The 57,671-nt window shown below is 50.0% G+C and carries 52 protein-coding genes; 27 read left to right on the top strand and 25 right to left on the bottom strand.

Annotated elements, in window-relative coordinates; all coding sequences use genetic code 11:
* Positions 1-211: 211 nt before the first annotated feature.
* Positions 212-1,093, top strand: a complete 882-nt coding sequence (locus AC6R10_RS04175; RefSeq protein WP_334551681.1) for an NAD(P)-dependent oxidoreductase — start codon at positions 212-214, stop codon at positions 1,091-1,093.
* A gap of 91 nt (positions 1,094-1,184) precedes the next feature.
* Here the strand turns inward: AC6R10_RS04175 and AC6R10_RS04170 are convergent, their stop codons facing one another.
* The 3 genes from AC6R10_RS04170 to AC6R10_RS04160 form a co-directional block, all read right to left on the bottom strand.
* A complete protein-coding gene (locus AC6R10_RS04170) occupies positions 1,185-2,063 on the bottom strand; it encodes an AEC family transporter (protein WP_487901582.1) in 879 nt (292 codons plus the stop codon).
* Between the two features lie 95 nt (positions 2,064-2,158).
* Complete coding sequence (locus tag AC6R10_RS04165) at positions 2,159-2,899, bottom strand: DeoR/GlpR family DNA-binding transcription regulator (RefSeq protein WP_500671546.1); 741 nt, start codon at positions 2,897-2,899, stop codon at positions 2,159-2,161.
* Entirely contained in the window at positions 2,892-3,650 is a 759-nt protein-coding gene (locus AC6R10_RS04160; protein ID WP_500671571.1) for a glycerophosphoryl diester phosphodiesterase, read from the bottom strand. The genes AC6R10_RS04165 and AC6R10_RS04160 overlap by 8 nt, the downstream gene beginning before the upstream one ends.
* A gap of 279 nt (positions 3,651-3,929) precedes the next feature.
* Here AC6R10_RS04160 and ugpB point away from each other — a divergent pair, with 279 nt between their 5' ends.
* From ugpB to AC6R10_RS04115, 9 genes are all read left to right on the top strand, one after another.
* On the top strand, positions 3,930-5,237 hold the full coding sequence (gene ugpB / locus AC6R10_RS04155; RefSeq protein ID WP_334551685.1) for a sn-glycerol-3-phosphate ABC transporter substrate-binding protein UgpB: 1,308 nt from the start codon (positions 3,930-3,932) through the stop codon (positions 5,235-5,237).
* A gap of 53 nt (positions 5,238-5,290) precedes the next feature.
* Positions 5,291-6,172 (top strand): sn-glycerol-3-phosphate ABC transporter permease UgpA, encoded by an 882-nt coding sequence (ugpA, locus tag AC6R10_RS04150; RefSeq protein ID WP_487901580.1) that lies wholly within the window; start codon positions 5,291-5,293, stop codon positions 6,170-6,172.
* Positions 6,172-7,020 carry a sn-glycerol-3-phosphate ABC transporter permease UgpE gene (ugpE, locus tag AC6R10_RS04145; RefSeq protein ID WP_500671545.1) on the top strand — a complete coding sequence of 283 codons (849 nt, stop codon included), beginning with the start codon at positions 6,172-6,174 and terminating at the stop codon, positions 7,018-7,020. The genes ugpA and ugpE overlap by 1 nt, the downstream gene beginning before the upstream one ends.
* A 3-nt stretch (positions 7,021-7,023) precedes the next feature.
* Positions 7,024-8,124, top strand: coding sequence for a sn-glycerol-3-phosphate import ATP-binding protein UgpC (locus tag AC6R10_RS04140; protein WP_500671544.1), 1,101 nt, complete (start codon positions 7,024-7,026; stop codon positions 8,122-8,124).
* Positions 8,117-8,938: an HAD-IIB family hydrolase gene (locus tag AC6R10_RS04135; RefSeq protein WP_500671543.1), complete on the top strand. Its 822-nt coding sequence runs from the start codon at positions 8,117-8,119 to the stop codon at positions 8,936-8,938. The genes AC6R10_RS04140 and AC6R10_RS04135 overlap by 8 nt, the downstream gene beginning before the upstream one ends.
* Before the next feature lie 140 nt (positions 8,939-9,078).
* A complete protein-coding gene (locus AC6R10_RS04130) occupies positions 9,079-9,243 on the top strand; it encodes a hypothetical protein (protein ID WP_500671542.1) in 165 nt (54 codons plus the stop codon).
* A 177-nt stretch (positions 9,244-9,420) separates the two neighbouring features.
* A complete protein-coding gene (locus tag AC6R10_RS04125) occupies positions 9,421-10,359 on the top strand; it encodes a LysR family transcriptional regulator (protein WP_334551691.1) in 939 nt (312 codons plus the stop codon).
* A gap of 129 nt (positions 10,360-10,488) precedes the next feature.
* Entirely contained in the window at positions 10,489-12,408 is a 1,920-nt protein-coding gene (locus tag AC6R10_RS04120) for a TonB-dependent receptor domain-containing protein (RefSeq protein ID WP_500671541.1), read from the top strand.
* A gap of 17 nt (positions 12,409-12,425) precedes the next feature.
* On the top strand, positions 12,426-13,424 hold the full coding sequence (locus AC6R10_RS04115; protein ID WP_500671540.1) for an MBL fold metallo-hydrolase: 999 nt from the start codon (positions 12,426-12,428) through the stop codon (positions 13,422-13,424).
* A 68-nt stretch (positions 13,425-13,492) separates the two neighbouring features.
* Here AC6R10_RS04115 and AC6R10_RS04110 read toward each other — a convergent pair whose 3' ends face one another.
* Together AC6R10_RS04110 and AC6R10_RS04105 are read right to left on the bottom strand one after the other, a co-directional pair.
* Positions 13,493-15,967 carry a bifunctional diguanylate cyclase/phosphodiesterase gene (locus AC6R10_RS04110; RefSeq protein ID WP_500671539.1) on the bottom strand — a complete coding sequence of 825 codons (2,475 nt, stop codon included), beginning with the start codon at positions 15,965-15,967 and terminating at the stop codon, positions 13,493-13,495.
* Positions 15,968-16,263: 296 nt separating this feature from the next.
* Positions 16,264-16,464: a hypothetical protein gene (locus AC6R10_RS04105; protein WP_334551694.1), complete on the bottom strand. Its 201-nt coding sequence runs from the start codon at positions 16,462-16,464 to the stop codon at positions 16,264-16,266.
* A gap of 356 nt (positions 16,465-16,820) precedes the next feature.
* Between AC6R10_RS04105 and AC6R10_RS04100 the strand changes: the two genes are divergently transcribed.
* Together AC6R10_RS04100 and AC6R10_RS04095 are read left to right on the top strand one after the other, a co-directional pair.
* Entirely contained in the window at positions 16,821-17,819 is a 999-nt protein-coding gene (locus tag AC6R10_RS04100) for an ABC transporter substrate-binding protein (protein ID WP_500671538.1), read from the top strand.
* A 2-nt stretch (positions 17,820-17,821) separates the two neighbouring features.
* Positions 17,822-19,153, top strand: a complete 1,332-nt coding sequence (locus AC6R10_RS04095) for a diguanylate cyclase domain-containing protein (RefSeq protein WP_500671537.1) — start codon at positions 17,822-17,824, stop codon at positions 19,151-19,153.
* Between the two features lie 51 nt (positions 19,154-19,204).
* Here AC6R10_RS04095 and AC6R10_RS04090 read toward each other — a convergent pair whose 3' ends face one another.
* On the bottom strand, positions 19,205-19,912 hold the full coding sequence (locus AC6R10_RS04090) for an SDR family oxidoreductase (protein ID WP_500671536.1): 708 nt from the start codon (positions 19,910-19,912) through the stop codon (positions 19,205-19,207).
* 288 nt (positions 19,913-20,200) lie between these two features.
* Here AC6R10_RS04090 and AC6R10_RS04085 point away from each other — a divergent pair, with 288 nt between their 5' ends.
* Positions 20,201-20,809, top strand: coding sequence for a DUF6198 family protein (locus tag AC6R10_RS04085; protein ID WP_334551698.1), 609 nt, complete (start codon positions 20,201-20,203; stop codon positions 20,807-20,809).
* A 97-nt stretch (positions 20,810-20,906) separates the two neighbouring features.
* Here the strand turns inward: AC6R10_RS04085 and AC6R10_RS04080 are convergent, their stop codons facing one another.
* A complete protein-coding gene (locus tag AC6R10_RS04080; RefSeq protein ID WP_487901568.1) occupies positions 20,907-21,383 on the bottom strand; it encodes an HAD family hydrolase in 477 nt (158 codons plus the stop codon).
* Between the two features lie 227 nt (positions 21,384-21,610).
* Between AC6R10_RS04080 and AC6R10_RS04075 the strand changes: the two genes are divergently transcribed.
* The 6 genes from AC6R10_RS04075 to cyoE all read left to right on the top strand — a co-directional run bounded on the left by AC6R10_RS04075 (position 21,611) and on the right by cyoE (position 27,070).
* Entirely contained in the window at positions 21,611-21,781 is a 171-nt protein-coding gene (locus AC6R10_RS04075) for a hypothetical protein (RefSeq protein ID WP_334551700.1), read from the top strand.
* Positions 21,782-22,324: 543 nt separating this feature from the next.
* Positions 22,325-23,239, top strand: a complete 915-nt coding sequence (gene cyoA, locus AC6R10_RS04070) for a ubiquinol oxidase subunit II (protein WP_500671535.1) — start codon at positions 22,325-22,327, stop codon at positions 23,237-23,239.
* 5 nt (positions 23,240-23,244) lie between these two features.
* A complete protein-coding gene (gene cyoB, locus AC6R10_RS04065) occupies positions 23,245-25,281 on the top strand; it encodes a cytochrome o ubiquinol oxidase subunit I (RefSeq protein WP_500671534.1) in 2,037 nt (678 codons plus the stop codon).
* On the top strand, positions 25,271-25,885 hold the full coding sequence (cyoC, locus tag AC6R10_RS04060) for a cytochrome o ubiquinol oxidase subunit III (RefSeq protein WP_334551703.1): 615 nt from the start codon (positions 25,271-25,273) through the stop codon (positions 25,883-25,885). The genes cyoB and cyoC overlap by 11 nt, the downstream gene beginning before the upstream one ends.
* The gene (gene cyoD, locus AC6R10_RS04055) at positions 25,882-26,196 is read left to right on the top strand and encodes a cytochrome o ubiquinol oxidase subunit IV (protein ID WP_500671533.1); all 315 of its coding nucleotides are present in this window, start codon (positions 25,882-25,884) and stop codon (positions 26,194-26,196) included. Before cyoC ends, cyoD begins: the two co-directional genes overlap by 4 nt.
* A gap of 7 nt (positions 26,197-26,203) precedes the next feature.
* The gene (gene cyoE, locus AC6R10_RS04050) at positions 26,204-27,070 is read left to right on the top strand and encodes a heme o synthase (RefSeq protein WP_500671532.1); all 867 of its coding nucleotides are present in this window, start codon (positions 26,204-26,206) and stop codon (positions 27,068-27,070) included.
* Between the two features lie 52 nt (positions 27,071-27,122).
* On the opposite strand, the gene AC6R10_RS04045 is transcribed toward cyoE, so the two are convergent.
* From AC6R10_RS04045 to AC6R10_RS04035, 3 genes are read right to left on the bottom strand one after another with little or no spacing between them, the layout of a single operon-like run.
* Positions 27,123-30,224 (bottom strand): efflux RND transporter permease subunit, encoded by a 3,102-nt coding sequence (locus AC6R10_RS04045; protein ID WP_500637699.1) that lies wholly within the window; start codon positions 30,222-30,224, stop codon positions 27,123-27,125.
* Positions 30,221-31,534: an efflux RND transporter periplasmic adaptor subunit gene (locus AC6R10_RS04040; RefSeq protein WP_500671531.1), complete on the bottom strand. Its 1,314-nt coding sequence runs from the start codon at positions 31,532-31,534 to the stop codon at positions 30,221-30,223. Before AC6R10_RS04040 ends, AC6R10_RS04045 begins: the two co-directional genes overlap by 4 nt.
* Positions 31,521-32,180, bottom strand: coding sequence for a TetR/AcrR family transcriptional regulator (locus AC6R10_RS04035; RefSeq protein WP_487901565.1), 660 nt, complete (start codon positions 32,178-32,180; stop codon positions 31,521-31,523). The genes AC6R10_RS04040 and AC6R10_RS04035 overlap by 14 nt, the downstream gene beginning before the upstream one ends.
* Before the next feature lie 666 nt (positions 32,181-32,846).
* On the opposite strand from AC6R10_RS04035, the gene fdhF reads away from it, so the two are divergent.
* Both fdhF and AC6R10_RS04025 read left to right on the top strand, forming a co-directional pair.
* Positions 32,847-37,022, top strand: a complete 4,176-nt coding sequence (gene fdhF, locus AC6R10_RS04030; protein ID WP_500671530.1) for a formate dehydrogenase subunit alpha — start codon at positions 32,847-32,849, stop codon at positions 37,020-37,022.
* Between the two features lie 159 nt (positions 37,023-37,181).
* Positions 37,182-38,114 (top strand): endonuclease/exonuclease/phosphatase family protein, encoded by a 933-nt coding sequence (locus AC6R10_RS04025; protein ID WP_334551710.1) that lies wholly within the window; start codon positions 37,182-37,184, stop codon positions 38,112-38,114.
* 75 nt (positions 38,115-38,189) lie between these two features.
* Here the strand turns inward: AC6R10_RS04025 and yghU are convergent, their stop codons facing one another.
* Positions 38,190-39,047: a glutathione-dependent disulfide-bond oxidoreductase gene (gene yghU, locus AC6R10_RS04020; protein ID WP_487901562.1), complete on the bottom strand. Its 858-nt coding sequence runs from the start codon at positions 39,045-39,047 to the stop codon at positions 38,190-38,192.
* A 392-nt stretch (positions 39,048-39,439) separates the two neighbouring features.
* On the opposite strand from yghU, the gene AC6R10_RS04015 reads away from it, so the two are divergent.
* A complete protein-coding gene (locus AC6R10_RS04015; RefSeq protein ID WP_500671529.1) occupies positions 39,440-39,607 on the top strand; it encodes a hypothetical protein in 168 nt (55 codons plus the stop codon).
* A 10-nt stretch (positions 39,608-39,617) separates the two neighbouring features.
* Here the strand turns inward: AC6R10_RS04015 and AC6R10_RS04010 are convergent, their stop codons facing one another.
* Positions 39,618-40,277: an HAD family hydrolase gene (locus AC6R10_RS04010; RefSeq protein WP_487901560.1), complete on the bottom strand. Its 660-nt coding sequence runs from the start codon at positions 40,275-40,277 to the stop codon at positions 39,618-39,620.
* 309 nt (positions 40,278-40,586) lie between these two features.
* Here AC6R10_RS04010 and AC6R10_RS04005 point away from each other — a divergent pair, with 309 nt between their 5' ends.
* Positions 40,587-41,204, top strand: coding sequence for a heme-binding beta-barrel domain-containing protein (locus AC6R10_RS04005; RefSeq protein ID WP_500671528.1), 618 nt, complete (start codon positions 40,587-40,589; stop codon positions 41,202-41,204).
* Positions 41,205-41,323: 119 nt separating this feature from the next.
* Positions 41,324-41,458 carry an entericidin EcnAB gene (locus tag AC6R10_RS04000; RefSeq protein WP_334551715.1) on the top strand — a complete coding sequence of 45 codons (135 nt, stop codon included), beginning with the start codon at positions 41,324-41,326 and terminating at the stop codon, positions 41,456-41,458.
* Between the two features lie 74 nt (positions 41,459-41,532).
* On the opposite strand, the gene AC6R10_RS03995 is transcribed toward AC6R10_RS04000, so the two are convergent.
* The 3 genes from AC6R10_RS03995 to AC6R10_RS03985 all read right to left on the bottom strand — a co-directional run bounded on the left by AC6R10_RS03995 (position 41,533) and on the right by AC6R10_RS03985 (position 43,918).
* Positions 41,533-42,147: a glutathione S-transferase family protein gene (locus AC6R10_RS03995; protein WP_500671527.1), complete on the bottom strand. Its 615-nt coding sequence runs from the start codon at positions 42,145-42,147 to the stop codon at positions 41,533-41,535.
* A gap of 9 nt (positions 42,148-42,156) precedes the next feature.
* Positions 42,157-43,188: an NADPH-dependent curcumin/dihydrocurcumin reductase gene (gene curA / locus AC6R10_RS03990; protein WP_500671526.1), complete on the bottom strand. Its 1,032-nt coding sequence runs from the start codon at positions 43,186-43,188 to the stop codon at positions 42,157-42,159.
* 133 nt (positions 43,189-43,321) lie between these two features.
* On the bottom strand, positions 43,322-43,918 hold the full coding sequence (locus tag AC6R10_RS03985; RefSeq protein WP_334551718.1) for a TetR/AcrR family transcriptional regulator: 597 nt from the start codon (positions 43,916-43,918) through the stop codon (positions 43,322-43,324).
* A gap of 82 nt (positions 43,919-44,000) precedes the next feature.
* Here AC6R10_RS03985 and AC6R10_RS03980 point away from each other — a divergent pair, with 82 nt between their 5' ends.
* The gene (locus tag AC6R10_RS03980; RefSeq protein ID WP_500671525.1) at positions 44,001-44,705 is read left to right on the top strand and encodes a helix-turn-helix domain-containing protein; all 705 of its coding nucleotides are present in this window, start codon (positions 44,001-44,003) and stop codon (positions 44,703-44,705) included.
* A gap of 105 nt (positions 44,706-44,810) precedes the next feature.
* Positions 44,811-45,749, top strand: coding sequence for a DMT family transporter (locus AC6R10_RS03975; protein WP_500671524.1), 939 nt, complete (start codon positions 44,811-44,813; stop codon positions 45,747-45,749).
* On the opposite strand, the gene yqfB is transcribed toward AC6R10_RS03975, so the two are convergent.
* The 3 genes from yqfB to AC6R10_RS03960 all read right to left on the bottom strand — a co-directional run bounded on the left by yqfB (position 45,721) and on the right by AC6R10_RS03960 (position 47,810).
* Positions 45,721-46,053: a N(4)-acetylcytidine aminohydrolase gene (gene yqfB, locus AC6R10_RS03970; protein WP_500671523.1), complete on the bottom strand. Its 333-nt coding sequence runs from the start codon at positions 46,051-46,053 to the stop codon at positions 45,721-45,723. The two genes, AC6R10_RS03975 and yqfB, sit on opposite strands and share 29 nt — an antisense overlap.
* Entirely contained in the window at positions 46,050-47,249 is a 1,200-nt protein-coding gene (locus AC6R10_RS03965; protein ID WP_500671522.1) for a DEAD/DEAH box helicase, read from the bottom strand. The genes yqfB and AC6R10_RS03965 overlap by 4 nt, the downstream gene beginning before the upstream one ends.
* Before the next feature lie 87 nt (positions 47,250-47,336).
* Complete coding sequence (locus AC6R10_RS03960) at positions 47,337-47,810, bottom strand: OsmC family protein (protein ID WP_500671521.1); 474 nt, start codon at positions 47,808-47,810, stop codon at positions 47,337-47,339.
* Positions 47,811-47,970: 160 nt separating this feature from the next.
* Between AC6R10_RS03960 and AC6R10_RS03955 the strand changes: the two genes are divergently transcribed.
* Positions 47,971-48,534: a sugar O-acetyltransferase gene (locus AC6R10_RS03955; RefSeq protein ID WP_487901550.1), complete on the top strand. Its 564-nt coding sequence runs from the start codon at positions 47,971-47,973 to the stop codon at positions 48,532-48,534.
* On the opposite strand, the gene AC6R10_RS03950 is transcribed toward AC6R10_RS03955, so the two are convergent.
* The 7 genes from AC6R10_RS03950 to AC6R10_RS03920 all read right to left on the bottom strand — a co-directional run.
* Positions 48,535-50,751 carry a putative bifunctional diguanylate cyclase/phosphodiesterase gene (locus AC6R10_RS03950; RefSeq protein WP_500671520.1) on the bottom strand — a complete coding sequence of 739 codons (2,217 nt, stop codon included), beginning with the start codon at positions 50,749-50,751 and terminating at the stop codon, positions 48,535-48,537.
* A gap of 24 nt (positions 50,752-50,775) precedes the next feature.
* A complete protein-coding gene (locus tag AC6R10_RS03945; protein ID WP_500671519.1) occupies positions 50,776-51,735 on the bottom strand; it encodes a phosphate/phosphite/phosphonate ABC transporter substrate-binding protein in 960 nt (319 codons plus the stop codon).
* Between the two features lie 245 nt (positions 51,736-51,980).
* Entirely contained in the window at positions 51,981-53,456 is a 1,476-nt protein-coding gene (gene gtfA / locus AC6R10_RS03940) for a sucrose phosphorylase (protein WP_500671518.1), read from the bottom strand.
* Positions 53,457-53,522: 66 nt separating this feature from the next.
* Positions 53,523-54,614 carry an ABC transporter ATP-binding protein gene (locus AC6R10_RS03935; protein WP_500671517.1) on the bottom strand — a complete coding sequence of 364 codons (1,092 nt, stop codon included), beginning with the start codon at positions 54,612-54,614 and terminating at the stop codon, positions 53,523-53,525.
* 27 nt (positions 54,615-54,641) lie between these two features.
* Positions 54,642-55,832, bottom strand: a complete 1,191-nt coding sequence (locus AC6R10_RS03930) for a carbohydrate ABC transporter permease (protein WP_500671516.1) — start codon at positions 55,830-55,832, stop codon at positions 54,642-54,644.
* Complete coding sequence (locus AC6R10_RS03925; protein WP_487903479.1) at positions 55,832-56,842, bottom strand: carbohydrate ABC transporter permease; 1,011 nt, start codon at positions 56,840-56,842, stop codon at positions 55,832-55,834. Before AC6R10_RS03925 ends, AC6R10_RS03930 begins: the two co-directional genes overlap by 1 nt.
* Positions 56,843-56,963: 121 nt before the next feature.
* The coding region (locus tag AC6R10_RS03920; protein WP_500671515.1) for a type 2 periplasmic-binding domain-containing protein at positions 56,964-57,671 on the bottom strand (708 nt) is incomplete at its 5' end.

Raw genomic sequence — 57,671 nt, 5'->3', positions numbered from 1 at the left:
AATAAGCGTTTTCTACGATTCATTGGTGTGATTTTTTCTTCTTTTTTCTCGGCAATGTTTGTGTTTTAAAACACTGTCTCATTCTGATTGAGTTCACAATTCTAAGGCTTTACCGCAATTTTTATTGAATCAAGGATTGCGTTAGCCGCTCATGAGCGGTATTCTACGACCACATCATATAATCATACAATATTGCATTTAGGAGTCTGAAATGACTAAACCTGTAATTGGTTTCATCGGTCTTGGCCTTATGGGCGGCAACATGGTTGAGAACCTACAAAACCGTGGCTACGAAGTTAACGTTATGGATCTTAACAAAGACGCAGTCGCTGCTGTTCTTGCTCGTGGCAACGCCTCTGAAGCGACGTCTGGTAAAGAACTGGCTGAGAAAAGTGACATCGTAATGCTATGTCTGACGACTTCTGAAGTGGTTGAGAAAGTGGTTTACGGTGAAGCGGGTATCCTAGCGGGTATGTCTGAAGGCAAAACGCTCATCGACTTTGGTACTTCTATCCCAGCTTCGACTAAGAAGATTGGTGCTGACCTTGCTGAGAAAGGCGCGGGTATGATTGACGCACCTCTAGGTCGTACACCTGCACACGCGAAAGATGGTCTTTTGAACATCATGGCAGCAGGCGATATCGAAACATTCAACAAAGTGAAGCCTGTTCTTGACGAGCAAGGCGAAAACGTCTTCTACCTAGGCGCACTAGGTTCAGGTCACGTGACTAAGCTTGTTAACAACTTCATGGGTATGACAACGGTTGCGACAATGTCTCAAGCATTCGCTGTTGCTAAGCTTGCAGGTGTAGACGGCCAACAATTGTTTGACATCATGTCTGCAGGTCCATCTAACTCACCATTCATGCAGTTCTGTAAGTTCTACGCTGTTGATGGCGAAGAAAAACTGGGCTTCTCTGTAGCGAACGCAAACAAAGACCTTGGTTACTTCCTTGCGCTATGTGAAGAGCTAGGCACTGAGTCTCTCATCGCTCAAGGCACGTCAAAGAGCCTACAAGCAGCGGTTGACGCTGGCCTAGGTCAAAACGACGTACCGGTTATCTTTGACTACTTCACTCAACTGAAGAAGTAATCAATGATGATGTGAAAACAGCGGCCAATGGCCGCTGTTTTTGTTTATACATCGCTTGGACATGTCAACGCCAGTTAGCAGAGATAAGCAGTTAACCCAGAGATAAGGCGAATGTCAGCAGCAGGGGCAGAGTGATCAAACTGAAGAAGTTACCAAACAGCACCATCGACGCCACTTTCGTCGGTTCAACCCCGAAACGTTCGGCAAACAGATAGTTCATAACTGCTGGTGGCAACATGGTAAACAGCACCATCATTTGCAGCTCCAAAGTCGGCAGCGGCACAAACCAATAGATGACGGCAAACGCCACTGCACCCGTCGACAAGGATTGCAGCGTGCACAGCACACCGATACGAAATCCACTCAAACGCATATGACACATTTGCGCCCCTAAAGAGAGCAGCATCACGGGTACCGCGGCTTGACCGAGTAACACTGTCGCTTCATACAAAGGGGACCACACACCAATCCCACTTAGGTTGAGAAAAAGCGCTGCGCTGGCCGCCAGAAAAATCGGCATTTTGACCACTTGTTTGATTGGGTTGCCTTCACTCAGCAGCGCTAAGCCGATACTAATGTGCAAGCAGGCGGAGACCACGAACAGCAGAACCGCAGGCGCCAGCGCCGTCTCACCAAACGTATAGGTAAAAAGAGGGATCGCCAAGTTACCGCTGTTGCGAAACATATGTGGCGGCGCCCAGGCTTTAAAGCGCAGTTTACTGATGGCGCAAATTGGGATCATCAATAGCCCGGGTAATAAAACTGAAATGAGTGACGCACTCAAAAGGGGCAACTGGTTGGTATCGAGAGGCATCGCCACCAAAGAAGAGAACACCAACGCGGGGGTGAAAGCGTCCATGTTGATGCGGTTGATCGGTTTGAAGTCTGGTTTTAACCAACGCCCGACAGAAAACCCAATCAATACCAACGCAAAGACGGGGAAAAGAATGCCAACAACCTGCTCGACCATAGCTTTCCTTGCACTGAGTTAACGGCCTCGTTAACTGAAAAAAACAAAACAATGTTTCTACGTTAACCCATCTTGAGGGTGAAACCTAGAGCAGGTTAGGCTTGTTTGCTGTCTTTGAAGATGCGATCAAAATATTCCAATGGCGCGACTTTGGTATTGGCGCACCGCTGCCATTTGCTGTCGTTGGCCACTAACCAACGTTGCTCTGAATGGGCCAATATCGCTTGGCTGACACGCGCCTCCCGCAATTCGTGCTCCATCACATACTGCGTCACTTCTGTATTCTCTAGGCCACTGCGTATATCACTGACCGCTGCGCAGCCAATAATACCAATGTCAGCACTGAACTGAGCGAAAAAGTCGGCGACTTTATCATCCACCACATCGCGATCATTGCTGCGAATGCGCCCGCCTGGGATCCAGGTTTCCACCTCTTCAAACTGGGAGAGAATATGCGCCGCCTCAAAGTTGTTGGTCACCACACGTAGCTCGTGGTGATGCCCAAGCTGCTCTGCAATCGCGGTGATGGTTGTGCCGATACCCAAAAACAGAGTGCAACCATTGGGAATATGCTGCACGACGCGCTCGGCAATGGCGTGTTTGTCCTTGGCATTCGTCATGCGTCGTGAGGTGTAACTACGGTTGCTCAGGGTGGCAGGTAAGCTGACACCGCCGTGGTGACGACGGGTCAAGCCTAGGTTGCACAGTTCGTTGATGTCACGGCGGATGGTTTGTGTCGTGACATCAAACTGCTGAGCCAATTCATCAATCGAACAATATTCCTGTTGATGAATGCGCTCAATGATCGCGTGTTGGCGGAGTGAAAGATTATCCATGAATAGCGTGGCGTTCGGCACCAGTGTGAGTTTCGTTACGCTGAGTATAGCGCTGAGGCACGTCGGTGATCATCATATCGACGCCCCATAAGCGATGTGGCTCAACTAATTCGGGAAAGTTGGGGGTGTAGCAGTAGAGCTGATAACCCATCTGCTTAATCGCTTTGGCTTGCGCCTGTGTCAAAAAGCGGTAGTCGCAGTGCACGCTGTAGGCATCAATTTGAGTCAGGACCGACGCCGCGTCATAGGGAATGCTTTGCCACAATTGCCCGCGACGCACATCGGGTAGATATTGTTTTATGCATTGCAAGGCATGGGTGCTAAAGCTCGAAAAGAGCAGGGTTTGAGGGTTTATACCCATCTCATTGATCACCTCAGCGACGTGATGGCACAGGCGATCAATGTCCGTGTGAGGGTAGAGTTTGAGCTCAATGTTAAGGTTGACGTTGGCCGCTTGGGTCAAGGCCAATGTTTCCGATAAGGTAGGGATCGGTTCCCCTTCAAACTCATCAGCAAACCACAACCCGGCATCGAGTTGTTTCAGTTGCTGTAACGTCAATTCACTCACTTTACCTTTATTGTTGGTACAGCGGTTCACCGTGTGGTCATGAATCACCATGGGCACATCATCGGCGCTCAGTTGGACGTCGATTTCTATCCACTGGCAGCCCAATTCAACGGCACGCTGAAACGCGACGAGTGTGTTTTCTGGCGCAAGGCTAGAGAGGCCGCGATGGGCCATGGTTGGGATAAGGGTAGGGAGTGTTGTCATTGTTATTCACTGTCTATGTTCATTTTGTTTCAAACGAACTTTGTCATCTTCATGTGACCGTTTGATGACACCCCAAACTGACATTCAACCGAAAGTTAAGTTTCATTTATGTTCATTTAAGTGTCATCTCAGCGTAACTTTTGCTAATTAATGTTCACTTGAATTCTGAAGCAGCGAATGTGAAAGAGAAGTGAACATCCGCTGAGGTTTAACCACACTAGGACTTTACGCAAGTAAGACTCACATAAGGGAACCATTATGTCTATCAAACACCTGACCGGTTTGGCCGTCACCGCAGCACTACTGAGTGCGCAAGCTCAAGCGAAAACAGAAGTGGAATGGTGGCACGCCATGGGTGGTGCGCTAGGTAAAAAGGTCAATGAAATAGCGGCGGATTTTAATGCCAGTCAAGATGACTACGAAATCAAACCTGTATACAAAGGTTCATACGCAGAAACCATGACAGGTGCGATTGCGGCATTTCGTGCGAAAGAGCAGCCAGCCATTGTGCAGGTTTTTGAAGTCGGCACCGCAACCATGATGGGTGCCAAGCAGGCCATCTACCCGGTTTACCAGTTGATGGAAGACACCAAAGAGCCGTTTGATCCAGACAACTACCTCTCCGCTGTGACGGGTTACTATACCACCAGTGAGGGCCAAATGTTGTCGATGCCATTCAATAGTTCAACGCCTGTGCTTTACTACAACAAAGCGATGTTTGAAAAAGCGGGCATTACAGAGGCACCGAAAACCTGGCAAGAGATGGAAACCGTCTCACGCAAGCTGATCGAATCGGGCGCTAAGTGCGGCTTTAGCACCACTTGGCAATCTTGGACGCAAATAGAAAACTTCGGTGCTCGCAATAATGTCCCCGTCGCCAACAACAGCAATGGTTTTGATGGTCTAGATACCCAGTTCAAGTTCAATGAGTCGGCGTTTGTGAAGCACATTGAGAAAATGGGCGAGTGGTCAAAAGAAGGGATCTTTAAGTACGGCGGTCGTCAATCCGATGGTATGCCACTGTTCTACACCCAAGAGTGTGCGATGACCATGGGCTCGTCGGCGGGGCTAGCGGGCATTAAAGAGAACATGAAAGGCATTGACGTCGGTGTAGCGCAGCTGCCGTATGACGCGGAACTGGTCGACAAACCGCAAAACACCATTATCGGCGGAGCCTCGCTTTGGGTACTGCGTGGTCACTCTGATGAAGAGTACAAAGGGGTAGCGAAGTTCTTCTCGTATCTCTCTAGCCCTGAAGTTCAAGCCGATTGGCACCAGTTTACCGGTTATCTACCGATCACTAAGGCTGCCTATGAGTTGACCAAGAGCCAAGGCTTCTATGAGGCGAACCCAGGCACTGACACTGCTGTTGTACAGATGACGTCGGTTGAGCCAACGGTCAACTCCAAAGGCATTCGCTTTGGTAACTTCTTGCAAACGCGCGATATCATCAACGAAGAGTTAGAGGCCGTTTGGTCTGGTAAAGCGACGGCGAAAACAGCATTGAACAATGCGGTAAGCCGTGGTGATGAGCAATTGCGCCGCTTTGAGCGCACGCAAAAGTAATACCCTCGTTTGGCGGAGCGAGTGTGCTCCGCCTTTTTCTATCTGGATTATCTATGTCATCGCCTGTTATTTTTAAACATAAATGGCTGCCCATTGCGCTGATCGCCCCGCAACTGGTGATCACCCTGGTCTTTTTTATCTGGCCAGCCGGGCAAGCGATTTTTCAATCATCTCAACTGGAAGATGCGTTTGGGATGAGCCGTGAGTTTGTTGGCTTGGAAAACTTCGAAAAGCTGCTTCACGATCCGTATTATCTCGATTCGTTATTCACGACGCTCCAATTTAGTCTCAGCGTAGCGGTGCTAGCGCTGGTCAGTGCGTTGGTGTTGTCGGCGTTTGCCGAGCATATCGTTCGTGGCAGTACCTTCTATCGTACCTTTCTGATCTGGCCCTATGCCGTTGCGCCTGTGGTGGCGGGCTCTTTGTGGCTGTTTCTCTTTGACCCAACGATCGGCGTAGCTAGCCAACTCCTTCAGTGGATAGGGGTAGATTGGAACCCGACACTTAATGGCTCCCACGCGATGTGGATGGTGATCATCACCTCTACATGGAAACAGATCAGCTATAACTTTTTGTTCTTCTTAGCGGCGTTGCAGTCCGTCCCCCGTTCATTAATTGAAGCAGCGGCCATCGATGGCAGTGGGCCGGTAAAGCGTTTTCTCACCATCAGCTTCCCATTGATTTCGCCTACGAGTTTCTTCTTATTGGTCGTTAACTTTGTGTATGCCTTTTTCGACACCTTCGCCATCATCCATGCGATGACGCAAGGCGGTCCGAGCAACAGCACTTCGACATTGGTGTACAAAGTCTACAACGATGGATTTATTGGTTTGGACTTAGGATCGTCGGCTGCGCAGTCGGTGGTGTTAATGGTGTTGGTCGCGACGTTAACCGTGTTCCAATTTAAGTACGTTGAGAAGAAGGTGGCTTACTGATGGTAGAACGCAGACCCTTATTCACTCTATTTTGCCACTTTGTGTTGGTGGCTGGCATCGTCTCGATTGCACTACCAGTCTGGATTGCGCTGGTGGCGACCACCCATGAAAACACCGCCTTTGCGACAGGAACGCCACTTTGGTTTGGCGACCTAGGTTTCAGCGTGTTCAGCGAACTGCTGAGTAATGCAAGCCAAGTCAATAATACAGCACTGCCGATTACCGGTATGTTGTTGAATTCCCTCGTGATGGCACTGTGCATCACCGTTGGTAAACTGACCATTTCGATTTTGTCAGCCTATGCGGTGGTCTTTTTTCGCTTTCCGGGCCGAATGTTGGCGTTTTGGATGATCTTCTTCACCTTAATGCTGCCAGTAGAAGTGCGCATTATGCCGACCTTTGAGGTGGTCACTAACCTCAACATGCTCAATTCGTTTTATGGCTTAACCATCCCACTGATCGCCAGTGCGACGGCGACCTTTTTATTCCGCCAGTTCTTTATGACGGTGCCAAGTGAGTTGGTGGAGGCGGCGCGCATTGATGGCGCAGGACCGATTAAGTTTTTCTTTGACATATTACTGCCGCTCTCTCGCACCAACATCGCGGCGCTGTTTGTCATCACCTTTATTTACGGCTGGAACCAATACTTATGGCCGTTACTGATCACCACCGACATCGAGTACTACACCATAGTGATGGGCATCAAGCAGATGCTGGGTGTTGTCGATGGGGTCATTGAATGGAACAAAATTATGGCCACGACCATTATTGCCATGTTGCCACCAGTCATTGTGGTGCTGGCGATGCAAAAAGCGTTTGTCAAAGGTCTGGTTGATTCGGAGAAATAATTCATGTCTACACTTACTCTCAATAACGTGGCGAAATGCTACCCGAACGGATACCAAGCGATTCATGGTGTCGATTTGACCATTCACGATGGCGAAATGGTGGTCTTAGTGGGGCCAAGTGGCTGTGGCAAATCGACGCTACTGCGCATGATTGCCGGCCTGGAAGCGATCAGCTCTGGGGACCTGTTTATCGATGACACCATCGTCAATGCGCTTGAGCCGAGTGAGCGAGATATCGCAATGGTGTTTCAAAATTATGCCTTGTATCCGCATATGACGGTCTACAACAACATGGCTTATGGGCTACGCAACCGAAAAACACCGAAGGCAGAGATTGACGCTTTGGTGAATGAGGCCGCTAAAATGCTCGAGTTGGATCACTTACTGGATCGCAAACCTGGTCAACTCTCTGGTGGGCAAAGACAACGCGTGGCGATGGGGCGAGCGATTGTTCGTAAACCGAAAGTCTTTTTGTTTGATGAGCCCTTGTCGAATCTCGATGCCAAGCTGCGCGTACAGATGAGATTGGAGATCAAAAAGCTGCAACGCCGTCTCGCGACCACATCGATTTATGTCACCCACGATCAAGTCGAAGCCATGACCTTGGCCGACAAGCTAGTGGTATTGAACAAAGGGAACGTGGAGCAGGTGGGCACACCCCTTGATATCTACGACTACCCGGCTTCTCTTTTTGTCGCGACTTTTATTGGTTCACCCTCCATGAATATTCTTGATGCGAGTGTGACCATTGATGGTATTGAATTGGCTCAGGCGCTCTATCCGCTAGAGACCGCATCGCTGAATCTGGGCGATGTTAAGCTTGGGCTCAGACCGGAGCACTTGCAGCTGTGCGATGATAACCCGTGGTTCCACGTTGAAGTCGAGTTGATCGAAGCGCTGGGCGCTGATCTTTTGCTCTACTGTAAAACGCTAGACGAAGAGGCGCAGCGTTTGGTGGTGCGGGTCGAAGGTCATAGCAAAATCGCCATCGGTGATAGCTTTGGTGTCGACATCAAACCCGAGCATCTGCATCTTTTTGATGCCAACACCTCGAAGCGCATTTCACTGACCGAAGGCCGCCATCAAGAGGTGGTGAATGCCTGATTCGTTGCTTAGCGCTAATCAAGCGTCGCTCGCGTCTATCACCTGGTTGCTCACCGATGTCGACGACACGTTAACCTGGCAAGGACAACTGCCTGCGCAAACGCTGAATGCGTTAACGCTTCTGCGTGATGTCGGCGTGAAAGTGGTGGGTGTCACGGGTGCTTGCGCTGGATGGTGCGATCAAATGGCCAAACTCTGGCCGCTCGATGGTGTGATTGGTGAAAACGGCGCGTTTTGGATGCGCCGCAGTGAGAGCGGGTTCATCACCCACACGCTTACGCCTTTGGATGAGATGAAGCGCCAGCAGAGAGCGTTAATCGAGCGTATTGCCGAGCGGCTGCGTGATTACCCAGACGTAACGTTTGCCAGCGATCAAGCGTTTCGTTACTGCGATGTCGCAGTCAACACAGGCCAAGAGCGTACTCCATTATCAACAGCGTTGTGTGAACAACTGCTGGCTGACATTCGCGCTATTGAAGTGGACGGGCAAGTCGTCAATGCGACACAAAGCTCGATTCACATCAACGCTTGGTTGGGTCAGCACACTAAGCGCACCAGCAGTGAAGCCTATCTTCGCGCGCACAATCATGGCCAACTTCCGGCGTTGTCAAATATCGCCTACGTGGGTGACTCACTTAACGATGAAGGGATGTTCGAGTGGCTATCGACGACCTTTGGCGTGCACAACATTCGCCATGTTCTGAGTCAGCTCAATCACCGGCCGAAGTGGATCACCGACTCAAACGGCGGGTTTGGCTTTGCTGAGCTGGCAGAGCGAATTGCGCTGGCTAAGCGGAGTGAAAATGCGCGGTAGAACCCCCTCCAATCTTAAGATCTCGCCTCGCTTTGTCATTTTGTGTCAAGCAGGGTAAGGTTCGGTAAAACGACTCGCGCCTATCGCCGGGACTAGCTAGATTAAAAAGGAGCAATAAAGACGGTCACTAAGAGGGACAAATGATGAAAACATTAGCGGTGATTTTGGGGTGTATAACCTTGGCAGCGTGTACATCCGGTTATAGCAATCAAACCAATCTAGAGAGCAACGGTCACTACAGTGCTGCTCAATCGACCCCCAACCCATCAAATGACGCGGCGGAGCTGTTAGTTTTTGGTGAGTAACCGGCGAGGCGATGACCCTGTACGGATTAAGCCCTGCGTTAAGGCAGGGCTTAATGGTATTGACTTCTTGAGGGCGAGTGTCCCTGTCATGGTTTGCTCAATTTATTCCTGACATTTCTCTTAGCAAAGATTACCCTAGCGGACTAAGACGAATTTTGACTCTAGAGTTGTCCAAGCATGAATGTATCCCAGGTCGACATTAGCTCGCTGCTGATTTTGAAAAACTTACTCGAAGAGAAGCACGTTTCGAATACTGCTTTGGCGATGAACATCAGCCAATCTTCGGTCAGTCGAGCTTTGCAGAAAATGCGAACGCTGTTTGATGATGAGTTGTTGGTGCGCACCAATTCGGGTTATGAGTTAACCACCAAAGCCGACAGCATTAAACAAGACATCAATCTCATCATCAATAGCTTGGAAACGCTTGTTCATAAGCAGTCTTTTGATCCCAGTAGCATCGAAACCACCGTTCGCTTCTTTGGTTTGCAACCGCAAATCAATACTTTGATGCCGCCTGTTATCGCACAAATCCGACAGCGTGCACCCAATATGATCGTCAGTTTGGATACCACGCCGCAGCGTCACTTTGAGGCTCTAATTGCTGGCGACGTGCACTTTGCACTCTCGTCACATGAGCCCGCCAGCGGCGACCAAAATCTTTATCGTGCACTGGTCTCCAAGCGAGATTTTCGCTTGCTGATGAGTAAATCGCATCCACTGGCCAATGAGGTATTAACGGCCGAAAACTTGTTGAGCTGTAGCTTTGGTCAAATCTCGTTGCAGGGCGAGAAAACCCTCTCTTTTGAGCATAAATTTATGGAACTTGGGTTAGTGGACAAAAAGAATCGCTTGTCGATTCCGGTGCAACTGTCGAACTTTCATGCTGCTCCAGATATTGCGGCGACCAGCGATATTGTTTTCCACCTGCCAACCCCGTACGCGCAGCGTGCATGCCAAGATACGCGCCTGATTGCGAGAGAAGTACCGCCAGAGTTGAGATTGGCGTTCCAACATGTCTATTTGTATTGGCATAAGCGTTTTCATGATGACCCTATGTGTATTTGGGTTCGCGGCATCTTTAAGGATCTGTTTGACGTAGAGCACACATCTGCATAAAAAGGCCGATCGTTATGCATAAATGGGATAATGGCATTCGCCATTATTGATGATAATGTAGTTGCGAATCATTTTCATTAGATATTAAATTGAGAACGATTATCAATTATATGTCTAAGAAATACCATTATGTCTATTTGCCCATTTTCTCTTCGTCCTGTTGCGTTGGCGATCGCCAGTGCGGCAGTGACATCCATGCCGTCCTTCGCCGATGACAACTCTTCTATGGAAACCCTAGTTGTCACTGCGGCAGGTTACGAGCAAACCGTGACTCAAGCGCCGGCTTCCATTAGTGTCATCGACCGTGCTCAAATCGAGAACCGCGCCTATAAGGATCTTACTGATGCATTACAAGACATCCCGGGTGTGACCGTGACCGGTGGCGGTGATGGTCAAGATATTTCCGTCCGCGGTATGCCTTCAGAATACACAGTGATTTTAGTGGATGGCCGTAAGCAGTCTGGTCGTGAAACGCAGACCAACGGCAGTACCTTTACCGAGCAAGATTGGCTTCCACCTCTGAGTGCGATTGAGCGTATTGAGGTGGTACGTGGCCCAATGTCTACTCTATATGGCTCCGATGCACTGGGCGGTGTGATCAACATTATCACTCGTAAAGACTACCAAGAGTGGCACGGCAGTCTGCAAGTGGAGACGACGCTGCAAGAGAATTCTCGTTCAGGCAATGGCTATCAAGGTCAGTTGTATCTTGCGGGCCCAGTGATTCCAGATCTGCTGAGTGTATCGCTAACAGGTCTTTACCAAGAGCGAAAAGAGGATGAAATAGAAGGTGGTTATGCGGGTAAGACGCTCGACAACTACCGTGCTGCGGTGCATTTGACCCCGACTGATGAAGATACCTTTTCGGTTGAATACACTCAGCATGATCAAGAGCGTGTCACGACGCTTGATAAGTCAGTGTCACGCGAGTCACAAGTCGCTGAGCGTGAATATCAACGTGAATCACTGGCTGGGACTCACTCGGGTAATTATCAATGGGGCAGTGGCACCACGTTTATCAGCACAGAAACAGTACGTAACAACGGTGCTGAGAAAGAAATTGAAAACAGTTTACTCAACACACAGTGGAGCTTACCCCTTGCTGCACATTACTTGACCTTGGGCGCTTCCTTTGAGCAGAAAGAGTTGACGGACGACAGCAACGCACTGGCGTCTAAAAACAAGCAGTGGTCGCTGTTTGCCGAAGACGAGTGGTACTTGACGGATGACTTTGCACTGACGTTGGGTCTTCGTTATGACCAAAATGATATTTTTGATGGTCACTTTAGCCCGAGAGTCTACGGGGTGTGGTCACTGGCTCCTGAATGGACACTGAAAGGGGGCGTATCGACAGGTTACCGAGCGCCGACACTCACAGAAATGGATGAAGACTGGGCTCAGCCTAGTTGTAACGGCCGTTGCGATGTGTATGGTAATGCAGACCTATCGCCTGAGACATCGATGAATACCGAGGTGGGTCTCTATTTTGTTGATACTGCGGATTTATCGGCGAATGTCACTCTGTTTTATAGCGAGTTTAAAGACAAAATTGAAAACGACTTTGTCGACCCGAGTTGTACCGACCGCAGACGCTGCGATCGCACCTACGTCAATATTGATGAGGCTAACACTTACGGTGTAGAAAGTTCTGTGGCAAAAAGTTTGACGCGCACGATTAAAGTCAGCGCGAGTTACACCTATACCCATAGTGAGAAAAAGACCGATGACGAGGACAATGGATTGCCGCTTGTGCAGTCACCAGAGCATCTTATTTCTGCCAATGGTGATTGGGCGATTCGCGATGACGTTAACTCGTGGTTACGTGTCAATTATCAAAGCCGTGAGAAAGACAACATTACCAGTACCAGCACGCGTACGTTAGCACCGTCTATCACCTATGTTGATCTCGGAGCAAATTGGCGAGTGACAGACAACGTTAAGTTGATGGCAGGCATTTACAACCTGTTTGATCAAGAAACAACAGTGGATGAGTATGGTTATGTTGAAGACGGGCGTCGTTACTGGTTGGCGGTTAACACCACTTTTTAACAGGACAAGAGCAACCAATGAAAGCACTAGCATCGACTACTCTAATGGCATTGGCATGTTGCGCCCATGCCAGTGAACCCACCGCGCAAGAGTATGCGCATAAAGGTATGCAATACGCCGACTTGTTTCCTGGCTTGACCAATATTTGCGATCTTGAGTCGCCGATTCGAAATATGGCGATTCGCACAGTGAACAGCGAACAGAAGCGCAAAGAAAAGAAAAGCGGCAAGGGGCGCTCTGAGCCCATCCCACCGACACAGGTGTTTGATAACCTCTACTACATCGGCACGGGTGGTGTATCCAGTTGGGCCATTACAACCAGTGACGGCATTATCTTAGTCGATGCGTTAAATAACAACGCGCAAGCTAAGCAATATATTGAAGCGGGGTTGATTGAGTTGGGTTTGGATCCCAATTCAATCAAGTATTTGCTGATTACGCACGGTCATGGCGATCACTATGGTGGACAAGAATACCTCGTCGAGCACTACCAGCCACGCTTGGTGATGACCGATGTCGAGTGGACGCGTCTGGAGCAGCCAGTGCAAGACTTTGCCAGTCCTCGTTGGGGTAAGAAACCATCACGTGACATCACAGTAGCCGACGGTGAATCCATCTCCTTAGGTGAGACGACAGTGAGCATTTATCTGACTCCGGGTCACACGCCGGGTACGATGTCGCTAATTTTCCCGGTATACGACAACGGTGAACAACACATCGTCAGTTTGTGGGGCGGAACAGGGCTCAATTATGGTCCTGATGAAGAGAGAATCCTTGCCTACAGTCAGGCCGCTCAGCGTTTTAAACAGATTGCAAAAGAGGCTGGCGCGGATATTTACCTGTCCAATCATCCCACACGCGATGGCTCGTCCGAAAAAATGTTGCGAGATTTACCTAATCGTCAGGCTAATCAGCCTCATCCCTTCGTCATGGGGCAGGCGGCGATTCATGCTTACGATATGCTCGGAGATTGTACTTACGCACAAGTACTACGAATTCGCGCTGAGCAGCAGTAAAAGACCCTTGAACAGACGCGCACCAAGTTGAGCACTTGGTGCGCGTTGGTATGTTTATTGAGCGCCTTTTAATTCAGCGCTCTTGGCTCACCTAAATGAAACCCTTGCAGATAATCGATGCCAATGTCCGTGGCGATTTGGCATACCTGCTCATTGTGCACAAACTCTGCGACGGTTTTGGCGTCAAAGACTTCACACAGGCGGACTAGCTGCGAGGCGATTTTTCGCTGTTTGGCGTCTTGGTCTATGGTGCGAATTAAACTGCCGTCGAGTTTGATGACTGACGGCTCGAGCCTAATGATCTCATCCAAATTGGAATAACCAGAACCAAAATCGTCCACAATGATCGCAACGCCCATGGCGCGAAAATGGTCACACACTTCACGCATGCGTGCAAAGTTGCGGATCTGCTCGGACTCGACGATCTCAATGCCGGCGCGGCTCGGGTCAGCAAGGCTATGCACCTCTTGTTCTAACAGGGCCAGCGTTCGGTCGTCGAGGAGATCTTGCGGAGAGAGGTTCAATGAGAAGATATCATTATTCAAGCGCATTTTGGCAAAGGTGTGCTTGATCATTTGACGACTCATCTTGGTGTAGAGACGCGTGCCTTGAATATGCGGTAAGAACAAGCCAGGAGAGACAATCTCACCTTGATGCTGCAATCGTACTAAACACTCATAGAATGCGGGCTCACGGGTTTTTGCCTCAAAGATCGGTTGAACAAACGGCACCACTTGATGTTGATTGATGGCACTGTTCGCGACAGATAACTGTTTCAACCGGATCTGACGCTCTTGGTCTTGAGAAATCAAGTTGCTGGCGTTATACAAATAGCGGTGATGTTTGATTGCGTAGCGACGCGCATCGACCGATTTAAACAACAGCTCATCCGGGCTACAGTGTGGGAAGTCACGGCGATACACCACACCTGCGCAGATGGACACGGCGATGTGGTCAGTCTCCACGATGCCAAGGTGGTCCAGATCGAAATGTTCTATCTGTTTGATGGCACGGTAATAGCGCTCGCGCACGCTGTCTATCTGTTTATCAAGGGTAAAAATGGTCGCCCATTCACCCACGCCAAGGCTATACAAGGTGGCGTTGTCCGCAAAGACATCATCCAGATTGTCGATGAAAAAAGAGGTCAGAAGCACCAGCAGACGATCACCAATGGCGTAGCCGTATTTCTCATTGATTTCGGGGAGATTGGCTAATTTGAGTGTAAACAGCGCTTGGTCGTCGCCGATTTTTGCCAGTTGTTGACGAAGAACAGAGCGGTTCGGCAATCCTGTGGTGTGGTCAATGCGATAACTCGATGCCAACTCCTCGGCTTGGGATTGAATTTTGTGCTGCATTTGCAGATGGCGCGTGTCCAAATCAGCAAACGCGTTGCGGATCATCGAAAACAGCGGCGATACACTGGAGGTGCTATCGAGTGTGAGCGACGGTACCGGGCCGCTGGCGTCACCTTCTCGCATGGCAAGGTAGGTCATGCTGTGGTGCAAAATCTCTTGCGTGGACGCCTCTTTATAGAGCTCGCCCATACAATAAAATCCATACGTCGGCGCGACTTGTTGCAGTGGCGCTAACTCTTGATTGCCCTCGATAAAGTCCAGTCGAGACGTACAGTTAAAGACAAAGATCGCATCGGGTTGCTGCTGAGCCAGGTGGTAAGCGCTGTCTTGGACTTGGTGAATGGTGAGTTCGGGGTGCACATAGCAAAACTGAACTTCATCGCCAACGCTAAGGGCTTTATCAAACACCAAACCCGCATTTTCATCCACATACAGCGGCAGATAGACATCTTGATGGGTTGGGTCGCCCTTAATGAGCGGGAAATCAATCAGTTTTTGTTGCGGCAGTTGCTGCCCATCGGCTAAGTAGCGCTGGTACAACTCGGTAATGTTTTGATGGTTGAGCGTATAGACGGTGTTGTCGGATGTTTGGGTTACTTTAAATCTCTGACCTATGGCGTTCCACTCACTGAACGCTGAGCGCCAAACGTGAAGCTTAGGGCTGTGAATCGCGACCGCGACGCTGCACTCTTGGTAACATTCGCCGTTGAGCAGCACCCAGCGGCCTTTCTCGGTGATGGTTGAGGCGCCGCCCGCGACGGGGATGGCGCTGTAATCAAAGCAGCGGAAGAAGGTGTTGCCTTTTGCCGTCAGTCGATCAACGAAGCAGAGTATGGCCTTGGTCTCTGAACTCAGGGATAGAGAGTGAGACAGTGACTCTCCGCCTCGTGCACCGCTGGCGTTTGGCGCTGATGCATAGGTCAAGGTGGTGTGATCAAATCGCGTGATCACGACCTGTGTCGCTCCGCGCTCTATGACCCCATCGTGGATCACGTGCTGGGCACTGGCGCCGATAATCACCGCATCCGGCCATTTGCTGTGCAAGGTACGAGAAAGCCCTTGAACCGTCTTAGGGGACTGGCTGGAAAATAACTGGATGAGAATCGCAGAAGAAAAGCCAAGTTCCTGCTTTTTGAGATGTTTCTCTAGCTGAGTGTTGGAGCGAACACAAAGCGAAATACTATACATAGACAACCACTTTATTCTTATTACACCGCGCATCAAGCCACTGATTGTGTCCTAGATACGATGGTTCACTTCTTTCTAGGGCGATGTCTCGCTGACTATGCGTAATATCGCGTCACCGATAGAGTCACTCATAAGTTGAGTCGCCGCTTTGATAACAACCTATATGAAATGATACTTAATGAGTAGTCCGAGGAGTCACCTTTTGACAAGAAAACTGTGTAACAAGGGAAACAAAAATAGGCCTCGCGATGAGGCCTATTGAGATGTGAATGTCGATGTTCGACTGAGCGCGCCGTTTATGCGGCGTATTTTGCCACTTCATGCGGATACACGCGCATGCCGCTGGTGGTGTTTTCGTAAACGGACAGGTCTTGTAAGTAAGACCACGCGTGACGGTCGGTTTTCGTTTGCGCCGCCAGGCGTTCGATGACGAGGTCGATGTCGCGACCTGCGTAGTCTCTATCGTGAACGAATAGATTTTTAATCACTGATAACATACCCAACTCCCTCGTTGTAGTTAAATTACATGTTTGTATGTAAATAACATAGTTCATTGTTTAAATGTGATCAACAACTAATTTTTAATGTCACGGAAGATTCATTTTATGTAATTTAATTTCACTTTATTGGTGCGTACTTGGGTGCATGCGCACCAGTTTGGGGAGCTAAAGCATGAGGTATTAAGCCCAATAAGGCTAACTATGATGAATCGCACAACAACCGAAGGCGCACTTTGCTTGATGGGCGCGTTAATTGTGAGAAATCCTCGGCTTTATTCATTTTTTTCTGTCCAGATAGACAACTATTGACTAGATTTATACGAGCATGATTGCGTACATAAAGCGAAGAATGAATGCAGAAAACAATAAAAAGTCAGTGGCTATGGATAGGGATCAGTGTGGTTTTCGTCGCACTGTTTATGTGGTTGGGCGCCAAAGGTAAGGATGACCAGCAAGGTGAATTGAATAGGATGAGGATTGCCGTCTCGACGACGCCACTCTCCACTCCCTTTATTGTGGCAAACGCGTTGGGGCTGTATGACAAACAGGGCTTATCCGTTGAAATGATCCCATGCACCGGTGGGGTCGAGTGCGCGAAGTTGTTGATGCAAGGCGAGGTCGATTTGGCGACCGCATCGGAATCGGTCGCCATGTTCAACGCTTTTGATCACCCTGAACTCGCACTGCTGGCCACCTTCGTCGAGTCAGACAATGACGTAAAACTGGTCTCACTCAGTTCGTCGGACATTCGTCAAGTGAGTCAGCTGCAAGGTAAACGCATTGGAGTGATTCAAGGCAGTGCGAGCGAGTTCTATTTGGATGCGGTCTTGCTATCCCATGAGGCGAGCCATCTCGATATCAACAAGGTGTTTGTAGCATCTTCAGAGATAGCCACAGCGCTACTTGAAGGGCAGGTGGATGCCATTTCGGCTTGGGAGCCCATGATCTACCAGATTCACCAAGCAACCGGCGGTGAAATTAATTATCTCGGTTTAACCGGACTGTATCAATTGAGCTTTAATCTACTTTCTACTCAACCCTATTTGGCTCAAGCTAATGATGCACCTATGCAACTGATTCAATCGCTCGATCAAGCGATAGAGTGGATTCACCTCAACCCAGAGAACGCGCAGAAGCTGGCGGCGGAGTTTCTTGCGCTGCCGGCGGAACAAATCACGTGGTCGTGGGATGACTATGTGTTCAGATTGTCCCTAGGCAACGCTCTGCTGTCCAACCTGCAGATCCAGGCGCGTTGGGCGAAGCAAAATGGTTTGGTTGACAATGATATGCCGGATTTTCGTCAACTGCTCTACACCGAGCCGTTTGAGCAATGGTCGGAGCTGCGAGATTAATTATGCTGAAGTCGTTAACCAAGAAACTCTCGTTATTGTTTGGGACCACACTCGTACTGACCGTGTTGATTGTGGTGCTATTGCTAAACATTAACGCCCAGCAGCGTCAAACAAAAATCGAATTGGATCAGGTGGTCGAACTGCAACTGTCGGTGGATATGCTGAGAAGTCAGTTGTGGTTGTTCATGCAGTTTTATGATGAGCAGAGCTTGCATCACGTCATCAGCGCTCATTCAGACCTCGCGGCGCAGCTCAGCACTTTTGAAAACCGTGATCACCGGTTGGACAATATGCAAAGAATGAGTGACGGCCTTTCCGCTGTGATTGCGCAAGAGAGTCGGATCTATTCGGCGCAAGATTCGGCCTTACCGTTGGCGAGTGATTTGAGCAGTCGTGAGCTGTTTCAATCTCGCTACAGCATGATTGTACAAACCATGACTGAGGAGCTGGCGTATGTGCATCGCCAAGTTTTGGATAAGAGCGCCCGTGAACTCAAATCCTTGATGTGGTTTGCTGCTGGGTGGATGATCATCGGCTCGGTTGTGGTGTGTTTGATCAGTTTGCACATTTTCCTTCGTTATCGTATTGGTGCGACGGAAATCAAAAGGGCGATTGTGGCGGTATCCAAAGGGGATTTAGACTCCAAGGTATCGCTGAAAAAAATGGATTCGGAATTTGAAACCATAGCGACCTTTTTCAATCGTATGACCAGCAACCTCAAAGAAACCACGGTGACCAAGCGAGAGTTACAACGTGAAGTGGAACGTCAAACGTTGCAGTTAAAAGAGAAACAGAAGCAGCTGACGTTCTTATCTGAGCATGACACGTTAACCAACCTAAAAAATCGTCGAGCCTTCAATGCCAAACTGGACGATGCCTTGCAACGAGCGCGTTTGCAGCAACACAAGCTCGCGTTGCTGTTTATTGATTTGGACAAATTCAAGCAGATCAATGACACCTTGGGCCATGACGCAGGCGACTGTATTTTGGTGACGGTGGCGCATCGATTGAGCCATTCGTTCCGTGACAGTGATTTTGTCGGCAGGCTGGGGGGGGATGAATTTGTCGTCTGTCTCGATTTACTCGATGATTTCTCCTGTCTCGATGCTCTTATCGATGAGCTGACGCATCACCTCAATCAACCTATCGTGTTCGAGGGCGAAGCGGTGAGATTAGACGTGAGTATCGGGGTGAGTTGTTTCCCTGACCATGCCGAAGACAGAACCAGTTTGATGCGTTTGGCGGACTTGGCGATGTACCAAGCGAAAGGCCACAGAGGCCCAACATGGCAACTGGCCTCCCACCACTTATCGATTCAGCCTATCGCTAAATAATGTTGATCGAGCACGATGTGACCAATGGCGTGATGTTCTGTTACAGGCCATTCACCATTCAATTCGCGTCCCATCATAAGCGAGAAACTCACCGCTGAGCTGCTCATCGGCCTGTAACACTATCGCCAGCAGTTGACGCGCGACGCGCTCAGGAGAAAACAGTTTTCCTTCGGGGACATTGGACTGAAAAGGCTCCGACAGTGCCGTGTCGGTTGTCCCTGGATGCAGCGCGAATACGCAACTGCTCGGCTTAATCCGTGACCACTCAATACTCAAGGTTTTGATGGTCATATTGAGCGCCGCCTTTGAGGCGCGGTAGCTATACCAGCCACCCAAACGGTTGTCACTGATACTGCCGACCCGAGCCGATAAGCTTGCAAATTTAGGCTGTTTGCTCTTCATCAGCAGCGGTTGCAAGTGTTTAGCGAGCAACACTGTCGCCAGTGCGTTGGTTTGCATTGAGCGAAGGAAAAACGCGCTGTCGAGCTGCGCAAGTCGCTTTTCTGGTTGATGTGTGTCGTCATGCAATATGCCCACCGTATTGATAACCCAATCGAGTTGGCTGATGGTCTGACTTAAGTACTCAATCTGCGCCTCATCACACACATCCACCAAAAACCAGTTGAGCTTGGGATGCGAAAGCAACGGTTGACGTTGGCGAAAGGTCGCATAAACGGTGTCGATAGTGTCATCTTCAATAAGCTGCTTGACCATAGCAAGGCCAATACCGCCAGAGCCTCCCACGATTAAAACCTTCATCCTCTGCTTTACTCCTCTCAATGACGCTTGTGCCTGTTTAATCATGAGGCTTTGTACGGGTCAAAGCGGCACAGCGCTCACCGAGTTGCGTTCCACCTCTTTCAACACACGGCGGTGTGGGCTGGTACTCGCTAAATGCACTGAATTGGTGAACACTGTGTAAACTTCCTTTAACACTTATGATGTGATCATTATCACGGACGATCTCGACATTTTTGCCAAACAACTTCATCTTATGCCCGTTTGATTCTGAGAATATTTTGAATCTAAAGGATAGGAAGCCGGATTATGGACAACGAACATAGCTTGCGAGAAAACTTACTCGCCCTCATTTTAGGTAGTGCCCTGGTCTCACTTGGGGTGATCTTCTTTAACAAGGTAGGTCTGCTCACGGGTGGCACCGCGGGGTTGGCGATTTTCCTCACTAAAGTGAGTGATTTCAGTTTTGGTCAGGTGTTTTTCGCTCTCAACTTACCCTTCTATATTTTGTCGGTCACTCGTATGGGCTGGCGTTTTACCATCAACACGTTTATTGCGGTGACCATAGTGTCGTTTGCGGTCGACCATCTTCATCACTTGATTGAGATTGCCCGTATTGAACCCGTGTATGCGGCGTTACTGGGTGGTGGATTAATCGGCGTCGGTATGCTGGTGATATTCCGTCACAAAATGAGCTTAGGTGGCTTTAACATCTTGGCGCTGTTTCTTCAAGAGCGCTTTGGTATTCGTGCCGGTAAAGTGCAAATGGGTCTCGACTGTACCATCGTGATTTTGTCGCTGTTTATCGTCGATATCCATCTGATTCTATTGTCGGTACTGGGCGCGATTGCGACTAACCTTATCTTGGCCATGAACCATAAACCGGGTCGCTATCAGCCCAAACCCACGGCGGCTTAATCTGACGTTAATGTGTCGAGTTTGTCACAGATGAAAAGGGCAGAGCCAAGGTGGTATTGACCGCTGAGCTCTGCCTTTTTGTTCTCTGGCTTGTACTTTAGTCGCGTTCGAGCAACTGAGTCAGTGACTGGATGTGTGTGATGCCTTCAGGTACCGCATCGTTGTTTGGGTTGTACAAAACCGTATTGAGCCCAGCTTGCTGGGCAGGATAGATGTCTTTTTCCAGTGAATCTCCAACCATGATCAAATGGCTTGGCTCAACCTCCAGCGATTGTGCGATGGCGTCGTAAAACGCCACACTGGTTTTTTCTAACCCTAGGTTCGCCTTGCAGTAGTATCCATTAAGATAGTTGTCTAACCCGACTCGCTGGAAGGCTTGTTCAATGTCTCTTTCTGAGGAGTGCTGAGCGCTGGTGGCCACGTAAACCGCATGCTCTTTTGCGAGTGCTTGTAACGTCTGCTCGGCGCCTTCTACCGTTTCGACTTTTTCCCATGTACTCATTTTCCCGCTTTGGTCGGGAAAATCGACCATTAAGGTATCTCCCCAATCAAAGAGATAGATCGGTTGCGTCATTGCCCGCTCTCCCATATTTGTTCGTTGGCACCCTCGGTGAATGGGAAGGTGTTGATTGGTCATTATTTTCAATCTATTACGAGAAATCCAGCGCTAATTGAAAATGGTTAACTATTGCTAATCGAAACGATAAAAAACTGGATTAGGCACCGGATAAAAATGCCCTTACAGTCGCCGCATAACCTAAGGTAGGTTAGTGAAAAATCCAGTTAATTGAGGTGGTTTAAATGTACGCAATCGGTGATGTGGTAGTAGCGACAAAAGGTAAGGACTTCGGCCCAATGACCGTTTACGGTTTAAGCAGCGGCGGTTTTTACGTGCACGTTAAAGCGGACGGATTGATGTTGACTTACCCAGCTAAAGATCTACAAATCGCTCAATCATCTAAAGCAGCGTAATTGCTCGGATGAGAGAATTCTAAGATAAGGCCAGAGCATGTTCTCTGGCCTTATTTTTTGCATGAAATAATTTTTTACATTTTGCAACACTTTTTGCGCTGACAAAGAAAATTCCCTCTAAATTCCTCTTCCCACTTGCTTCAAGTCGTTCGATTTTCTACGCATTGATTGACCCAGATCAATATTACCAGTCCAGTAAATACAGGGCCTTATATTAATGATCCATATTTAAAACATGGATTTAGATTGTAATTCGTTTCAAATATGGAAGGTAAGATTGCATTTTGCAGCGCTATGATTTGATTTTTAGATCCGCATAATGCGCCGTTTGTAACAAAGTGTTTCTTTTGTAACATTTTGGCATAAATGGGAGGTGGTAGTGACGAGTGCACGGCCATCAGAGCGGATATGCCTCGATGTGGCGAAAGCAAACACGGTTGTGCAAGTAAATAAAATCCATAGCAAATGGATACGGTTTAACCGCGGATTGCTCAACACATCGACGTTGTCGGTGTTTATCCGCTACGACAGTCGAGAAAGTCAATGGAAGCCTCAAGATATAAACACATCTTGTTGAGGGTGAGTGCGTTCGTCGCCACGATACTCCTCTCTGGATGTCAGTCTGCTTTACTTGATCCTAAAGGCTTGGTTGGAGTACGAGAGAAAGAGCTGATCATTACAGCATTGGTTCTGATGTTGATCGTCGTGATTCCTGTGATCTTGATGACCATCTATTTTTCTTATAAGTACCGCGCCAGCAATACGGATGTAGAGTACACGCCGGAATGGTCTCACTCGACCAAAATTGAGATTGTGGTATGGACGATACCTATCATTATCATCGCGATTTTGGCCGTGATTACCTGGCGCTCCACCCATGAACTGGAACCTTCAACACCGCTAGACAGTGATATTGAACCCATGACCATTGAAGTGGTGTCATTGGACTGGAAGTGGTTGTTTATCTACCCAGAACACGATATTGCCACCGTCAACTACGTGGCCTTTCCCAAAGGTGTGCCGGTGAAATTCAAAATCACCTCAGACAACATCATGAACTCCTTCTTCATACCGCGTCTTGGCAGTCAAATTTATGCCATGCCGGGCATGGTGACGCGCCTACATCTTATCGCCAATCATGAAGGCGAATACAAAGGAATGTCAGCGAGTTACAGCGGTGAAGGCTTCTCTCACATGAAGTTTACCGCTCATGCTCTGCCTGATGTGAGTGCGTTTGAGGATTGGGTCAACGAAGTGAAAGCGCAACCTAAGGTGCTGCGTGATTTCAATGATTACCAAGCACTGGCAACGCCGAGCGAGAACGTGCCTGTGACTTACTTTTCTCATGTCCCTGATGATTTATTCCACTCTGTGGTGATGCAGTTTATGGGCTCGCTCAATATGAGTGACGATGAGGAAATGACCGATCACATGCACAGTACAGAACATAAAGGGTAACGATAATGTTCGGAAGATTAACGTTAGAATCCATTCCATATCATGAGCCCATTATCATGGTGACCATGGCGGTGATCGCGATAGTGGGGTTGGCGGTAGTGGGTACCATTACCCGTATGGGTAAGTGGCAATACCTATGGAGTGAGTGGTTTACTTCGGTTGACCACAAAAAATTAGGCTTTATGTATATTGCCGTGGCAATGATCATGTTGATTCGTGGTTTTGCCGATGCGGTGATGATGCGCAGCCAGCAATTACTTTCTTCGTACGGTGAAGCGGGGTATCTACCGCAGCATCACTACGATCAGATTTTCACCGCGCACGGCGTGATCATGATTTTCTTCGTCGCGATGCCGCTGATTATTGGCTTGATGAACATCATCATTCCTTTGCAGATTGGCGCTCGAGACGTGGCATTTCCTTTCCTCAATAACTTGAGTTTTTGGCTGTTTGTCGTCGGGGTGATCTTAACCAATATGTCGCTTGCCGTCGGTGAGTTTGGCCGAACAGGTTGGCTCGCTTACCCGCCATTGTCGGGGATTGAGGCCAGTCCTGGGGTGGGTGTGGATTATTGGATATGGGCGCTGCAAATATCAGGTGTTGGAACGACCTTATCTGGGGTTAACTTCTTTGCGACGATTTTGCGCATGCGAACCCCTTCGATGCCACTAATGAAAATGCCCGTGTTCACTTGGGCTTCACTGTGCTCTAACATCCTGATCATCATCTCATTTCCGATCTTGACCGTGACGATTGCGCTGCTGACGCTCGATCGCTACTTAGGGATGCACTTCTTTACCAATGATATGGGCGGCAACATGATGATGTATGTCAACCTGATTTGGGCGTGGGGACACCCTGAAGTGTACATACTGGTTCTGCCAGTGTTTGGGGTGTTCTCTGAAGTGACCGCAACATTCGCACGCAAAAAGCTGTTTGGTTATACCTCACTGGTATGGGCAACAATCGTCATCACCATTTTGGCGTTCGTTGTTTGGTTGCACCACTTCTTCACGATGGGGGGAGGGGCAAACGTCAATGCTTTCTTTGGCATCGCGACCATGGTGATCTCCATACCGACGGGCGTAAAAATCTTTAACTGGTTGTTCACCATGTTCCGCGGTCGTATCCGATTTACCACGCCGATGATGTGGACGGTAGGTTTCCTAATCTCCTTCACGATTGGTGGCATGACAGGTGTTTTGATGGCCGTGCCAGGGGCGGATTTTGTCTTGCACAACTCGGTATTCCTGATTGCGCATTTCCATAACGTGATCATTGGTGGCGTGGTGTTTGGTTGCTTTGCGGCGATCACTTATTGGTTCCCTAAAGCGACGGGTTTTATGCTCAATGAGTCTTGGGGCAAACGTGCGTTTTGGTGCTGGATTACTGGTTTCATTCTCGCCTTCCTGCCACTTTACGCGTTGGGCTTTATGGGCATGACGCGTCGCATCAGCCAAAATATCGACCCAGAGTTTTTCCCACTGCTTGCTGTCGCGGCTTTCGGAACGGCGATTGTCGCGCTAGGTGTGTTGTGTCAATTCATCCAGATTTACGTCAGCATCCGCGATCGCAGACAAAACCTCGATGTGACGGGCGATCCGTGGGGTGGTCGTACACTCGAATGGTCGACCTCTTCACCACCGCCATTTTACAACTTCGCCCATCTACCCAAAGGGGATGAGCTTGATGCCTTCTGGTATCAGAAAGAGCGCGGTGAACACGATCTCACCCGCGAGGTTGAGTACGAGCCGATCCACATGCCCAAAAACACACCAACGGGCATTTATGTCTCGGCGTGGGCCTTGGTGTTTGGCTTTGCGATGATCTGGTACATCTGGTGGCTTGCGGCCATCGGCTTGGTGGGCATGGTCGTCACCTGTATCAAGCACAGTTTCAATGACGATGTGGATTACTACGTCCAAGTCGATGAAATCAAAGCGATTGAAGCGGCGCATCGTGAAAGAGCGACCCGCGCCAGTCAAGGCTCGTCTGACCAAGAGAGTAAAGATGAGGATATGGAGGTGACGTATGCACGCTGATACTCAAACGCTCGCTGGACATGGCGAGCACGATCACCATCATGATGGCAACGCAAACAAGCAGTTTGGCTTTTGGATCTATTTGATGAGCGACTGTGTGTTGTTTGCCAGTTTGTTCGCCACTTATGCGGTGTTGTCGGACGCCACCGCAGGCGGCCCGACAGGCAAGGAGCTGTTTGAGCTGCCGTTTGTGTTTGTGGAAACCATGTTGCTGCTGCTGAGCAGTATCACCTTTGGTTTTGGCATGATTGCGATGAAACGCGGTGATGTCGCTGGCCTAAAGCGTTGGATGATCGTCACTTTCCTGCTTGGCGCAGGCTTTATCGCGATGGAACTGTATGAGTTCCATCACCTGATAGCGGAAGGGGCGACGCCTCAAACCAGCGCGTTTTTGTCGGCCTTTTTCACCTTGGTTGGAACGCACGGGCTGCACGTCAGTTTTGGCTTGCTGTGGTTAGTCGTGTGTTACTGGCAACTGAGCACTAAAGGGCTGACGGACACCATGCAAATGCGTTTTCAGTGTTTGAGTTTGTTCTGGCACTTCCTCGACATCGTCTGGATTTGTGTCTTTACCATCGTTTACTTAGTAGGAGTCATGCCATGAGTCATCAAGCTGCGGACAGCGGGAAAAAAGACTACGTGAAAGGCTTTCTCGCCTCGTTGATCTTAACTGCGATACCGTTCTACTTTGTTGCCACGCAAAGCTTGTCACCGGCATGGACCTATGCGGTGCTCTTTGGCTGCGCGATTGTTCAAGTGGTGGTGCATTTTGTTTACTTCCTCCATATGGAAACGCGCACCGAAGAAGGCCAGTGGAACTTCGTCTCGCTGATGTTTACCTCGATAGTGGTTCTTATCTTGATTGGCGGCTCTATCTGGATCATGTGGAACCTTAATATCAACATGATGATGTAGGCCGCTCATGTTGAAAGGGTATCTCTCGATCACTAAGCCGGGCATCATCATAGGCAATATGATCTCTGTTGCCGCAGGGTTTTTCCTTGCGGCTAAATCAGAGTCCGCGAGCGCATCGCTGCTCCTGAGCACCTTGGTTGGCGTTGCGTTGGTGATTGCCTCAGGGTGCGTCATCAATAACATCTTTGATAGAGATATTGATGTAAAAATGGCGAGAACCGAGCGTCGTTTGTTGGCGCAAGGTGAGCTCAATGTCGATCACGCCTTTGTGTTTGCCTTGATCTTGCTGCTTGTCGGAACGGGTATGCTTTACACCTTGGCCAATCCGCTCGCGACGGTAGTGGTGTTGTTGGGCTACGTGTTTTACGTGTTCTTTTACACTATGTGGTACAAGCGCACCTCGGTCTATGGCACCTTAGTTGGCAGCGTCTCTGGCGCCGTGCCGCCTTTGGTTGGCTATCTGGCCGTGACCAACTACATCAGTTTGGAAGCCGTGTTGTTGTTCGCCTTGTTCAGCTTGTGGCAAATGCCCCATTCGTATGCGATTGCCATGTTTCGCATGCACGACTACAAAGCGGCGGGCATCCCGGTGTTACCGGCAGTGGCCGGTATCCAAACGGCGCGCAAACATATGTTGGCATACGTACTGGCGTTTAATTTGGTTGCGCTAGGATTGTATTTGCTCGGTGAAGCGGGTTGGGAATACCTGCTGGTCGCGTCGGCGGTCTGTTTATGGTGGACGAAAGTGACGTTTCGACCGGTCACCGAGGAGAACTACATGGTGTGGTCTAAGGCGGTGTTTAAAGTGTCATTGCTGGTGGTGATGGGGGTGAGTTCGATATTCGGTTTGGAGCTGATTCCCCTTACTCTTTAGCCCACTGAGTTCATCTCACAATCAATTAAGGCACCCGCGGGTGCCTTTGTTGTTAGATTTCCTCGTGTTTATGCACCAAGCCAAAATCCGCTAGGATGGCGTAGGCAGCCGGAATCATAAACAGTACCAGGAGTGTCGAGGCGAAGATGCCAAACACAATCGAGATGACCAGCGGCTGGATAACCTGCGCTTGCAAACTGGTTTCCGTCAGGAGCGGCAGTAAGCCGGCGGCGGTGGTCATCGAGGTGAGAAAGACGGCGCGAAAACGCTCGCGACTCGCTTTGACCACGGAGTCGTGCACGCTGTCCCCTTCATCGACATGGTGGCGGATATACTGCACCAGTAAGATGGAATCGTTCACCACGATCCCCGCCAGCGATACAAAGCCCATCATACTCGGCATACTCAATGGGTGGCCAAGCAGCACGTGGCCCCACACCACACCGATAAACGCCAGTGGAATCGCCAGCATGACCACAAACGGCTCAAGATAGCTGCGGAACTGATAGCTTAAGATGGCGAACACGCCAAACAGTCCGAGCAAAAATCCTTTACCCATTGAGGCGCCGGTTTCCGCGGCGTCTTTCGCTTCGCCTTCAAAATCAAATCTCAGCCCCGGGTATTTAGCGACCAGTCTTGGCGCTTCTTGCTGCTGAAACTGACGAATGATGGCGGTGGAGTTGGCTTTGGTGTTGTCAGTATCACCAAACACACTGACGGTTCTTAGCCCATCAATACGTTGAATCCGCACGTAATTGCGTTGGAAATCCAAGGTTGCAATACTGGCAAGTGGGATCTGGCTGCCGTCTGCAAGAATGATAGGGAAGTTGGCTAACTGGCCAAGATCGCCGGCCTGTGTTTTGTCCAGCCTCACTTCGATAGAAATGTTCTCCACGCCGACTTGAATTTCATCCGCCGTTTGACCAAAGAACGCCGCCCGAAGTTGCGAAGCGATCAGTTGCCCGTTCACCCCATAGCTCTCGGCGCCTGGGCGCAGCTTCACCAGCACCTCTTCTTTGCCCATGCGCATGTCATCTAAGACGCCATGTACGCCATCAAATTCATTGAGGTATTGCTGAATCTCAATGGAGGCGGCTTTCAGCTCTTCCAATGAATCGTGTTTGGCGCGAATTTCAATCGCGCGGCCACCCGGCCCCATCGTCGGCTGCTTAAACACCAAAGAGATGGGGTCGGCGAGCTCACCGACATCATCACGCCACGCAGCAATGAAGTCATCAATAAGGGTGTTGCGACTTTCCGCGCCGAGCAGATCGAGTCTCACCGTCGCAATGTGCGGGCCCGATTCATTGGCATCCGCGTTGGTATTAAACTGGCTAGTGATGTGCTCAACAAGCGGTCTGCCTTGCTCAAACTCCTGACTCCAGGTTTTATCGAGTTTGCGCGCTGAAGCAACAATGTGATCCACCACCTGTTCAGTTTGGCGCAGCGAAGATCCCGGCGGCAAAATCACTCGAGCCTCGGCGATATCACCATCCAGTTCAGGAAAGGGTTGGAACTTCAAAATGCCACTCACCAGTGTTGAGGCAGAGATCAACAGCATCGCCACCACCGCACCCAAAAACGCGTAACGGTAGGCCACCACTTTGTCGACGGCGTTGACCAACGTGGTGTTGCGAAAATGCTCAAATGAATCGAGCAGTCGCTTCTTCCAACGATTGGGCGCTTTTTCGACTTTCTGCTTATGCAATGAGTGCGACAGGTGATTCGGCAAAATCAAAAACGCTTCCACCAAGCTGAGCGTTAAGACCAAAATCAGCACTTGCGGCACCGCTTTGAGCACTGCGCCCATCTCTCCTTGCAGGAACAGCAAGCTACCAAAGATACACACCGTAGTTAAAAAGGAGGAGATCACCCCAGGGAGCACTTTTTTGACGCCTTTGATCACCGCGTCATCGATCTCTTCACCTCGATCTAAATGGGCGGCAATGGATTCAGCGATGACGATGGCATCATCCATCATGATACCGATCGCCATCAATAAGCCGACCAAGGACATGATATTAATGGATAGCCCAAGCTGCGCCATCAAGAACAGCCCACCTAAAAAAGCCACCGGTAAGCCTGCGGCCACCCAAAACGAGTAGCGTAGGCTAAAGAAGAGCCACATGGTGGCAAACACCAACACGATCCCTTGCCAGCCGTTGCGTACCATCATGGTCAGGCGGTCCCATAACACCGATGAGAGGTCATTGGTCATTTCAAGGGTGACGCCATCGGGCGCGTGCGCTTGTTGGTCGGCCACGAAGGCAGCCACGCGCTCTTTAATGCGCAGTGCGTCGTCTTCTTTGTTTTTGCTCACTTTAAGTAGGGCGGATGGGTGACCATCAAACAGCACTTTTTGCTCATCGAGCTCAAAGCGATCGGTGATTTTAGCCACGTCTCGCAAGCGAATCAGAGAACCATTCGGCCCAGAGCCAACCACAATCGTTTCAAGTGCCTCTGGTGTAACGCGTCGCTCATCAAAGCGAATGAGAAAGTTTTTGTCAGGCGTTTCCACGTTGCCACTGGGCAGTTTGACGTTCTGCTTGCCGATTTGCGTCGCGATATCGCCAACACTCAGACCCAGTTGGCGAATGGCACTGGTGTCGAGTTCCACTCGGTATTGGTGATCAGAAAACCCGGCCACATCGACGAGCGACACACCATAGTCAAGTTTTAACGTTCGCTTAAGCTGTTCGGCGTAGGCTTTTAACTCTGGCCATGTGGTATCTGCGGTGATAGCCACATCAACCACAGGCTCGTTCCAATCCAACTCTTGAACGATAGGGGATTCGATCTCCTGCGGAAAATCGTTGATGGCGTTGATTTGAGTTTGCACATCCACCAACATGCGGCCAATATCGGCTTTCTCGTCGAGTTTGAGTACTAAACGCGCTGAGCCTTCGACCGCCTCACAGCGTGTTTCAACGATATTGGCCAGACCATCCACCGCGTCTTCCATGCGCACACAAATGCTCTCTTCGACCTCTTGTGGCGACGCGCCGGGGTAGACGACGCCGGCCATGATATATGGCGGATCAAACTCAGGGAATGTCTCACGTTTGATGGTGGTGAGAGATGTCACGCCGAGCAGTAGCAAGGTGAGCATCAATAAGTTGGCCGCCGTTGGGTGCTTGGCGAAAAAACGAATCATGATTTCGGCTCCTGTGGCGAACGCGCATCTTTGAGCAGCATCCCTTCAATCGCAGGGAGGAGATCATTGAGAATCAGCGCTTGTCCTTGCTCCAAATCCCCCTCGATCACCACTTGGTTATCGCGGCGATAAAGTACTTCAACCGGAACCATACGCAATTTACTCTCTTCATCGAGCAGATAAATGGTATTGCCATGGAGGGCCCGTTCAGGGATAACCCAACTCGGGTTGGCTTGGCCTTCGACTTCAGCGCGCACAAACATGCCATTAACCAGTGGCGGCGTAGCGCCCGGCGCAAGTGCGCGATAATCTTGCTCGATTTCGAGGATGACGCCCGCCGTCGCTTGATTAGGATCGACCGTTTCACTGATGCGCGCCACACGCGCAGGCCACGAGGCTTTTAGGTTTCCGCTGCTTAGCTGCACGTTAGCTTTAATATCCGTCATATTGGGTTGCGGAATACCGGATTCGTCGCGGCCAAATTCACCTAGGCTTGCTGCGATAGTCAGCATGTCATGAATCGAGAGCTGCGCTTCCACTTCCATCACTTGTATGCCATGAGCGACCACCATGGTTTGCTGTAGATTGACCACTTGGTCTTGTTCGATGTCAACGCTGGCGATGCGTAAGTCGTAAGGCAAGCGAATGATGGTTTTCTCGAGAGAACGCTTGGCCTCATCCACTTTGGAGGTCGCCACTTTCACTTGCGCCTCTGCAACGCGTTTTTCGTCAGGCATCAAGCCGATTTGGTTCTCGATGTCGAGCACCAGTTTACGTTGCGATAAGGTGCTTTGCTGCTGCTGGTCAACGTCGGATTGAGAGTTCAGCCCTTTTTGACGCAGGTTTTGTTGGCGCGCGAGTTCTTTGTTGGCAATGTCGAGTCGATTTGACTCAATCACTAACGTCTGTTTGAGGTTGGCTTCTTCTTGGTTGAGCTTAGCTAAAGAGGTGTGAGCAGAATTGAGATCAGCTTGGGCTTGAACCAATTTGAGTTCGTAGTCGAGCGGGTCAATACGCAGAATTTCCGTCCCCGCACGCAGGACTTGTCCTTTTTCAAGATCCGGGTGTCGATAGACAATTTTCCCCGTAACTTCCGCGATGGCTTTCCACTCGACTTTCGGTGCAACCTTGCCAAAACCAATCGCCAGTGGCGCCATCGCTTTGAGTTCCAGTGTTTGGGTATCGACCAGTCTGGCACGCTCACCCGCTGGCTTTACGGGCAGTTGCGGCTTGGTCATGATCGCGAGGGCGAGAATGAGGATCCCGACCCCAAGGGCAGGGAAAAACAGAAGTTTCTTATTGATTTTCATCGTGTTCGCCTTGGGCTTGTAAAAAGCCATGTTTAAGAACGTCAATATTGTGTTCAAGTAATCGGTTTAAAAAAGATTCGCTTAGTTCAATGCCATGAATCGAGAGAAGAGAAGCGGGTGCGATAAACGGAAACACCATCAAGCTGATAAAGGAGACTCGACACAGCAGGGGATCCATACCAGGGCGAATAATGCCGTTGGCGGCCAGCTTCTCAAAAATCATTGACTGCATGGGCCGGCTCACATCATCAAAGACTTTCTGCATGAGTTTTCGCTGGGTTTGCGACTCAGGCATATTCATCACTTGCCAAATGAGCTTGGGAAAGTGCGGCGTTTTGTGCATCTCTTGATAGTAAGTGCGCATAATGTCGATAAAATTTTGCTGAGAACCGACACTAAACATCTGTTGCAATTGATGTTTCATCGGCTCAAGTGTGTCTCTCAGCATGGTCTCAAATAGCCCCTCTTTACTGCCGAAGTAGTAGCGAATCATCGCGGCGTTGACCCCCGCTTTTTGCGCAACCAAACGTGTCGAGACCTTGTCATACGGCATCGCCATAAACAGTTCGCGCGCGTGGAGGATGAGCGCGTCTCGGGCATCAATGTTTTGCGTCGGTCGACCTGCGCGGCGTGGTCTCTCTTGCACGGGCTTCTCCAATCAACAATTAAACAATTGGATAATTATAGGGGGCAAACTGGCGCTTCGACATGAGAAAAATTATTCACCTGTTAATCAAGTGGATAATTATTGCGATGCTTCACAAAATGCGATGTCTCGAGAAAAAGACGAAAAAAAACCGTGCAGTGGGCAAACCGCACGGATCAAAGTATGAAATGAGATAGTTTGGAATGTTTGCCACACGTAGAGAGTGTTATTAAACGCCATTTAAAGCGATATTTTCAAAGTCATTACCCCAATAGTAATCACCATAAAAATACCGAAAGAATGGTGTCCCATTAACACCGTTTTTCGTCAATTAAACTCTTGATTCATCGGTGTGACTAACGGTGTCTAAAGTAACATTATTGTTATCTATAATTAAATGTTAAAAACGAAATTATACATTACGATTATGAAAATGACGTGCCACATAATTACCCTTTCTGTTAACAATATGATGCCTAATTTATTTGTATGATTATCGATGGATGCTGAACAATATCAGAAACTTAGGTGAGCATAGGCTTGACATGAAATCCACTGCGGAAATTCACGTGCTAAAGAGTACGAATGTGTGATCAATCACAGGTTATTAACCATTAATATTGTATGGTTAATAAAGGTGTAATGTCGCAAAGAATGGAGTGCGGTGTGATTGAGATAATCATTGATGGAGCTTATCGAATTGTCGAGACGGACAAAACGTTACTTGAGGTCGCGAACGTCTGCGGCGTTGAGATCCCATCTTTGTGTGGTTTGAACCGTTCAAACGACAAAATCCCATGCGATTTGTGTGTGGTCGAAGTGGAAAGTGGCGGCATGAAACGTGCCTGTGAATTGAAGGTCTACTCTGGGCTCAATGTGGTGACGCAGTCTCCTGCGCTTTCAGAGCATCGCCGCCGGGCCTTAAATCGCATCATGGAAGATCATTACGCCGATTGTGAAGCGCCGTGTCAGACCGCGTGTCCCGCTGGGGTCGATATTCAGAGCTATCTCTACCATATTGCGCAAAATGATCATCAAAAAGCGGTCGAAGTGATTAAAAAAACGTTGCCGATGCCATTGTCGATTGGCCGCGTTTGTCCTGCGTTTTGTGAAAGTGAGTGTCGCCGCTCGCTCGTCGATGAGCCGATCGCGATTCGCCAGCTCAAACGCCACGCAGCCGACGCTGATCTGCGTGCCTATCAGGCCTATGTACCGGAGAAAAAAGCCGACAAGCCACAACGTGTCGCGATTGTTGGCAGTGGGCCGGGCGGATTGACAGCGGGCTACTACCTATCGAATGAAGGCTATCAAGTGGACGTGTTTGAGGCGATGCCACAAGCCGGGGGCTGGCTGCGTTATGGCATTCCTGAGTATCGCTTGCCTAAATCGATTCTTGATCAAGAAATAGATCTGCTGTGTCGCAACGGCATGACGATTCATACCAACAGCAAGTTAGGTGAGGCGAACACACTCAGTGCGCTGAGTGAAGAGTATGACGCCGTTTGTCTTGCGGTTGGCGCGTCCAAAGCGGTCGAAATGCACTACCCTGGGAGCACGCTTGAGGGTTGTTATCTTGGAGTGGATTACCTCAAGGATTACGTTACCGAGCAGCGCTTTACCACCGGGAAAAAAGTGGCGGTGATCGGTGGGGGCAACACCGCGATAGATTGCGCGCGCACTGCGGTGCGAGCTGGCGCCGATACCACACTGATTTATCGTCGTACCCGCGATGAAATGCCTGCCGAAGATTATGAAATCGTGGAAGCGGAACACGAAGGGGTCAAGTTCCATTTTTTAACTAACCCAGTGGAAAACCATGCGGACGAGCAAGGGCGCGTACATCAAGTCACCTTTGAGCGCATGGCGCTGGGGACACCGGATGCCTCAGGTCGTCGTCGTCCAGAGCCGACTGGCGAGTATTTCACACAAGCGTTTGATACCGTGATTGCGGCCGTGTCACAAACCCCAGATCTGGATTTCATGCGGCATGAAACACTGGATATTCCTATCACCCGTTGGAATACCGCTGATGTGGATGAGACTACCATGCATCACGGCAGTGGTAACTTGTTCAGTATCGGTGATTTTCGCCGAGGCCCAGCCACTGCCATTGAAGCGGTAGCGGATGGGCGAATTGCCGCGCAAGCCATCGACCGCTTTTTCAATGGCACCATGGCATCACTGCCTGTTAAACCGTTTAATGCGCGCAAAGAGCCGTCGTTAAACAAAGTCGACCCTGCTCAGTTTAAGCAGTTAGAGCAGGTGAAGCGGATGATCATGCCTGAGCTCAGCGCCGAGCAGCGTGAATGCTCGTTTGACGAAGTCGAGCTAGGCTTTGATAACGAGCAAGCCATGGCGGAAGCTGCGCGCTGCCTAGAATGTGGCTGCCAAGCCAACACCGATTGTGCACTGCGTGACTACGCCACCACTTATCAGGCCGAGCAACACCACCCGCAATCGGTGAAGGTTCAATCCGCAGCCGATTGGCAAGCGGTGCGTGATGAGCGGCATAAATTCTGCGTCGATAGCAGCTCAGAGTTTATTGTTTTTGATGCCAACCGTTGCATCAGTTGCGGGCAATGCATACAAGCGTGTCGTGAGCAATCCGTTCATGGCGTTTTGAGCTTTATGACCGACGAGAAAGGCCACCCGAAACTTCGCCCCGATTTACGACCTAACTTTGGCCCCAATGGCACCTTAATGGGCGATTCCGCCTGCGTACAGTGCGGTGCGTGCGCGCAAGCGTGTCCGACTGGGGCGATGGTGGATAAGCGCAATAAAGCGCAAGGCCGGGATATTGAGTTGAAACAGGTGGATACCATATGCACCTACTGCGGCGTTGGCTGTAAGTTGACGCTGCATGTGGATGAAGCACGCAATCGTATCATGGCGGTGACAGGCGGAGTCTCTCCAGTTAACGAGGGCATGTTGTGCGTCAAAGGGCGCTTTGGTTTTGATTTTATTGGCAGTGACGAGCGGCTCACCACGCCGTTGATTCGTAAAGATGGTTGGTTGCAACCGGCGTCTTGGTCTGAAGCGATTACGCTGATTGCGAACAAGTTCTCTGCCATCAAGCGCGACTTTGGTTCGGATGCACTGGCCGGTTTCTCCTCTGCGAAAACCACCAACGAAGACAACTACGCGTTTCAGAAATTCATCCGTCGCGAGCTAGGCACCAACAACGTCGATCATTGTGCGCGTTTGTGCCACGCATCGACAGTCACTGGGCTTGAAGCGGCGCTTGGCAGTGGCGCGATGACCAATGATATTCCGAGCATTCAGCATTCCGACATCATCTTTATCATAGGGTCCGATACCTCATCTGCGCACCCGATCATCGCTTCGCACATTAAACAAGCGGTGCGTCACCATGGCGCGCGCTTGATTGTCGCCGACCCGAAACGCATCGCTATGGCCGATCACGCTGAGCTCTATCTTGCGCATCGTCCGGGGACCGATGTGATGCTGATTAATGGCGTTATGCAGCAAATCATCAAACACGGTTGGTATGACCGAGACTACATCGAAGAGCGCGTAGACGGTTTTGATACCATGATGCAAGAGGTAATGTCGCCCTCATACGCGTTAGAAAACGTGGAGCTGGTCACCGGTGTGAAGGCGGACGATATTTTCGCTATGGCGCGCATGATAGGCACGGCGAAACGCACCGCTGTGTATTACTCAATGGGCATCACTCAGCACACTACCGGTCATGATAACGTTCGTTCCATCGCCAATTTGCAACTCTTGTGCGGCAACATCGGTATTGAAGGCGGCGGTATTAACCCTCTGCGCGGCCAATCCAACGTGCAAGGTGCGTGTGATATGGGCGCGCTGCCCAATAACTACCCGGGCTACCAAAAGGTCTATAACCCCTTGGTGCGGGATAAATTTGCCCTCGCTTGGGATGCGCCCAATCTATCGCTCACACCTGGATTGACCTTAACAGAAATCATCGATGGCGCGTGCGATCGCAGCGTACGCGGCTTGTATGTGATGGGTGAAAATCCGGTACTGAGCGATCCGGATCAAGCCCACGTGATTGAAGGGCTTGAGAGTCTCGATTTCTTGGTGGTGCAAGACATCTTCCTTACCGAAACCGCGCAGTACGCTGATGTGGTCTTGCCGTCGTGTAGCTTTGCCGAGAAATCGGGCCACTTTACCAACACAGAGCGCCGAGTGCAGCGCATTACTCCTGCAGTAGCGCCGCCGGGCGAGGCGAAAGAAGATTGGTGGATCATTCAGGAAATCGCCAATGCGATGGGTGGGGAGTGGCGTTATCGTCAGGTCTCGGATATAACCAATGAAATAGCTCGAGTCACACCACAATATGGCGGTCTAAAGTGGGCCAACATCCCGCCTAATGGCGTGCAGTGGCCGAGCAATAAGAATAACCCTGAAGGGACGCGCATCATGCACCAGACGCAGTTTTCGCGTGGTAAAGGGCAAATGGAGGCGATTCCTTTTCGCTATGCCGCAGAGCTGCCGGATGAGGAGTTCCCATTAGTGCTGACTACCGGTCGCGTGCTGGAGCAATTTCACACCGGTACCATGACGAGAAAAACCCAAGGGTTGGATAACCTTGCTGGGCCAAGAGCGATGATCAGCGTGCAGGATGCCGAGCGCTTAGGTATTGGCAATGGTCAACGGCTGAAAGTCTCAACCAGGCGAGGTGAGATTGAGATCGACGCTTTTGTCACCAAGCGTATGCAGGCTGGGGTGGTGTTTATTCCGTTCCATTTTGTGGAGTCACCGGTCAACCGTTTGACCACCACGGCCAAAGATCCGCACGCTAAGATCCCGGAATTTAAGGTCGCAGCCGTACGCGTGGAGCCGCTTTAGGCAATCACGCGTTGTACTTTAGCCGATTTTAACGGCTTAGCCTTGGGCTAAGCCGTTAAAAACTCGGTGAAAACGTCAATCATCGACCATACTTACTCTAATTTGTTACGCGCGATTGGGCTTTGTCTCAAGTGGCGCTAACTTTGAGGGAGAGGTGGAGTGAAGCGTTGGATTCTTTGGGCAATTGTCTATTTCCCAGCCTTGTGCTGGGCTGGGTTATCACTGAAAGAGTCCCTCTGGTGGGTAGAAAACATCGTCGCGTTTCCTGCGCTGTTTATGTTTGGCTATGTACTGCTTGCGCTCGTGTTGGGGCTGGCCCGCTGTTACGGTCAAACGCTTGTCTGCCTTGTCCTTGCCGGCGCGTTTGCCTTGATGACCCCCAAAGGCAGCCAAGCACTCGTCGCTGATTGCGATACCCCCGTCACCGTCTTGCAATACAATCTCTACTACGAAAACCCAGATATCCATCAGTTCATCAATTACTTATTAACGCAGCCGGCGGATTTGATTGTGATGCAGGAAGTGGCGCCTGAGATTGGTGAACAGCTTAAATTGCTCGATGACCGCTATCCGTTTTTCTATGGCGGCCAAGAGGGCATCGGTTACCCGTCTAGTCAAATGATTCTCAGCACTACTCCGTTAACGGACGCCTCTGTGTTTCACACGCCGGATCAGCAGAGCGTGATTCGCGCGCTATGGCATCCACCAAAACAAGATCCCATCACTTTAATGGTGGCGCATCCACCTTCGCCGCGTAGCAAAGAACTTTGGCATCGTCGCAACGCGTTGATTCGAACCATTGAGTCGTTGAATGAGCAATACCCTGATGATGAAGTGCTGATCGTCGGAGACTTTAACCTATCTTCCATCAGCCGACGCTTTGCACAGCTGTTCCCCACCTTTCAGACCGCGCCGGTGGCGAGCTGGCCTAATTGGGGCGCACAAGTCGCAACGCCTGCATCAACCATGATAGCCATTGATCACCTGTGGCTACAATCGGCCAATGCTGGGCGGCGTTTGTGCCACAGAGAAAGTCTCTCGACACCCAACGGTTCCGATCACAAGTTGGTTCTCACCAAAATTGGCTATTGAGCACAAAAAAACCAAGGCAGTTTTTGCCTTGGTTATGAGCTGAATGGGTTATTCAGTAGAGGAGGTCGAGGGCAATTAAGGTTTCAGCGCGAGCACTCTATCAATGTCTGCCGCGCTGTGGCGTTCAGGCACTTGCTCCCACTCTTCACCCCATGCACGGTTAACGATGCGGCCACGCTGCACCGCTTCTCGCGCTTCAATCTCTTTCGCCCAGCGTTTGACGTGTTGATAACTGTCGACGTCTAAGAACTCTGCGGCATTGTAGGCGTGACCTAACACCAGATTGCCGTACCACGGCCAGGTGGCGATGTCGGCGATACTGTACTCTTCACCACCGAGGTAGGTGTGCTTCGCCAGTTCTTTGTCGAGTACGTCGAGCTGACGCTTGGCTTCCATCGCAAATCGGTTGATCGGGTACTCGAATTTCTCTGGTGCATACGCATAGAAGTGACCAAAGCCGCCTCCCAGATAAGGCGCAGAGCCTTGCAGCCAAAATAGCCAGTTCATCACTTGAGTTCGCGCCGCATGATCTTTAGGTAGGAAATGACCAAACTTTTCCGCAAGGTAAAGCAGGATGTGGCCAGATTCAAAGACGTTGATGGGCGTTTCACCAGAACGGTCCACTAAGGCCGGAATTTTTGAGTTCGGGTTGATTTCGACAAAGCCAGAACCAAACTGATCACCGTCACCAATTTTGATCAAGTAAGCGTCGTACTCCGCCTCTTTGACACCGAGTGCAAGCAGTTCTTCGAGTAAGATGGTGACCTTCTGTCCGTTTGGCGTTGCCAGAGAATGCAGTTGTAGCGGATGCTCGCCAACGGGTAGGGCTTGTTCGTGGCGCGCGCCTGAGTCTGGTCGATTGATGCTGGCCCATTGACCGCCATTGCCTTCTTCCATTGTCCAAACTTTAGGTGGTACGTATTGGTTAGTCATTCTAATTCCTTATCCAACGTTGCTTTGTGCCCTAACATCATAGGGCATACTTCACACGTTGGGGTGGCAAGAGAAAATTAAAAGGCTATCGGACCAATTTGATAGAACCTTGAGTTATGACGCAGAGTGCTTTGGCATATCGGCGGATGCGTTAGGCGAGATAATCAGTAATAGGCACGACAACACTCGTCAGAGGCAGGGCACTATCTTGAGCACATTTCAGCCTTCTTATTTGCAAGCGCTCGGTGCTGCGCCTTCAAACAGGATCACAAAATCCGATCATTTTACACAGCAGATAGGAAAATCAATGGAGCAAAAAGAGGGAACTGCTACAGTGAAACTGCGGTCAAATTGAACAGCTGTTTGACCACAGTTAGCTAGGGAGTCATACCATGGATGAGATGATTAGAAAGGCGCGCCAAAAGCGTCGTAAACACCAGCAGCAAGTTAAACCATTGAACTTGCAACAGAAAAAGTACAGTGAACTGATTTTGGTCGATTTCGATGAACCCTCGGCGCCGCATATTAACCGCCGCACCGAGAGCAAAATCTATTCATAGTGCCTAGGTGTTAGGCCACCATTGTTTCCGTTTTCAAGCGCGCCAGCGCATCCGATAACGAAGACTCGACGTAGTGGCCTAATGCCAATACTTCCTCACAAGGCGCGACCAAATCAGGGATCTGAAACGTCGTCATATTGGCGGCCATGGAGCTGCGCACACCATTGTTCGAATCCTCAAACGCCACACATTGCGCGGCCTCAACGCCGAGCCTTTGAGCGGCGAGTAAATAAATCTCTGGGTCAGGTTTGCCTTGGGTCACTTCACAGCCGCACGTTAGAGAATCAAAGTATTGATCCAATCCCGCCAGTTTTAATTTCACCGTGGCAACCTCTCGTTGTGATGAGGTGGCAACAGCGGTTGGGATCTTGTTCGCCTTTAACCACTTTAGCAGATCAAGCACGCCTTCTTTGACCGGAATGGCTTGATGATTAACGATGGCTTTGTAGTTTTTACGCCATTCTGCATCGAGCTTATCGAGATCGTCGTGGTACACCTTACGAAATGTCTTATCAATGCTGACCGCGTTTTGGCCAATGATGGAGAGGTAGACATCAGGGTAGAACGGAAGGTTAACGTTGGCGCAGGCTTGTTCAAACACCTGCATACAGAGGCGCTCGGTATCGAGTAATAGGCCATCCATATCAAAAATTGCGGCTTGGAAATTCATAGTAGGGCGTTCATTGTGTGACGTTGAAAGCGGTCATTCTGACATAGATGAATGGCTCAGTCCAAGTGGCATAAATTGAATATTTGCTTGAGATAAGAGGGGTAGAAAATATAAAAACCATCGATGATTGAAATAATCAAAAGTATCAATAACTCATTGAATAATATGGATTAACAACTCTATTTCAATTGAAATATTTGTTTACACCTTTGCTTAATTTACCTAATAAAAAATGATCTCGATTAAATAAACGGTGTAATTTTAACCGTATGGTGAGCGCGGTAAAGTCAACCCTATAAGGAAAATAGAATGAAAACGCTTATCGCTCTGACACTTGGCGCTGCACTGTCAGCACCCGCTCTCGCCGATCACAACATGATCAATGGTATGGATTTTGGCCCGTTGGCGAAATTGGTCGGAACTTGGAAATCGGTTGATGCGGGTGGTGTGGATATCGCTCCGGGCCAAGAGGCTTCTTCGGTCGGTAAAGGCGGCCCAGCCGTGACGCCATTTTACGAAGTGATGACCTTTGAAGTGGCCGCCGATGCGACTAACGCCAGCGATCAATACTTGGTTGCGCTTTACTACAAGCAAGAGGTTTTTCGTAAAGCGGACCACTCAAAATTCCATGATCAGCGCGGTTACCTGATTTATGATCAAGAGAACCAGATGGTGTATAACTCCTTCTGCGTTCCACGTACCACCTGTGTCACCGCAGAGGGTGCCGCAGGGGACACGATGACACTCACCGCCGCGAAACGTGGTATTGCTGAATCGGAATACATGACTGATAACGCCACGACGACCGATTTCACGATGAATCTTTCCATCAGTGAGCAGCAACTGACTTACTCACAAACGACAACGTTGGATATTTATGGTAAACCGTTCGCACACACCGACAGCAGCACGCTAGTCAAACAGTAACATCGAACGCTTGGTCCGGTCAGAAGTGTGACAAAAAGGGCGATTTAGCCCTTTTTTGCTATCCATAACTTGGTTAATCTACTTTGTCGAAACAAACGCGGAATTGTAAAGGATTAACGATGAAACTCTCTGCCATGATTGCAACGCTTGTCTTACTTCTCGCTGGTTGTTCCAATACCTGGGAAGGAGTGAAAGAAGACTCCTCCAAAGTATGGAAGGACACCAAAGAAGCGATTCACGAAGCGACAGAATAACCAAAGAAAACGCCGCCCTTTTAGTGACTAAAAGGGGCGGCGTTTTGATATCTAACGGTGCTAACGCCTACGGTTTAACCATATTGCGCTTCTAACTGCTCCGCTTTATTGAACTTGTCGTGAGTCGCAAGTTGCTTGGCGTAGGTAGCGATATGAGGGTAGCGCTCCAGTAGTCCGAACTTGGTTAAGATTTCCACGATGAAAGACATCATGATATCCGCACCGGTGAGGGTGTCGGCGACCAAGTAACGTTTACCGTCTAAACGTTGATTGACGTAACTCATCACCTTATCTAACTCAAGATCGGCGTACCCGGCAAGGAAGTTGGTCTGCGCACCATCTTTGGCGACAAACATTTTCAGAAGCAAGGGCAGCGCCGCTGAGCTTTCCGCAAAATGCAGCCATTGCAGGTAATCGACATAGTCATCGCTGTCTGATTTGGGCGCGAGATGTGGTCCGTAACGTTGGATCAGGTACTCTGTAATGGCCCCAGATTCAGCGATCACCACTCCTTTGTCTTCAATGACGGGCGATTTACCCAAAGGGTGAACACTTTTGAGTTCAGGTGGCGCGAGAAACGTGACGTTATCACGTTGATAAGGCACGATTTTATACTCAAGATTCAGCTCTTCTAGTAGCCAAATGATGCGCTTAGAGCGCGATTGGTTTAGGTGGTGCAGCGTAATCATGACGACTCCTTATACCGGCTCGTTGGTTTTAACGACCAGCTTACCGAAGTTTTTCCCTTCGAGTAGGCCAATAAAGGCATCAGGCGCGTTGTCTAGCCCTTCTACCATGTGCTCTTTGTAGTGAATCTTACCTTCTGCCAGCCAACGATTCATATCTTGAGCGAACTCACCATAACGGTGACCGTAATCATCAAAAATGATGAAGCCTTGCATCTTGATGCGTTTAACGAGCAATTGCCCCATCAACATCGACAGGCGATCTGGCCCTTGTGGCAAAGAGGTGGCGTTGTACTGTGAGATAAGGCCACACAATGGTACGCGCGCGCCAGTGTTGAGCAATGGCATAACAGCGTCAAACACTTTACCGCCAACGTTTTCAAAGTAGATATCAATGCCTTTTGAACAATGCGTGGCGAGTTGCTCAGCGAAGTCGTCCGCTTTATGGTCGATGCACGCATCAAAGCCAAGCTGCTCCACCGCATAACGGCATTTTTCTTCTCCGCCGGCTACACCGACAACGTAACAACCTTTCAATTTACCGATTTGGCCAACCATAGAACCGACCGCGCCAGTGGCGGCAGCCACGACCAGCGTGTCGCCTTCTTTTGGGGCGCCAATATCAAGTAGGCCCATGTAAGCGGTAAAGCCAGGCATGCCCATTACGCCGAGCGCATAGGAAGGGTGCGCCGGGTTTTGGCCCATGTTGATTAGGCCTTCGCCATTTGACAGTGCGTAATCTTGCCATCCGCTGTAGGCCAGCACCCAATCACCGTTTTTAAACTGATCGTGGCGAGATTCGATGACCTGACACACGGTACTTGCGACCATGGTGTCACCGATAGCAACCGGGTCTGCGTAGGATTTTGCATCACTCATCCGCCCGCGCATGTACGGGTCAAGGGAGAGATAAACACTGCGCAACAGGACTTCGCCCTCTGCTGGGCTTGGAATGTCCGTTGTCTCTAGACGAAAATTATCCGCAGTGGGGGCGCCATTGGGGCGAGATGCAAGCACTACGCGTCGGTTAATGGAATCTGACATGATGTTCTCCTGTGTAGACATGACATAAAGTACGTCTTAGTTATGTTATTAGACCAGTCGTCTAGTTATGTGGCCAAAAAATCCCGCTACCAGCATAGTCGATAACGGGGGAGCAAAGTGTGATGAGCCAGCGCTACTTGACGGCTGGATTACCCAGCAAGGCTTTGGAGCTAAGTAAACACAGCTCAAGATGGGTTTCATCTTGCACAAGCTTGTTGAGCAAACTCGCACCTAACCATTGTTGATATAACTGCGTGGCCGTGGCATGTGCGTTGACTACCTGGACTGAGCCATCGTCAATGCCCACTTCAATACAGCGAGCAAGGCTTTCGATCACCATTTCTGCGCCTTTGGCGAGCGATTGACGCATCGGCTCGGATAAATCGGCGACTTCGGCACTCAACTTGACCACAAGACAGCGGTTTGCATTGCAGGTGCCTGAATCTTTCTCCAGCCAGCGAGAGAAGTAGTGAACGAGTCTTTCAAAACCGTTCAGATCGGTCTGAGTTAATATCGCGTTGCTGCGCGCCATGTACTCACGAATGTATTCGCTAATTAGCGCCTCGCCAAACTGCTCTTTCGATTTGAAATAGTGATAAAAAGAGCCTTTCGGCACTTGGGCGGTGCTCAGCAGTTCAGACAACCCCACGGCGGTAAAGCCCTTATTGACCACCAACTGATAGCCAATATTGAGAATGTGCTGACGAGTATCTTGTGTTTTTGCGTTCATGGCCGCTACTATAGTGTAAAACTAGACCAGTCGTCTAGTGCGTCAATCAATGAGCTGCTCATGCAGTGGGACAAGGAACAGTATGGACATCAGTGTTCGCTCATACACCAAACAAAAACGCGGTCATTGGCACACTTATCATCAATTGGTTCTGCCGCTAAGCGGAGCGATTGATATTGAGCTTGAAGACTATCGCGGAAAGGTTTCGCCGGGAGAGTGTGTGGTGGTGAAGAAAACACTTGAGCACATCTTCCGAGCCGATGAAGCCGCCCGTTTTTTAGTCGTGGATAGCGACACGTTGCCAGAGCCCTTACTGACTGCCAAGATGCCGGTGTTCTCAATCTCGACACCACTTCAGCACTACATTGAGTTTCTCGCAGCGCAACTGGAGCAGGCTGTTGATACGCCTTTGGAAAGTCAAGCATTTGAACTGTTTACATCGCTGCTAGCACGACAAGAAATGCAGCGCAGTGGGGATGCCCGAATTCAGAGGGTGAAAGCGCACATCAGTGCTCATATCGATGCGCCGATGGGCATTGAATCTCTCAGTCGCATCGCCTGTTTGAGTGCGACACAATTTAAATCGCAATTCAAAAAGCACACCGGACAAACCGTTCACGCGTATATCACGGCAGAGCGTATGTCACGAGCTCATGCACTATTGACTCACACCGACTTAAGTATTGCTCGAATTGCAGAGCAGTGTGGTTATCAAGACGCGTCGGCATTCTCGCGGCGATTTCAGGTGCACTTTTCACTGTCACCGAAGCAAGTACGTCATCTCTAACAGCGCCATAATCATCAGAATAACCGAATAAACCGTCCTTTCTGCACATTGGATATCTTAGGCTTGCCGTAAGCTAAATGGAGTATTTCTGGCTTGGATTAGGCAATGTCTGCTCACGTTTCTTCTTCACAATGGCAATCTATTGGTGCCATCCTATTCGCTTCCTTACTTTGGGGAACCACTGGCAGCGCTGCGGCGCTCGCTCCGACCATTCACCCGTTAGCGATCGGTGCCTTTGCGATGGGATTGGGCGGATTACTTCTGGCGCTTATCGCTGTTCCCACACTCATAAAAGACTTGGCAATTTTGCGCCAACATGTTGGTACGCTGATTTTGGGCGCGTTGGCTTTAACCTTGTATCCATTGGCGTTTTATACCTCGATGCGGTGGTCAGGTGTTGCGATAGGGACGGTGGTTTCTATTGCCACTGCGCCACTGTTTACCGTCTGTTTTGAGCGTCTTTTTGGCACGGTTAAAGCGCTATCGACACAATGGCTAATCAGTTTCGCTTTTGGGGCGATTGGGGTCATGCTGTTAACCCTAACCAAAGGTGATGGCGTGAACACCTTGGGCAATGGGCGTTTTACATTCGGTGTTGTGTTGGGGTTAGTGGCAGCGGCGAGTTATGCCGGTTATTCACTGGCAGCCAAGCAGCTTATTACCTTGGGTGTACGATCCCAAAGTGCGATGGGGGCGATTTTCGGCCTTGGTGCATGTTTGTTGCTGCCTACGCTATTTTGGACGGGAAGTGCCCTGTTTGCATCAGGAATCAACAGCGCTGTCGCTCTCTATATGGCTTTGATCCCGATGTTTGTCGGCTACCTGTTGTTTGGTTTGGGCTTGCGCAGTGTCGAAGTGCGCACGGCGACATTACTCACTCTGTTTGAGCCTTTGGTGGCGGCTCTGCTGGCTGTGATGTTTCTAGGTGAGAGGCTCAGCATTCAAGGCTGGGTCGGACTAGGGTTGATCAGTGCGTGCCTACTGATTCAGACACGCACAGGGCGAGTGAAAAAGGCTATGCCACTCGCTCAAAACGAATCATAAACAGTTGATTCAGATCGGGGTAGATGTCACGAATCAAGGTTTTCAGCTCAGGCAACGGTAGGTGCTCTTGCTCTGCGTGAAATTCGTTGATGTCGTCGTAGCGCAGTGGCTCCACAGAAAGAATGCGGATGGTGCAAACGCTCTGCTGCGTCTCGAGTGTCAACACCTCGACCTCAGTGCCAGGCACATAATGGGATTCAGCTTCATCTCGAATCGTGATGGTCTTTTTCCCTTGTGCCACCAGCGGTGTCAAGAACTCGAAAAACGTCATCTTGGTAGGATGACTGATGGCTGGGTGACTCATGACTCTTCCTTAGGTTGACGTTTATGTTTCGGCACATAGTTGAGGATCGAAATCGGCACCGGCTTGCGTGGCTCAAAGCCTTCCACTTCGCGTCGTTCAATCAAGTGACCTAAGCGGCTCTCAATCATGCACAGGTTCTTAAAGTTATCTTTAGAGACAAACGAGATCGCCTCACCTTGGGCATCGGCGCGACCGGTTCGGCCAATGCGATGGACGTACTCATCGGCAGGGAAAGGCAGGTCGTAGTTAATCACCCGTGTCAGCCCTTCAATATCGATCCCGCGTGCGCCCACGCCAGTAGCGATCATGTAACGGATTTTACCGGCTTTGAAATCCGCTAATAGCTGCTTTCTTATCGATTGACTACGACCACTATGAAACGCTTCAGCGTCAATGCCGCGTTTGGCCAATTGATCGGCGAGTTTAGCCGCGCCATGTTTGGTCTCAATAAAAATCAGCGCTTGGTCCCAGTCGTTCTCTTTGATGAGATGGCTCAACAGGGCCGATTTTTTGTCTTTATCAACGGTAATCAGCCACTGCTCAATGTTCTTTTTCGATGCCTGATTGGCGGCAATACTGATTTCAAACGGATCGTGAACCGCCGTCTTGGCAAGCTCTCGGACTTTGTTGGATAGGGTCGCTGAAAACAAGAGATGCTGAATATCGGTTGGCAGTCGGTCGAGAATTTTGTTCAGATCGTCAATAAAGCCCATGTCTAACATGCGATCCGCTTCATCCAGCACCAACACTTCGACCTCTTCAAAATAGGCGGCGCGCTGGCCATATAAATCGAGTAAGCGCCCCGGTGTGGCCACCACAATGTCAACGCCTTCGATCAACGCCTGCTTTTGCGCTTTATCATCCACACCACCAAACAGGGCGACAGAGGTGAGCGGCATGTGGCGACTGTAGTGGCGGATTTTTTCATCAATCTGCTCGGCCAACTCGCGGGTTGGCGCCAGAATTAACGCACGAAAACGTTTTTTACGCTGAGTCTCTCCTTGGGCGAGTCGCTCCAAAATTGGCCAGACAAAACTGGCGGTTTTACCTGTACCGGTCTGAGCCGCGGCGATTAAATCGTCGCCACGTAAAATGACAGGGACAGCTTTGGTTTGAATTTGGGTCGGTTTACTGTAGCCCAGTTCGTCAATTGCACGAACCAACGGCTCGCTGAGGCCAAGGTGAGAAAACGCCATGATGATACTCTGTAGTTGTGGGTGGCTACCGCACAGGGCAACCTAAATGCTGAGGCGGATTGTAACATGAATACGCCACGAGACGACCTATTCGGCCGTGTCGATGTGAGTGATAATCTCGGTGGTGACGGAGTTGGCGATAAAGCAGTGTTGGTGCGCTAAGTGGTGCAATTTTTCCAGCTGTTGACGAGTGGGCCGTTTCTCACCGGTGAAGATCACACGAGGAGAGAGAATCACTTGCGTCACTGAGCTATAGCCTTGGCTGTTTTCCTCCAGTTTTCCCACCGCTGCATCGCGGTAATGGTCAACGACGAAACGTTGTTTGGCCGCAATGCCAAGAAACGTCAGCATATGACAACTGGAGATAGCGGCAATAAAGGCTTCTTCAGGATCGACGTTGGCTTCTGTCGAATAGGGTAAAGGGACAACGTGAGGTGAGGAGGACGCGTCAATCACAGCGCCGCCATCAAAATGCCATTGATGACTGCGATGGTACTGATTGTCACTAAATGGTTCATCGGGTGCTCTTTGCCATTCCACCGTCGCGATATGCTTAGCCATTGGGTCTCTCATCCATGTGGGTGAATCTTGCTGTTAGGTTAACAGAGTTTCCTTGTTGAATCAGAGCGATATATGTCACACCTCGTTGGTTGTGCTGTGCAGCGAAACAGTAACCCGCGTAAAGTGACAGCAAATCACCGACTTTTGGCTAGGAGTCATCATGAACAAAACCGAAAAACAAAAAATGCTCGCTGGTGAGCCGTACAATGCGTGGGACGAGACACTCTACCAAGAGCGCATCCGTTGTAGAGAGCACTTACTCAAGCTCAACAACACGATTCCCAACAGCCCAGAATGGCGCGAGGCGATCGACAGCTTGCTGCCTGATGCGGGAGAGGCCTATTTAGAGCCGCCGTTTCGTTGTGATTACGGCAGTAATATTCATGTGGGTAAAAACTTCTACGCTAACTTTAACTGCGTGATTTTGGATGTGGCGCCGGTGTACATTGGCGATAATGTGTTGCTCGCCCCCAATGTTCAGCTTTACACCGCAGGTCACCCGTTGGATGTCAAAGGGCGTGTCGAAGAGGGCGTTGAGTTTGGTACCACGATAACCATTGGTGATAACGTCTGGCTAGGCGGTGGTGTGATTGTTTGCCCAGGAGTCACCATTGGTGATAACACGGTTATCGGGGCGGGCAGTGTTGTGACGAAAGATGTTCCGGCGAATGTGGTTGCCGCTGGTAACCCGTGCCGCGTGATTCGCGAGATTGAGCAGCGCTAGTTAGCCATGATCTCGAAGCGTCGGGGGAACCACGGAGAGCGTGGCGCTCTTCCCGGCGCTCATTTCTTCTGCTTGTTGGTAGAGAATGCGGCTGATGGCCTCTGCGTAAACAGGTTTCGAATAAAGATACCCTTGGCCGAGTTCACACTGCTCGCTGAGTAAGTAGCGTGCTTGCAGCGCGGTTTCTATGCCTTCAGCCACCACTTTGATATTCATCTGCTGAGCCATTGAAATCACGGCCGAGCACAACGCGCGATCATTCTCATCCTCTTCAATATCAGACACAAAGCTGCGGTCGATTTTCAAACCATCGACGTTGAACTCTCTTAGATAGGCGAGCGACGCGTAACCTGTCCCAAAGTCATCCAACCATACTTCAATACCCAATTGGCGGATTTTATCCAGCGTTGTTTTGGCTTTGTCCATGTCGAGCATTAAGGCGGTTTCCGTCACCTCGACGTGCAGGTGCGAAGCATGAAGTTGATGTTTGTCGACCAACTCAGCTAGGCGTGCGGCAATATCTTGGTTGTAAATCTGTTTGGCTGAGAGGTTAATCGCAACATGAAAATTATCCGTGTGCGGCAACTGATGCCACTTGTTCAGTGCCAGACACACTTCTTCCATAATCCACTGGCCGAGGGGTAGAATCAGCCCAGTGGATTCCGCGACGGGGATAAACTCGCTTGGCGCGATTAACCCTCTGGCTGGGTGATTCCAGCGAATCAGCGCTTCAACGCCGATGACTCGACCTGTTTGCATATTTACTTTCGGCTGGTAGTGGATTTCAAACTGAGAAAAGTCGATGATTGCCGTCCGCAACTCTCGTTCAATCACGCCGCGATTGAGTACTTGATATTCCATCTCTGCGGTGAAATGGCAGTAACGCCCTTTGCCTTGCGTTTTGGCGGCGTACATCGCGATGTCGGCGTTTTTGACCAACTCCTCGGCGCTTTGGCCGTTGGCAGGGAAGAGGGCAATACCAACACTTGCTCCAACTACCACGGATTCGTTGACCCCTTGGAGTAATATCGGTTCTTCAAACAGGTGTACCAGGCGCTGCGCGATGTCACCGGCTGCGTGTTGATCAATGTGAGGAATACAGAGTAAAAACTCGTCCCCGCCGACGCGGGCAATTAGGCTATTTTCTTTGGCGTGACGACTGAGTAGATTCGCGACAAAATCGCTGTGACGTAAGTTCTCGCTAATTTTACTCGCGACGCTGCATAATAACTCATCGCCCGCTTGATGGCCCAAGTTGTCGTTGATGCGTTTAAATTCATCCAAGTCGAGGAAAAGAATCGCGAACGTCAGGGGCTTCACGCGGTGCTGCTCCAACAACCCCTCTAAAAAGCCCAAAAACTGGGTGCGATTGGGTAGTTTTGTCAGTGGATCGTTGTAAGCTAAAAATTGAATGGCATCACTGCGTTCTTTGAGATTATTGTCCATTTCATTAAAGGCTTTGGCTAGCTCACCAAGCTCATCACCACGCTCAATGTTATTCAGATTTTGATAGTGACCCCGGCTGATACGCTGAGAGTGACGCACCAGTTTTGTGATGGGTTTGATTAAGGTGTTGGCCATGACAATTGAAATCACAAAACTGACGAGGCACATCACCGCAGTGACCACCACAATTAAAAAGGTGCTGTGCTCTGTGCTGGCTTGGTTAATTTGTTGAATGATCTCTTGGTTTTCAGCGATGTCACGTTGTATTGCGGTCAATGAGTACACCATCATCACACCGCCAAGTAGCTCCTGATTAAGAATCAGTGGGCGGGCGATAACGAGTCTATTCCTTTCATGGCGCAGATACTCCATCTGTTTGCCAAGCGTCGTTTGTTCGACATTGGTATCATTCAGGGGCATGCCATAGGCGTCGCCTTCTCGACTGCCTCTGTGAATGACGGTACCATTGAAATCATACACTTTGACTTCGAGCGTAGAGACGTTTTGCAGCGTCGGTTCCAAAATCCGCTCAATCCCATCCAAATCGTAAAAGTACATAGGGTTAAGCAGCGCTTCAGTGAGATAGCTCATGGTCTGTTCGGCTTGGCTTTTTGCATAGCCGATAAAACGCTGCGCCATGTGCTGTCCGTTTTCTTCTAGTACCTTGGCATTATAATGGCTGTTGATGAGCCATTGAGAGAGTACAAAGCTCCCTAGTGTGAGAATCACGGCGAGCATATTACCCACGACCAGTTTACTCTTGAGTTTCATCCTATTGCCTCGTAATGCTGGTCACTAACGACCTAGATATTGGTCGACGAGGGCTTTCTGTTGCAAAGACCAGACGATGCTCTGTTCTATGTCGTCGGTAATGGGGTCAAACTTTGCTGTCTCCTTGTATTTTTTGAGTGGCAGCGCGGCGCTAGGGTCTTGGTCTGCCAAGAACAGGACTTGGCTTATCGCTTGTTTGAGAACAGGATCCATATCGGGTCGAACGAGCATAAACGCACGCGGCACAGAGGGGCTCGTGTAGATGACGCGCAACTGCTCTTTGATTGGTGCAGGAATTTCTTTCTCCCAGTCGATATCACTGAACGCCGCCGCGGACACGATTTTACGATGTACCCAACTCATCATATTGGACTCACCACCCGCAGATGAGAACTCATCGGAAAAGAAGTAGCCAATTTTATCTGTAGGCGGCAGATCGCGCGGTGAAGTCACTTCATGCAGCGGATAGCCTTGTTCTATGAGCGCAGAGATAGGAATTAGAAATGCGCTGGTGGAGTTACGATCCTCAAAGACAATCACTTTGCCCACCAAATCATCCAAGGTATGGATGTCGGAGTCTTGATGAACGAAAAACAGCGAGGCGTAGTTGGCCACCCCGTTTTTCCAGCGACGCGCAATCATTTCAGCATGGCTGTACTTAATGAGATCGTCTGAGGCATACACCGTCTCTGACACGATATCCACTTGGCCGCTTTTGACCCAATTGGATAGCTGAAGGTTGGTTTTGGCCACCACGACTTTGGCTTGCACAATACCGTGTTGATGGAGGTTCGCCGCTAAGTAATCGGCAAAGGGCTGCGCACGTTTAAAGGCTTTCTTCGGGTTCGAGCTAAGCGTGCCAAGAATAAGGGTTTGCTCACGCGTAATCTCAGGTGATTCGCTCGCGAATACGCGAGGTAAACTCAACAGCAACGCGACGGACAAGGCGGTAAGGGCAATGTTAATCCAGTGGCGTGGTGTCATAACTCTCCCCTTATTTGAAGAAGATACACGTAACTGTCTGCGCAGTGTTTTAAACAAATGAACAACTGACTTAATAAATTAAGTCTAGTGTGACTCCTAATATTGAGCAATATGAATGATAAATTGCTCATCAAGCTTGAGCGAAAGTTCACGGTTTACAATGTAAATGCTAGGAAGAAAAAGGCTTCTCATGCCGAGAAGCCAGTTCAATGAGTTTATAGAGTGGGGTGAAGGCCGCAGAATGCTTAACGCTCGTCTAGCCACGTTTGCAAATCGAACGTGCGTATATTGCCCGCATCCTCAAGGTGAATCTGCGCTCTGCGAGTTGCCAAATCAAGTTGCAGCGTTGCGTGACTGTCTAAATGAACCCATTCCATCGTAAGGCTTGAACCCTCGCCAGCCACGCTAAAACTACCATCAAACGCGGCGCTGCGATTACGCAATCGAATCAGTTCACACAAGGCGTTGACGACAGGCTTACCTCGTTCAGCGGCTAGCTGCGCTGGTGTGAGGTAAGGGCGATTGATGTCTCGACCCACTTGAGTACGATGGAGCAGGGCCATGTCGTTGTGCATCGCCAACAAACCGCCGTAGTAGACTTGAGGAACGCCGGGGCTGAAGAACTGAATGGCTCTCGCCACCAAATAATCAAAATCGCATCGTCCTAGTGCGTCATAGTAGCTACAATTGACTTGATAGAGATCGAGGTTATTCGCTGCGCTACCTGTTGCCTGCAGACTCTCTCCTTGGCTCTTTTGATGAATGGTCTCGACGAGCCGATCGATTTGTTCGGCGTTGAGTAACCCCGGTTTGTCACCTTCAGGACCAGCGTCGATGATGCCGATGCCATCGTGTGTATCGAGCACGGTTAAACAGTTTCGTGGCGCGATCGTCAGCCACTTGACCAACGCCTCGACATTATGGCTGTAGAGGGTGTGTAGGACCAGTGGCGGCAGGGCGAAGTCGTAGACACGATTGACTTTGCTCGCCACGTCAATTTGGGTTTTATAGTGGCTATGAATTTCCGCCACGGTCTCCATGCCAAGTGCGTTGGCGCGCTTGGATAAGGCATCGATAAACGCAAAGGTATCCTCAATCATAAAACAGGAGGTGCCCGCGCGTTTAATCGCATAGCCTGCAGCGTCAAGGCGAATGATTTTTACACCGTTATCAGCAAATAGGGTTAGTACGCGCTCAAGGTATGCTTGACCCGCTTGCGTTTCCACATTGATGTCGATTTGGTTGTCAGTGAAAGTGGTCCAAAAGTTGACGGATTCGCCGCTGGCGAGGTTTTTTGCGCTAAAACAACTGCCCGGACGAGGGCGATAGATCCGCTTAGCTTGCTCTTCACTGATGCCATTGGGAAACAGATCGCGCTCTTTAAGAAACATCGACCAATACTCAGAGGCTTCGCCTTTCTCCAGCACATCCAAAAACTCGGGTGATTGGCCAGAGGCATGGTTGACGATAAGGTCGGCCATGATTTCAACGTCTTTGCCAAGTGCGTTGAGATCGGGCCAATCGCCAAGCCTTGGGTCGATTTGAGCATGGTCAATGGGATCAAATCCCGCGTCGCTACCATCAATTGGGTAATAGAACGGCAAAATATGCACGCCGCCAAAGAGGTCGCTCAACGTGTTGCTGAGTGTGTTGCGCAGCGCATGAAGACCGCCACCCGTTAGGCGGTCTGTGTACGTGATTAACTGAACTTGGTTTTTCATCGGATTCTCTTTTTTACGCTCTCTTGTCCAAACTCTCTTGTTCAAACAGGGTGAGCGATAGACACACTACAGATGTTTCAGTGAGATACCTTGTTGGTTGAACAAGTGAATCTTATCGGGCTCGGCCGTCAGTTTAATTTGCTCGCCTTTGTGATAGTCGAGAATACCCGGCAGTTTCGCGACGATGGACTCATCATGATTGGGCAGCTGAATGTGCAGCAGCGTGACTTCACCGAGCGATTCGACAAACAGCACCGTGCCCGTCATCAGTTCTTGCCCCTCTGCGGCGACGCGACAATCTTCTGGACGAATGCCCATTTGCAAGGTGTCACCAACTAATGCGCTCTGCGCTGCGATCGGGACGGTAATGGTGAGGCCGCTTTCGGCTTTGATTTGAGACTCGCTGCCTGCCGCTTCGAGAGTGACTGGGCTGATGTTCATCGCAGGTGAGCCAATAAAGCGCGCAACAAACACGTTCGCTGGATTGGTGTAGAGTTCCAGTGGGGTGCCGACCTGTTCAATCTTGCCTGCTGACAGTACCACAATGCGATCAGCGAGCGTCATGGCCTCGACCTGATCGTGCGTCACGTAGATCATCGTGGTTTGCTTGAGCTCCTCTTTTAAGTTGGCGATCTCAATACGAGTTTGTACCCGCAGCGCCGCATCGAGGTTAGAGAGTGGCTCATCAAAAAGGAAGACTTTTGGTTGGCGTACAATCGCGCGGCCAATCGCTACTCGCTGTCTTTGCCCACCGGACAGCGCTTTCGGTAAACGGTCGAGGTAAGGTTCTAGTTGCAGCATGCGCGCGGCTTCCATTACTCGCTCATGGATCGCTTCTTTTGACTCTTTCGCGATGCGCATCGCAAACGCCATGTTGTCGTAAACCGTCATATGCGGGTAGAGAGCGTAGGTTTGAAACACCATCGCAATACCGCGCATCGCCGCAGGCAAATCGTTAACTTTCGCCCCTTCAATAAACAAATCACCAGAGGTGATCTCTTCCAACCCCGCAATCATGCGCAGCAAGGTGGATTTACCACAGCCTGATGGCCCGACAAAGACGATAAATTCGCCTTGATCAATCTCCAAATCGACACCGTGAATGACTTGGGTGTCACCGTAGGCTTTTTTTACGTTGGTCAGTGTTAATCCTGTCATTATCAATTCTCTTCAATCCTTGGCTGGTTATTTCACAGAGCCAGAAAGCAATCCGCGCACTAAGTAGCGCTGCAAGGCAAAAAATACGGTCAGTGGTACAGCAATTGAGACAAAGGCTGAGGCCGTGAGGATCTCCCAGTTACCGCCACGAGAGCCGAGCAGTTCGCGTAAGCGGGCGGTGAGCACCATGTGCTCTTCTCCTGTGCCTAAGAAAACTGTCGCGACCAGTAAGTCATTCCATACCCAAAGGAATTGAAAAATGCCGAAAGAGGCAAGGGCAGGGAAGGAGAGTGGCAGTACGATGCGCATAAAGATCTCAAAGTCTGTCGCACCGTCGACCTTGGCGGACTCAATGATCTCCCTTGGTAGGCTAGAGATGTAGTTGCGCAGCAGATAAATCGCCAGTGGCAGACCAAAGCCGGTGTGGGCAAGCCAGATACCGAGATAGGTTTTCGCGCCCACGCCAAAGAAGGCACCAATGTCGTTGTAGAGACGCAGCAACGGGATCAGTGACATCTGCAATGGCACCACAAGCAAGCCAACGACCATAGCAATCAGCAGGTTGCGACCGGGCATCTTCATCCAAGAGAGCGCATACGCAGCGTACGCAGCGATCAAAATCGGGATGATGGTAGCGGGAATCGTCACGGTGAGTGAGTTAATGAATGAGCGTCCAATCCCCTCTGCGGTCAGTACCTCGCGGTAGTTATCTAAGCCAAACTTGGGCGGCACGACGGCGGTATAGAAAATACGTTTGCCACGTGAGCCTTTGAACGGCTCGTTTGAGACCATTTCATAGTGACCATCCTCAGTGACGGTCAATGTCCCGTCGTTCATCTCGGCCACGTCGCCGGGTTGGTAAGCGGTCGGCTCTCTTGAGGAGAAACCAAATGCTTTAATATCAACAGGCTCACCATCAAGCAGCAGTTGCCCGGCAAGCACATACTGATCGCCCCGTTGAATTTGCGTGTCTGGATCGCCGGTGCGATCAACGAGATTTTGTTCGGATGCGGTAAGGGATGTCCACCAACCACTCAGGGCAAGCTGATCTTTATCTCGGAATGAGGAGATAAACAGGCCTGCGGTCGGCAGTGTCCAAAGAATCACGATGACGAGCACCGAAAGGTGGACAAGAAAGGTCAGCGGTGAGCGCCTAAGTTTACTCAGGCCGAACTTGGCTTGGCTCACATTGGGTGCTGTAGTTTGAGGCTGAGACATTAACGATCCTCCATTTGAGCGCTGGCTTGGCGCATGTTCCACACCATAACAGGAACAACCGCGACCATGATCACCACGGCAATCGCCGCGCCGCGGCCAAAGTCACCGCCACCTCTAAACATCCAGTCGAACATCATGTTCGCCAGCACCTGTGTACTCCATTGACCGTTGGTCATGGCAAGGACGATATCGAACACTTTCAGCACTAAGATGGTGATGGTGGTCCAGACCACAGCAATGGTGCCCCAAATCTGTGGAATGAGTATTTTGAAGAAGATTTGCACGCCATTGGCCCCATCAAGGACCGCCGCTTCCACCGTCTCTTCGGGAATACCGCGCAGCGCGGCTGAGAGAATCACCATCGCAAAGCCGGTTTGAATCCAAATTAAGATCACCATCAAAAAGAAATTATTCCAAAAAGGGAGGGTAATCCATGCTTGCGCCGTACCGCCGAACAGTTCGACGATGGCGTTTAAAATACCGATTTGTTCTGAGCCTGACGCACGATAGTCATAAACGAACTTCCAGATGATCGACGCACCGATAAAGGAGATGGCCATCGGCATAAAAATCAAGCTTTTGGCAATATTGCCCCAGCTGACTTTATCGGTCAGCGCCGCGATCACCAAGCCAAAGAAGGTCGAGGCAGCCGGTACGACCAATAGCCACAACAGATTGTTGAACAAGGATTCACGAAACTCTGGGTCGTTAAACAGCCAGGTGTAGTTACTCAAGCCTACAAACTCAAAGCCGTTTCGATCGTGCAGTGATAACACCACAGATTCAAAAACGGGATAAATAAGGTAGAGGCCCAAAAACGCCAACGCTGGGCCAAGAAAGAGCCAAGGGCGAATCGCTGCGGCGCGACGCAGGTTTTGCGCCATAGTCTGATTGGAAACCCGACGAGTCGGGAAGATCACGCTAAGTAACCAGTTGGTGCCGACAAAGTAGACCACGCAACTGGCGACGCCTAGCGCCATGATAAATAAAGAGGAATAGAGTTGCTCCATCACGACCTCAACTTGGAACCCATACCGACAGAAAACGCTTAGCAGACTGTCGAGGGTTGAACATCAATACGGCAGTCTCATCAGCGGGCTACATTAGGTAGCCCGCATGGGATGAGATGAACTATTTGAGCGCATCCCAGGTTTTTTGGATGTCGTTGGCGACATCTTGCGCCGATTTCCCGCCGCTGTAGTCGACCATGCCTGTCCAGAATGCGCCTGCGCCGATTTTACCTGGCATCAAGTCAGAGCCGTCAAAGCGGAAGGTTGTGGCTTGAAGTAAGATCTCACCTTGTTTTTTCAAGGTGTCGTTGCCGTACGCATCCACGTTAGCGCCTTTGTGCGGTGTTAAGAAACCAGACTGAGCCATCCAAATTTCATGCGCAATCGGCGATTGGAGGAACTCCATGAACGCGCGAGCCGCTTTGGAATCTTTGGTGATGCTCCACATGGTGCCGGCACCCAGTACCGGTTTACCTAAGTCTTTCGACTCATAAGCAGGGAAGTAAAAGAAGTCCGCATCCGCGCCCAGTTCCGTTCCTTCAGGGAAGAAGCTTGGAATGAATGACGCTTGACGGTGCATGTAACATTTGGCCGGAGAGGTAAAGAGACCTTTTGGTGAATCCCTAAAGTCAGTCGCAGCGACCGCACGCGCGCCGCCATCTACGTAGGCGTCGTTACGAACAAACCAGCCGAACTCTTCAATTGCGCCGACCACTTTCGCGTCGTTGAATTTCAGCTCGTTGCTAACCCATTTGTCGTAATCTGCGGGAGATTGGGTGCGCAGCATCATGTCTTCTACCCAGTCAGTGGCTGGCCAGCCGGTTGCGCC

The organism is Vibrio sp. R12-SG2-ISO1, from assembly GCF_059834045.1.
Note: the sequence above shows the minus strand (reverse complement) of the source record. Positions and strands in the feature narration are given on the sequence as shown.

Bases quoted from the DNA above. Each gene is read 5' to 3' on its own strand.
- AC6R10_RS04125 (WP_334551691.1), top strand. From the start codon at position 9,421: ATGAATGTATCCCAGGTCGACATTAGCTCGCTGCTGATTTTGAAAAAC.
- ugpB (WP_334551685.1), top strand. From the start codon at position 3,930: ATGTCTATCAAACACCTGACCGGTTTGGCCGTCACCGCAGCACTACTG.
- AC6R10_RS03955 (WP_487901550.1), top strand. From the start codon at position 47,971: ATGAACAAAACCGAAAAACAAAAAATGCTCGCTGGTGAGCCGTACAAT.
- AC6R10_RS03950 (WP_500671520.1), bottom strand. From the start codon at position 50,751: ATGAAACTCAAGAGTAAACTGGTCGTGGGTAATATGCTCGCCGTGATT.
- AC6R10_RS04040 (WP_500671531.1), bottom strand. From the start codon at position 31,534: ATGAAAATCAATAAGAAACTTCTGTTTTTCCCTGCCCTTGGGGTCGGG.
- AC6R10_RS03975 (WP_500671524.1), top strand. From the start codon at position 44,811: ATGTCTGCTCACGTTTCTTCTTCACAATGGCAATCTATTGGTGCCATC.
- AC6R10_RS04080 (WP_487901568.1), bottom strand. From the start codon at position 21,383: ATGACGCAACCGATCTATCTCTTTGATTGGGGAGATACCTTAATGGTC.
- AC6R10_RS04100 (WP_500671538.1), top strand. From the start codon at position 16,821: ATGCAGAAAACAATAAAAAGTCAGTGGCTATGGATAGGGATCAGTGTG.
- AC6R10_RS04090 (WP_500671536.1), bottom strand. From the start codon at position 19,912: ATGAAGGTTTTAATCGTGGGAGGCTCTGGCGGTATTGGCCTTGCTATG.
- AC6R10_RS04000 (WP_334551715.1), top strand. From the start codon at position 41,324: ATGAAACTCTCTGCCATGATTGCAACGCTTGTCTTACTTCTCGCTGGT.
- AC6R10_RS03980 (WP_500671525.1), top strand. From the start codon at position 44,001: ATGGACATCAGTGTTCGCTCATACACCAAACAAAAACGCGGTCATTGG.
- curA (WP_500671526.1), bottom strand. From the start codon at position 43,188: ATGTCAGATTCCATTAACCGACGCGTAGTGCTTGCATCTCGCCCCAAT.
- cyoC (WP_334551703.1), top strand. From the start codon at position 25,271: ATGCACGCTGATACTCAAACGCTCGCTGGACATGGCGAGCACGATCAC.
- ugpE (WP_500671545.1), top strand. From the start codon at position 6,172: ATGGTAGAACGCAGACCCTTATTCACTCTATTTTGCCACTTTGTGTTG.
- AC6R10_RS04095 (WP_500671537.1), top strand. From the start codon at position 17,822: ATGCTGAAGTCGTTAACCAAGAAACTCTCGTTATTGTTTGGGACCACA.
- AC6R10_RS03995 (WP_500671527.1), bottom strand. From the start codon at position 42,147: ATGATTACGCTGCACCACCTAAACCAATCGCGCTCTAAGCGCATCATT.
- AC6R10_RS03935 (WP_500671517.1), bottom strand. From the start codon at position 54,614: ATGACAGGATTAACACTGACCAACGTAAAAAAAGCCTACGGTGACACC.
- cyoE (WP_500671532.1), top strand. From the start codon at position 26,204: ATGTTGAAAGGGTATCTCTCGATCACTAAGCCGGGCATCATCATAGGC.
- AC6R10_RS04115 (WP_500671540.1), top strand. From the start codon at position 12,426: ATGAAAGCACTAGCATCGACTACTCTAATGGCATTGGCATGTTGCGCC.
- AC6R10_RS03945 (WP_500671519.1), bottom strand. From the start codon at position 51,735: ATGACACCACGCCACTGGATTAACATTGCCCTTACCGCCTTGTCCGTC.
- AC6R10_RS04075 (WP_334551700.1), top strand. From the start codon at position 21,611: ATGTACGCAATCGGTGATGTGGTAGTAGCGACAAAAGGTAAGGACTTC.
- ugpA (WP_487901580.1), top strand. From the start codon at position 5,291: ATGTCATCGCCTGTTATTTTTAAACATAAATGGCTGCCCATTGCGCTG.
- gtfA (WP_500671518.1), bottom strand. From the start codon at position 53,456: ATGAAAAACCAAGTTCAGTTAATCACGTACACAGACCGCCTAACGGGT.
- AC6R10_RS04135 (WP_500671543.1), top strand. From the start codon at position 8,117: ATGCCTGATTCGTTGCTTAGCGCTAATCAAGCGTCGCTCGCGTCTATC.
- AC6R10_RS03965 (WP_500671522.1), bottom strand. From the start codon at position 47,249: ATGGCGTTTTCTCACCTTGGCCTCAGCGAGCCGTTGGTTCGTGCAATT.
- AC6R10_RS04010 (WP_487901560.1), bottom strand. From the start codon at position 40,277: ATGAATTTCCAAGCCGCAATTTTTGATATGGATGGCCTATTACTCGAT.
- AC6R10_RS03930 (WP_500671516.1), bottom strand. From the start codon at position 55,832: ATGTCTCAGCCTCAAACTACAGCACCCAATGTGAGCCAAGCCAAGTTC.
- AC6R10_RS04110 (WP_500671539.1), bottom strand. From the start codon at position 15,967: ATGTATAGTATTTCGCTTTGTGTTCGCTCCAACACTCAGCTAGAGAAA.
- yghU (WP_487901562.1), bottom strand. From the start codon at position 39,047: ATGACTAACCAATACGTACCACCTAAAGTTTGGACAATGGAAGAAGGC.
- AC6R10_RS03960 (WP_500671521.1), bottom strand. From the start codon at position 47,810: ATGGCTAAGCATATCGCGACGGTGGAATGGCAAAGAGCACCCGATGAA.
- AC6R10_RS04140 (WP_500671544.1), top strand. From the start codon at position 7,024: ATGTCTACACTTACTCTCAATAACGTGGCGAAATGCTACCCGAACGGA.
- AC6R10_RS04005 (WP_500671528.1), top strand. From the start codon at position 40,587: ATGAAAACGCTTATCGCTCTGACACTTGGCGCTGCACTGTCAGCACCC.
- AC6R10_RS04170 (WP_487901582.1), bottom strand. From the start codon at position 2,063: ATGGTCGAGCAGGTTGTTGGCATTCTTTTCCCCGTCTTTGCGTTGGTA.
- cyoA (WP_500671535.1), top strand. From the start codon at position 22,325: ATGGAAGCCTCAAGATATAAACACATCTTGTTGAGGGTGAGTGCGTTC.
- AC6R10_RS04105 (WP_334551694.1), bottom strand. From the start codon at position 16,464: ATGTTATCAGTGATTAAAAATCTATTCGTTCACGATAGAGACTACGCA.
- AC6R10_RS04015 (WP_500671529.1), top strand. From the start codon at position 39,440: ATGGATGAGATGATTAGAAAGGCGCGCCAAAAGCGTCGTAAACACCAG.
- AC6R10_RS04045 (WP_500637699.1), bottom strand. From the start codon at position 30,224: ATGATTCGTTTTTTCGCCAAGCACCCAACGGCGGCCAACTTATTGATG.
- cyoB (WP_500671534.1), top strand. From the start codon at position 23,245: ATGTTCGGAAGATTAACGTTAGAATCCATTCCATATCATGAGCCCATT.
- AC6R10_RS04085 (WP_334551698.1), top strand. From the start codon at position 20,201: ATGGACAACGAACATAGCTTGCGAGAAAACTTACTCGCCCTCATTTTA.
- yqfB (WP_500671523.1), bottom strand. From the start codon at position 46,053: ATGAGTCACCCAGCCATCAGTCATCCTACCAAGATGACGTTTTTCGAG.
- AC6R10_RS04120 (WP_500671541.1), top strand. From the start codon at position 10,489: ATGTCTATTTGCCCATTTTCTCTTCGTCCTGTTGCGTTGGCGATCGCC.
- AC6R10_RS04130 (WP_500671542.1), top strand. From the start codon at position 9,079: ATGATGAAAACATTAGCGGTGATTTTGGGGTGTATAACCTTGGCAGCG.
- AC6R10_RS03985 (WP_334551718.1), bottom strand. From the start codon at position 43,918: ATGAACGCAAAAACACAAGATACTCGTCAGCACATTCTCAATATTGGC.
- AC6R10_RS04175 (WP_334551681.1), top strand. From the start codon at position 212: ATGACTAAACCTGTAATTGGTTTCATCGGTCTTGGCCTTATGGGCGGC.
- cyoD (WP_500671533.1), top strand. From the start codon at position 25,882: ATGAGTCATCAAGCTGCGGACAGCGGGAAAAAAGACTACGTGAAAGGC.
- AC6R10_RS04165 (WP_500671546.1), bottom strand. From the start codon at position 2,899: ATGGATAATCTTTCACTCCGCCAACACGCGATCATTGAGCGCATTCAT.
- AC6R10_RS03925 (WP_487903479.1), bottom strand. From the start codon at position 56,842: ATGGAGCAACTCTATTCCTCTTTATTTATCATGGCGCTAGGCGTCGCC.